The organism is Acinetobacter sp. YH12241, from assembly GCF_013417535.1.
Classification (GTDB): Bacteria; Pseudomonadota; Gammaproteobacteria; order Pseudomonadales; family Moraxellaceae; genus Acinetobacter.
Genome location: NZ_VPDQ01000013.1, coordinates 1 through 57,671 on the forward strand (window position 1 = coordinate 1; position 57,671 = coordinate 57,671).

The 57,671-nt window shown below is 43.8% G+C and carries 50 protein-coding genes and 1 tRNA gene (1 of these 51 running past the window's edge); 26 read left to right on the forward strand and 25 right to left on the reverse strand.

Annotated elements, in window-relative coordinates; genetic code table 11:
• The first annotated feature begins 409 nt into the window (after positions 1 to 409).
• From FTV18_RS09270 to FTV18_RS09290, 5 genes are all read left to right on the forward strand, one after another.
• On the forward strand, positions 410 to 1,327 hold the full coding sequence (locus FTV18_RS09270; protein ID WP_180002875.1) for a VacJ family lipoprotein: 918 nt from the start codon (positions 410 to 412) through the stop codon (positions 1,325 to 1,327).
• A gap of 103 nt (positions 1,328 to 1,430) precedes the next feature.
• Complete coding sequence (gene gigA / locus FTV18_RS09275; RefSeq protein ID WP_159123042.1) at positions 1,431 to 2,399, forward strand: RsbU family protein phosphatase GigA; 969 nt, start codon at positions 1,431 to 1,433, stop codon at positions 2,397 to 2,399.
• A gap of 112 nt (positions 2,400 to 2,511) precedes the next feature.
• Positions 2,512 to 3,030 carry an anti-anti-sigma factor GigB gene (gene gigB / locus FTV18_RS09280; protein WP_004783532.1) on the forward strand — a complete coding sequence of 173 codons (519 nt, stop codon included), beginning with the start codon at positions 2,512 to 2,514 and terminating at the stop codon, positions 3,028 to 3,030.
• Between the two features lie 20 nt (positions 3,031 to 3,050).
• Positions 3,051 to 3,878 carry a carbon-nitrogen hydrolase family protein gene (locus FTV18_RS09285; protein WP_180017808.1) on the forward strand — a complete coding sequence of 276 codons (828 nt, stop codon included), beginning with the start codon at positions 3,051 to 3,053 and terminating at the stop codon, positions 3,876 to 3,878.
• A 118-nt stretch (positions 3,879 to 3,996) separates the two neighbouring features.
• The gene (locus tag FTV18_RS09290) at positions 3,997 to 4,422 is read left to right on the forward strand and encodes an organic hydroperoxide resistance protein (protein WP_004783539.1); all 426 of its coding nucleotides are present in this window, start codon (positions 3,997 to 3,999) and stop codon (positions 4,420 to 4,422) included.
• A gap of 173 nt (positions 4,423 to 4,595) precedes the next feature.
• Here FTV18_RS09290 and gspE read toward each other — a convergent pair whose 3' ends face one another.
• The gene (gene gspE, locus FTV18_RS09295) at positions 4,596 to 6,083 is read right to left on the reverse strand and encodes a type II secretion system ATPase GspE (protein ID WP_004783540.1); all 1,488 of its coding nucleotides are present in this window, start codon (positions 6,081 to 6,083) and stop codon (positions 4,596 to 4,598) included.
• A 93-nt stretch (positions 6,084 to 6,176) separates the two neighbouring features.
• Between gspE and FTV18_RS09300 the strand changes: the two genes are divergently transcribed.
• A complete protein-coding gene (locus tag FTV18_RS09300; protein WP_180017806.1) occupies positions 6,177 to 7,007 on the forward strand; it encodes a hypothetical protein in 831 nt (276 codons plus the stop codon).
• A 9-nt stretch (positions 7,008 to 7,016) separates the two neighbouring features.
• The gene (locus FTV18_RS09305) at positions 7,017 to 7,940 is read left to right on the forward strand and encodes a mechanosensitive ion channel family protein (protein WP_180017804.1); all 924 of its coding nucleotides are present in this window, start codon (positions 7,017 to 7,019) and stop codon (positions 7,938 to 7,940) included.
• Positions 7,941 to 8,092: 152 nt separating this feature from the next.
• Here the strand turns inward: FTV18_RS09305 and FTV18_RS09310 are convergent, their stop codons facing one another.
• On the reverse strand, positions 8,093 to 10,798 hold the full coding sequence (locus FTV18_RS09310) for a DUF2339 domain-containing protein (protein ID WP_180017802.1): 2,706 nt from the start codon (positions 10,796 to 10,798) through the stop codon (positions 8,093 to 8,095).
• Positions 10,799 to 10,959: 161 nt separating this feature from the next.
• Here FTV18_RS09310 and polA point away from each other — a divergent pair, with 161 nt between their 5' ends.
• Positions 10,960 to 13,725, forward strand: a complete 2,766-nt coding sequence (gene polA, locus FTV18_RS09315; protein ID WP_180017800.1) for a DNA polymerase I — start codon at positions 10,960 to 10,962, stop codon at positions 13,723 to 13,725.
• Between the two features lie 147 nt (positions 13,726 to 13,872).
• Here polA and FTV18_RS09320 read toward each other — a convergent pair whose 3' ends face one another.
• From FTV18_RS09320 to ppx, 5 genes are read right to left on the reverse strand one after another with little or no spacing between them, the layout of a single operon-like run.
• Positions 13,873 to 14,442 carry a YggT family protein gene (locus FTV18_RS09320; RefSeq protein WP_004783550.1) on the reverse strand — a complete coding sequence of 190 codons (570 nt, stop codon included), beginning with the start codon at positions 14,440 to 14,442 and terminating at the stop codon, positions 13,873 to 13,875.
• 32 nt (positions 14,443 to 14,474) lie between these two features.
• Positions 14,475 to 15,305, reverse strand: a complete 831-nt coding sequence (proC, locus tag FTV18_RS09325; RefSeq protein ID WP_180017798.1) for a pyrroline-5-carboxylate reductase — start codon at positions 15,303 to 15,305, stop codon at positions 14,475 to 14,477.
• Between the two features lie 2 nt (positions 15,306 to 15,307).
• On the reverse strand, positions 15,308 to 16,681 hold the full coding sequence (gene tilS, locus FTV18_RS09330) for a tRNA lysidine(34) synthetase TilS (RefSeq protein ID WP_180017796.1): 1,374 nt from the start codon (positions 16,679 to 16,681) through the stop codon (positions 15,308 to 15,310).
• Positions 16,618 to 17,442, reverse strand: coding sequence for an acetyl-CoA carboxylase carboxyltransferase subunit alpha (locus tag FTV18_RS09335; RefSeq protein ID WP_004783557.1), 825 nt, complete (start codon positions 17,440 to 17,442; stop codon positions 16,618 to 16,620). The genes tilS and FTV18_RS09335 overlap by 64 nt, the downstream gene beginning before the upstream one ends.
• Before the next feature lie 30 nt (positions 17,443 to 17,472).
• The gene (gene ppx, locus FTV18_RS09340; RefSeq protein ID WP_180017794.1) at positions 17,473 to 18,993 is read right to left on the reverse strand and encodes an exopolyphosphatase; all 1,521 of its coding nucleotides are present in this window, start codon (positions 18,991 to 18,993) and stop codon (positions 17,473 to 17,475) included.
• A 261-nt stretch (positions 18,994 to 19,254) separates the two neighbouring features.
• On the opposite strand from ppx, the gene trxA reads away from it, so the two are divergent.
• The 3 genes from trxA (at position 19,255) to FTV18_RS09355 (ending at position 21,862) form a co-directional block, all read left to right on the forward strand.
• On the forward strand, positions 19,255 to 19,581 hold the full coding sequence (gene trxA, locus FTV18_RS09345; protein ID WP_005233946.1) for a thioredoxin: 327 nt from the start codon (positions 19,255 to 19,257) through the stop codon (positions 19,579 to 19,581).
• 321 nt (positions 19,582 to 19,902) lie between these two features.
• Positions 19,903 to 21,171 carry a transcription termination factor Rho gene (rho, locus tag FTV18_RS09350; protein ID WP_004783562.1) on the forward strand — a complete coding sequence of 423 codons (1,269 nt, stop codon included), beginning with the start codon at positions 19,903 to 19,905 and terminating at the stop codon, positions 21,169 to 21,171.
• A gap of 403 nt (positions 21,172 to 21,574) precedes the next feature.
• Positions 21,575 to 21,862 (forward strand): hypothetical protein, encoded by a 288-nt coding sequence (locus FTV18_RS09355; RefSeq protein WP_179992970.1) that lies wholly within the window; start codon positions 21,575 to 21,577, stop codon positions 21,860 to 21,862.
• Positions 21,863 to 21,968: 106 nt separating this feature from the next.
• Here FTV18_RS09355 and FTV18_RS09360 read toward each other — a convergent pair whose 3' ends face one another.
• The 3 genes from FTV18_RS09360 to pheS all read right to left on the reverse strand — a co-directional run bounded on the left by FTV18_RS09360 (position 21,969) and on the right by pheS (position 25,798).
• A complete protein-coding gene (locus FTV18_RS09360; RefSeq protein WP_004783565.1) occupies positions 21,969 to 22,265 on the reverse strand; it encodes an integration host factor subunit alpha in 297 nt (98 codons plus the stop codon).
• The gene (gene pheT, locus FTV18_RS09365) at positions 22,262 to 24,643 is read right to left on the reverse strand and encodes a phenylalanine--tRNA ligase subunit beta (RefSeq protein WP_180017792.1); all 2,382 of its coding nucleotides are present in this window, start codon (positions 24,641 to 24,643) and stop codon (positions 22,262 to 22,264) included. The genes FTV18_RS09360 and pheT overlap by 4 nt, the downstream gene beginning before the upstream one ends.
• 174 nt (positions 24,644 to 24,817) lie before the next feature.
• Positions 24,818 to 25,798: a phenylalanine--tRNA ligase subunit alpha gene (gene pheS / locus FTV18_RS09370; RefSeq protein ID WP_034703065.1), complete on the reverse strand. Its 981-nt coding sequence runs from the start codon at positions 25,796 to 25,798 to the stop codon at positions 24,818 to 24,820.
• Positions 25,799 to 25,957: 159 nt separating this feature from the next.
• Here pheS and FTV18_RS09375 point away from each other — a divergent pair, with 159 nt between their 5' ends.
• Positions 25,958 to 26,986 (forward strand): hypothetical protein, encoded by a 1,029-nt coding sequence (locus FTV18_RS09375; RefSeq protein ID WP_159123053.1) that lies wholly within the window; start codon positions 25,958 to 25,960, stop codon positions 26,984 to 26,986.
• Positions 26,987 to 27,144: 158 nt separating this feature from the next.
• On the opposite strand, the gene rplT is transcribed toward FTV18_RS09375, so the two are convergent.
• Both rplT and rpmI read right to left on the reverse strand, forming a co-directional pair.
• Positions 27,145 to 27,504: a 50S ribosomal protein L20 gene (gene rplT / locus FTV18_RS09380; protein ID WP_004647525.1), complete on the reverse strand. Its 360-nt coding sequence runs from the start codon at positions 27,502 to 27,504 to the stop codon at positions 27,145 to 27,147.
• An 11-nt stretch (positions 27,505 to 27,515) separates the two neighbouring features.
• On the reverse strand, positions 27,516 to 27,710 hold the full coding sequence (gene rpmI / locus FTV18_RS09385; protein ID WP_004278281.1) for a 50S ribosomal protein L35: 195 nt from the start codon (positions 27,708 to 27,710) through the stop codon (positions 27,516 to 27,518).
• Between the two features lie 230 nt (positions 27,711 to 27,940).
• Here rpmI and FTV18_RS09390 point away from each other — a divergent pair, with 230 nt between their 5' ends.
• On the forward strand, positions 27,941 to 29,194 hold the full coding sequence (locus tag FTV18_RS09390) for an MFS transporter (protein WP_180017789.1): 1,254 nt from the start codon (positions 27,941 to 27,943) through the stop codon (positions 29,192 to 29,194).
• Between the two features lie 92 nt (positions 29,195 to 29,286).
• On the opposite strand, the gene FTV18_RS09395 is transcribed toward FTV18_RS09390, so the two are convergent.
• From FTV18_RS09395 to FTV18_RS09405, 3 genes are all read right to left on the reverse strand, one after another.
• The gene (locus FTV18_RS09395) at positions 29,287 to 29,709 is read right to left on the reverse strand and encodes a YqaA family protein (RefSeq protein ID WP_034170828.1); all 423 of its coding nucleotides are present in this window, start codon (positions 29,707 to 29,709) and stop codon (positions 29,287 to 29,289) included.
• Between the two features lie 7 nt (positions 29,710 to 29,716).
• The gene (locus FTV18_RS09400) at positions 29,717 to 30,007 is read right to left on the reverse strand and encodes a hypothetical protein (protein ID WP_159123055.1); all 291 of its coding nucleotides are present in this window, start codon (positions 30,005 to 30,007) and stop codon (positions 29,717 to 29,719) included.
• Positions 30,008 to 30,079: 72 nt separating this feature from the next.
• The gene (locus tag FTV18_RS09405) at positions 30,080 to 30,700 is read right to left on the reverse strand and encodes a glutathione S-transferase N-terminal domain-containing protein (RefSeq protein WP_004783581.1); all 621 of its coding nucleotides are present in this window, start codon (positions 30,698 to 30,700) and stop codon (positions 30,080 to 30,082) included.
• Between the two features lie 310 nt (positions 30,701 to 31,010).
• Here FTV18_RS09405 and FTV18_RS09410 point away from each other — a divergent pair, with 310 nt between their 5' ends.
• The 3 genes from FTV18_RS09410 to FTV18_RS09420 all read left to right on the forward strand — a co-directional run bounded on the left by FTV18_RS09410 (position 31,011) and on the right by FTV18_RS09420 (position 32,747).
• Positions 31,011 to 31,475 carry an Hsp20 family protein gene (locus FTV18_RS09410; RefSeq protein ID WP_004783582.1) on the forward strand — a complete coding sequence of 155 codons (465 nt, stop codon included), beginning with the start codon at positions 31,011 to 31,013 and terminating at the stop codon, positions 31,473 to 31,475.
• 99 nt (positions 31,476 to 31,574) lie between these two features.
• The gene (locus FTV18_RS09415; protein ID WP_180017787.1) at positions 31,575 to 32,126 is read left to right on the forward strand and encodes a hypothetical protein; all 552 of its coding nucleotides are present in this window, start codon (positions 31,575 to 31,577) and stop codon (positions 32,124 to 32,126) included.
• 225 nt (positions 32,127 to 32,351) lie between these two features.
• Positions 32,352 to 32,747, forward strand: a complete 396-nt coding sequence (locus FTV18_RS09420; protein WP_004783587.1) for a hypothetical protein — start codon at positions 32,352 to 32,354, stop codon at positions 32,745 to 32,747.
• A gap of 61 nt (positions 32,748 to 32,808) precedes the next feature.
• On the opposite strand, the gene infC is transcribed toward FTV18_RS09420, so the two are convergent.
• The 4 genes from infC to FTV18_RS09440 form a co-directional block, all read right to left on the reverse strand.
• Entirely contained in the window at positions 32,809 to 33,360 is a 552-nt protein-coding gene (gene infC / locus FTV18_RS09425; protein WP_081400954.1) for a translation initiation factor IF-3, read from the reverse strand.
• Between the two features lie 5 nt (positions 33,361 to 33,365).
• The gene (gene thrS / locus FTV18_RS09430; RefSeq protein WP_004783592.1) at positions 33,366 to 35,288 is read right to left on the reverse strand and encodes a threonine--tRNA ligase; all 1,923 of its coding nucleotides are present in this window, start codon (positions 35,286 to 35,288) and stop codon (positions 33,366 to 33,368) included.
• A gap of 227 nt (positions 35,289 to 35,515) precedes the next feature.
• Positions 35,516 to 36,685 carry an alanine racemase gene (locus FTV18_RS09435; RefSeq protein WP_180017785.1) on the reverse strand — a complete coding sequence of 390 codons (1,170 nt, stop codon included), beginning with the start codon at positions 36,683 to 36,685 and terminating at the stop codon, positions 35,516 to 35,518.
• Positions 36,686 to 36,697: 12 nt separating this feature from the next.
• A complete protein-coding gene (locus tag FTV18_RS09440; RefSeq protein WP_180017783.1) occupies positions 36,698 to 37,981 on the reverse strand; it encodes a D-arabinono-1,4-lactone oxidase in 1,284 nt (427 codons plus the stop codon).
• Between the two features lie 241 nt (positions 37,982 to 38,222).
• Between FTV18_RS09440 and FTV18_RS09445 the strand changes: the two genes are divergently transcribed.
• Complete coding sequence (locus tag FTV18_RS09445; protein WP_180017781.1) at positions 38,223 to 39,866, forward strand: acyl-CoA synthetase; 1,644 nt, start codon at positions 38,223 to 38,225, stop codon at positions 39,864 to 39,866.
• Positions 39,867 to 40,142: 276 nt separating this feature from the next.
• Here FTV18_RS09445 and FTV18_RS09450 read toward each other — a convergent pair.
• A tRNA-Leu gene (locus FTV18_RS09450) sits at positions 40,143 to 40,229 on the reverse strand.
• A gap of 167 nt (positions 40,230 to 40,396) precedes the next feature.
• Between FTV18_RS09450 and queA the strand changes: the two genes are divergently transcribed.
• From queA to secF, 8 genes are all read left to right on the forward strand, one after another.
• Positions 40,397 to 41,431: a tRNA preQ1(34) S-adenosylmethionine ribosyltransferase-isomerase QueA gene (gene queA, locus FTV18_RS09455; protein WP_180017779.1), complete on the forward strand. Its 1,035-nt coding sequence runs from the start codon at positions 40,397 to 40,399 to the stop codon at positions 41,429 to 41,431.
• Positions 41,432 to 41,449: 18 nt separating this feature from the next.
• Positions 41,450 to 42,478 carry a hypothetical protein gene (locus FTV18_RS09460; RefSeq protein ID WP_180011728.1) on the forward strand — a complete coding sequence of 343 codons (1,029 nt, stop codon included), beginning with the start codon at positions 41,450 to 41,452 and terminating at the stop codon, positions 42,476 to 42,478.
• Positions 42,479 to 42,503: 25 nt separating this feature from the next.
• Positions 42,504 to 43,073 (forward strand): LemA family protein, encoded by a 570-nt coding sequence (locus FTV18_RS09465; RefSeq protein ID WP_180017777.1) that lies wholly within the window; start codon positions 42,504 to 42,506, stop codon positions 43,071 to 43,073.
• A 111-nt stretch (positions 43,074 to 43,184) separates the two neighbouring features.
• Positions 43,185 to 44,039: a DUF4303 domain-containing protein gene (locus FTV18_RS09470; protein ID WP_180017775.1), complete on the forward strand. Its 855-nt coding sequence runs from the start codon at positions 43,185 to 43,187 to the stop codon at positions 44,037 to 44,039.
• A 122-nt stretch (positions 44,040 to 44,161) separates the two neighbouring features.
• Positions 44,162 to 45,292: a tRNA guanosine(34) transglycosylase Tgt gene (tgt, locus tag FTV18_RS09475; protein ID WP_004783611.1), complete on the forward strand. Its 1,131-nt coding sequence runs from the start codon at positions 44,162 to 44,164 to the stop codon at positions 45,290 to 45,292.
• A 100-nt stretch (positions 45,293 to 45,392) separates the two neighbouring features.
• On the forward strand, positions 45,393 to 45,722 hold the full coding sequence (yajC, locus tag FTV18_RS09480; RefSeq protein ID WP_004783613.1) for a preprotein translocase subunit YajC: 330 nt from the start codon (positions 45,393 to 45,395) through the stop codon (positions 45,720 to 45,722).
• A 52-nt stretch (positions 45,723 to 45,774) separates the two neighbouring features.
• Positions 45,775 to 47,673 (forward strand): protein translocase subunit SecD, encoded by a 1,899-nt coding sequence (gene secD, locus FTV18_RS09485; RefSeq protein WP_180017773.1) that lies wholly within the window; start codon positions 45,775 to 45,777, stop codon positions 47,671 to 47,673.
• A 7-nt stretch (positions 47,674 to 47,680) separates the two neighbouring features.
• A complete protein-coding gene (gene secF / locus FTV18_RS09490) occupies positions 47,681 to 48,655 on the forward strand; it encodes a protein translocase subunit SecF (protein WP_171064806.1) in 975 nt (324 codons plus the stop codon).
• 49 nt (positions 48,656 to 48,704) lie between these two features.
• Here secF and FTV18_RS09495 read toward each other — a convergent pair whose 3' ends face one another.
• From FTV18_RS09495 to cysM, 5 genes are all read right to left on the reverse strand, one after another.
• The gene (locus FTV18_RS09495; RefSeq protein ID WP_180017771.1) at positions 48,705 to 49,361 is read right to left on the reverse strand and encodes a hypothetical protein; all 657 of its coding nucleotides are present in this window, start codon (positions 49,359 to 49,361) and stop codon (positions 48,705 to 48,707) included.
• 93 nt (positions 49,362 to 49,454) lie between these two features.
• A complete protein-coding gene (locus FTV18_RS09500) occupies positions 49,455 to 51,764 on the reverse strand; it encodes a bifunctional (p)ppGpp synthetase/guanosine-3',5'-bis(diphosphate) 3'-pyrophosphohydrolase (RefSeq protein ID WP_179992984.1) in 2,310 nt (769 codons plus the stop codon).
• A gap of 44 nt (positions 51,765 to 51,808) precedes the next feature.
• On the reverse strand, positions 51,809 to 53,185 hold the full coding sequence (gene rlmD, locus FTV18_RS09505) for a 23S rRNA (uracil(1939)-C(5))-methyltransferase RlmD (RefSeq protein WP_180017769.1): 1,377 nt from the start codon (positions 53,183 to 53,185) through the stop codon (positions 51,809 to 51,811).
• Between the two features lie 6 nt (positions 53,186 to 53,191).
• Complete coding sequence (locus FTV18_RS09510; RefSeq protein ID WP_159123080.1) at positions 53,192 to 54,010, reverse strand: 3'-5' exonuclease; 819 nt, start codon at positions 54,008 to 54,010, stop codon at positions 53,192 to 53,194.
• A 17-nt stretch (positions 54,011 to 54,027) separates the two neighbouring features.
• Complete coding sequence (cysM, locus tag FTV18_RS09515) at positions 54,028 to 54,957, reverse strand: cysteine synthase CysM (protein WP_034702431.1); 930 nt, start codon at positions 54,955 to 54,957, stop codon at positions 54,028 to 54,030.
• Between the two features lie 331 nt (positions 54,958 to 55,288).
• Here cysM and FTV18_RS09520 point away from each other — a divergent pair, with 331 nt between their 5' ends.
• Positions 55,289 to 57,671, forward strand: the 5' portion of a protein-coding gene (locus FTV18_RS09520) for an ATP-binding protein (RefSeq protein ID WP_179992987.1). Its footprint extends 425 nt past the window's final position; the window shows 2,383 of its 2,808 coding nt (coding positions 1-2,383); it begins with the start codon at positions 55,289 to 55,291; its stop codon lies off the right edge, out of view.

Genomic DNA, 57,671 nt, shown 5'->3' on the forward strand with positions numbered 1-57,671 from the left:
TCCACACAAGTTGTTCTTCATAATCTCTTAATGATCTTCTCACTACTTCGTCAGTAGCAAGCTAGGTCGGCTATATTACTCTCTATCTCTAGAAAGTCAACCAGTAATGAAAATTATTTTTAAACTTTCTTTCTAAAACCCAACTCAACCATTTCATGCTAAGTTACTGTTTTATCAGAAGTTTTAATCTTCATCACCGCCGATGGATGTGCATTCTACAGTATTTCAGGGGGCTTGCAATACCTTTTTCAAATAAATCTTACCGCATGTCTAATTTTTAACCTTTTATGAAGTTTTTATTCATTTATTATACAATTTTGCTTAAATTACGCCTATTCCTAGTAATACAGTTTATTATTCCGGGTTAAACAACGCCACTATACTCAGAACAAGGCTTTGGGGTTTCCTTATGCATCGCTCTATTTATTTATCTTTATGCTTATTTTCTTTGGCCTTTAGCCCATTAATTTTTGCTGAAGACACTATTCAGGCTGAACAGACTGAAATAGAAACTGAATCTTCTGCTACTACTGCTACGGTTCCACTCAGAGAAAAAATATCTTCTAAAGTGAGTCATCTGCAAACCCAGCTAAAAGTCGATGCTAGCGCTGCACAGGCTGAAGAAGTTAAAGATCCTTTCCAGGGCTGGAATAGAAAGGTGTATCAATTTAATGATGCAATCGATCAGGCAGTTGTTCGCCCCATTGCGGTTCAGTATCAGGAAAAGGTTCCTCAAGATGTGCGTGGCAGCTATACCCAGTTCCGTAGCAATTTAGGTGAACCATGGAATGCGGTAAACCAGTTGATTCAGGGCCGTCCTGCTCGTGCAGCAAAATCTTTGGGCCGTTTTACCATTAATACCTTAACTACTTTAGGTCTGGCAGACCCAGCCCGTCGTCTGGGACTGGATCATGAAGATGAAAAGTTCGGGATTACGCTAGGTTATTATGGTGTACCTTCCGGTCCTTATGTGATGTTACCGTTCCTAGGCCCAAGTTCTGTGCGTGATACTTTCGGTATGGCAGTCGATAGCCAGACCCGTCCACAGAAATATATTCTTGAAGATGATGAAGGCTTGTATTGGGGTGATCAATTCTGGCGTGCAATTGATAATCGTGCAGAATTACTTGATATTGAAGGTGTGTTAACAGGTGATCGTTATGCACAAATTCGCGATATTTATTTGCAACGTACCAATTATATGATCGCCCAGAAAAAAGGTCTGGAACAGGAATCTTTATTCCTTGAAGATGACTTCGATGATGAAAATCTTGAAGATGAATCTTTCGATGAAAATGAGACTGAATCTTCTAGTGATGACCTTTGAAACCTAAGTTCAATGATGATTTGCTAGCGAAAACCGTTCGCTAGCAATCATTTGCTTGTTATAGTACATCTTATAACTCATCCCAGGATCGAACTACCTGTCTATGTATTTCATTCAACCTACCCGTGATATTCCTTATTTAGATCAAGTGCTTGAGAAGCTTCCGCACGTTCAAGTAATCAAGCTGGAAGATCACGAGTTGTACGATGCGACGATTATTGCCATTGCAGATGTACATGATTATCTGAAATATAAGTGGAACCTTCCGACTGTCGTATTAGCGCTGGAAAATGAAGGAACAGCCTTGGCACAAGCTTGGGAACAAGGTGCTTTGGCAGGCTGGATCTGGGATAAACTGCCTGAACAACCCGATATCGCATTACAAAAAATCGATGCGCAATATAAGCGTAATCAGGATAGTCGTGATCTTCCTTCAGCAGCAGAGCTACAAAAACGTTTGCTACCGAATGAAATTGAATTAACCAATTATGCGGTTGAAACCTATTTTCAGCCTTCTGCCTATCTATCTGGCGATTGGTATGATTACTGGAAAATCAGCGATAAAGAAGTCATTTTCTATCTGGCAGATGTTTCTGGTCATGGCGTTACCAGCAGTTTATTAACATCCTGGATGGCAGCCTTTCATGGACGTTCGAAAACGCCTCGTGAGCTGATCAAGAAGCTGAACGGGATGCTGGTTCAGGAAAATATTGAAAAACATATTACCATGATTGCCGGAATTCTGAATCTGGAAACCCATGTCTTGAAATGGTCTAGTGCTGGCCACTACCCTCCTCCGATTATCTTTGAACCGAATCAGGAACCAAAAATCCTGTCATCCAGCAGCTTTCCTCTTGGTCTGACCGAAGACCTTGAGGTAGAAGAAAATGAATATATCCTCAGCCGCAATGCACGATTTATTATCTGTTCAGATGGAGCATTGGAGCCGTTTAACGGCGGTCTGAATGAACAATTTTCCCAATTATTGCATCACTTACAGAACGAATCCTTCGAAGCACCCGAACATGTTGCCGACGATATTGCCATTCTCAGCTTTATAAGAGTGAAATAGTAGTATAATCACAAGCTTTATAAGCACTTAATTTGATTGCGACTTTCAGCTACTTGAGTATCCGTAGACCCTATGGGATAATTTAATATCCTTCTCTGCAAATGGCATTTATATGTCAACAGGTCATGTTGAATATGCAAGCTTGAATGGAACGCATATTTTTAAGCTTATCGGCGAAGTGCGGGCCCAATCTTGTATTAGTCTAGACAAATTACTGAACAAACTTGAGCAGCAGGACAACGTTGTTGGCGCAATTGTTGATCTGACTGAAACCAGCTTTATTGACAGCACTGTACTGGGTGTCCTAGCAAAATTAGGACTTAAACTTAAGCAGCTCCATAAGATCCAGGCGGTGATGTTGTCGACTAACTCTGATATCACGACTCTGGCCAACAGTATGGGCTTGGGGCAGGTCTTTGTCATTTTGGATTACTGCGGTGATTCAAATGTATGTACGCGTAAACTGATGGAAGAACATGTGACGCATCAAGCAATGCTGAAAACTGTTCTAGATGCACACAAGACTTTAATGCGGTTAAATCAGAGCAACCAGAATATGTTTGAGCCCTTGGTCAAACAGTTGCAAAAAGAACAAGATAATCTAGATCAAGTGTCTGAACAAAAGGTATGAACACACAATAAGGAATCCCTATGACTTTACTTTCTGTTGCACAGATGAATTCCCAAAATGAAATTGAGCAAAATTTCATGACCATCGAATCATTAATTCAACAAAGTAAAGCAAAAGGTGCTGAGCTTATTGTCTTTCCTGAAAATTTCGTCTGTTTTGCTGCTGGTAAGCAGCGCGAAACTGCAGCTCAATTCGAGAGCATTCAACAACGCCTGGAACAACTAGCGCATCAATATCAGATCTGGATTATCGCAGGGACATTACCCTGTCCTTATCGTCCTGATGGTTCGATTATTGAAGATGGCCGGGTTAGAACCGTAAGTCTGTGTATTAGTCCAGAAAAAACTGAAGCTCGCTATGACAAGATTCACCTCTTTGACGTGCAGGTCGGTGATGCTGTTGGGGGCTATCAGGAATCCCAATTCTTTGAACCTGGTACCGATGTCGTCGTTGCGAAGACGCCTTTTGGCAATATTGGCATGATGGTCTGCTATGACCTGCGCTTCCCTGAACTTGCGCTTCATTTACGTGCCCAAGGCGCGAATATTTTAACTGCACCATCTGCCTTTACCTTCACCACTGGCCAAATGCACTGGCAATTATTATTGCAAGCACGTGCTATGGATACCCAATGCACAGTTCTTGGCGCTGCTCAACAGGGCTGGCATGGTGAAAAACGTCAAACTTGGGGACATGCTGCTGCAGCAAACAGCCGTGGTCAACTTCTCGATATGGTGCATGCGGAAGGCGCACAGATTATTACGGTTGATTTTGATTTGACTGGGCAGGCCAAAGTGCGTGAGTCTATGCCACTCATGCAGCATCGCAAGCTACTAAAGTTCTCTTAAGTCAGACTTTTTACCGCATTCTCATTCGCTTGCATAAATTAACAAAATCCCTGCTTATTCTTCCCTAGAAATTATGGAGCATAGAAGTTCCATAAAAGAACAAGCAGGAAATACTCTCATGTCATTAGAAAAAGCAGTATATACCGCACGTGCCAAAGCTACAGGCGGTCGAGATGGCCGTGCAACCTCTGACGATCAGATTCTGGATGTGAAACTGGCAGTGCCCAAGGAAATGGGTGGCCCAGGTGGCGGGACCAATCCTGAACAATTGTTCGCTGCAGGTTATTCAGCCTGTTTTTTAGGTGCCATGAAGTTTGTTGCCAACCGGGATAAAATCAATATTAGCAAAGATGCCTATATTGAAGGTGAAGTTGGCATTGGTCCGATTCCTACCGGTTTTGGCATTGAAGTGACTTTAAATATTCATTTAGAAGGAATGGAACAGGACGAAGCTCAAAAGCTGGTCGATGCCGCACACATCGTTTGTCCTTATTCAAATGCAACCCGAAACAATATTGATGTTACTTTGAATGTCATCACCTAAGTCTACATAAGCATTCCACTCTCTATCCTGAAAAATCAGAAGTCATTTCAGGATAGAGCTGATTATTCTTATAAAATTTTAATCAAAATTGCTTTGTGCTATTTAATAGAAAAATAATCATTTGAGATATTTACTTAAGAAAACTGCGCCTTCCTATCACAACGAATAAAAATTTACTCTGCCGCCTCATTAGTCACACGCAAAACTTCTTCAATAGTCGTTTTACCAGCCAGCACTTTACGTAAACCATCATCACGAATTGAACCAGATTGCTGACGTGCATAGGTTTCCAGCTCATATTCAGCCGCATTACCATGAATCAGACGGCGCATATGCTCATCAACCGGTACAATTTCGTAAATGGCGGTACGTCCACTAAAGCCGGTATTACCACACCGTTCACAACCGTGCGGTTGAGGTAATCTTAAATCCTGTGGATGCTCAATATGTTCAAACAGATTCTTTTCAAATGCATCCGCATCCTTCCAGGTCGCACAATGCGGACATAAGGTACGTACCAGACGCTGAGCAACTACCCCAATTAAGGAGCTGGATAGCAAGAATGGCTCAATTCCCATGTCTTTTAAACGGGTCACTGCACCAATCGCAGTATTGGTATGCAGCGTTGACAATACCAAGTGACCTGTCAGTGAGGCTTGAACTGCAATTTCTGCGGTTTCCAGATCACGAATCTCACCGACCATCACCACATCCGGATCCTGACGCAACATGGCTTTTAAAGCACGAGCAAAGGTCATGTCGACTTTGGTATTTACCTGAGTTTGACCAATCCCTTCTAACTGATATTCGACTGGATCTTCAGCCGTCAGGATATTTTTGGAACCATCATTTAAATCAGAAAGTGCTGCATATAAGGTAGTGGTCTTACCCGAACCGGTAGGTCCAGTCACCAGAATAATGCCATGAGGGCGATGCACCAGGGTCTTGAGTCGATCATAATCGTTATTCATCAAGCCCAGATGAGTCATATTCAGACGGCCAGCCTGTTTGTCCAGCAAACGCATCACCACCCGCTCACCATAAGAGGATGGCAAGGTCGAAACACGGACATCGACTTCACGCCCTGCCAGGCGTAAGGAAATACGGCCATCCTGAGGAATCCGTTTTTCTGCAATATCTAGCTTGGCCATGACCTTAATCCGTGATACCAGTAATGGTGCCAGTTCACGACGCGGCTGCACAATTTCACGCAACTGTCCATCGACACGCAAGCGTACAGAAAGTCGTTTTTCGAAAGATTCCACATGGATATCTGAGGCGCCAACACGGATCGCTTCCGATAACAGGGCATTGATCAGACGGACAATAGGCGCATCATCTTCCTGATCCATCAGGTCTTCAGCTTCAGGAACTGAATCGGCAAGACTTAATAAATCCGGGTGATCTTCCAGACCAGCCGCCACCTGCTGTGACTCACCGCTATCACCAGCAAAACTGGAACTGAGTAACTGATTGAATTCTTGTTCTGTACAATGTTGATACTGAGCCGGATGACCCAGCAAACGGCGTGCTTCCTGTAATGCAAGCATAGACGTATTGTCACGACGGACAATAAAAGCCTGATCTCCCTCATAACGCAACAGCACACCATGACGTTTCGCAAAGCTATACGGGATTTGTAATTGTTTCAGTACTTGCATCGCAGATTATAATAATGATGAAAAAATTTAAATTGAGTGTACTCTAAGCATATGACAGCGTGAAGTATGTTTTCAAAGATTTAGCAAGAAAGGATGCCAACATTGCCGCAAGATCAAGAGGAATTAAACCTGCAGTCTCCCAGAATTCAATGGTGGGGAGAGCAAAGTTTTGAAATTAACGAGTCCAAGGCCTGGCAATTTGGCTCTCTGCTGTTTCGTTTGACCAGAGGTTTGCAGGAATGGCGACTGGAATATTATCGTCCGACGGTGCAGTACGATTATGAACAGCAATGGCATCAGATTAATGATCCACTGTTTGCATTTCCGACACCGGTGAAAATTGAACGCTATATGTTCAAATCTACCCAAAGCAAGTTACAGCTTATGCCTCGTCTGGCGAATCGCTCAGTAGTGATTAAACCGGTTGATCCGATTTATATTCCGGCCGGTCAACGTGGAACGCTCTATATCAGTACCCCGCTATGGATTGCCGGTTTTGTCGAAGGTCAACGTGAACCGATTTTTGATCTTCCAGTGATTTTACCGAAAGACACCTGGTTTGGGCCAAATCACCGTTCCGGTGAAATTTGCTATGCTACCGCAGTCGATGGCCGGACTGAATTGCAACAATTACGTCCTCGTGCATTCCGGGCTGTGACTCCAATTGAGTTTCATAATACCAGTCAGCAGCAACTGCGTTTCGATCGGATGAATGTTCCAGTACCTGCATTGCCTCTTTTTTATAGTGCCAGCACTGAACGTCTGTGGACCTCGCAGATTAAGGTTTTGCATGAAGGTCTGGATCGCCCACCCCGGATCCGGGTGGAAAACCGTACCCCGCCCAATGCGGGTGAAGTGGATTATTTACACCCACCGCGTGATCCGGCGGGAAATTTATTTAATATGTTTGATTCATTTTTCTAAGAGCGTGTGATGCCAAATTCGAATATTCCAACCGAAGTCACCAACAGTCTCAAGGGAGTATTTACCAATATTAATACCGATCGCCTGACTGAAATCGTCGTCGCGGTTGTGCTGTGTTTTATTGGTTTCCTGATCGCACGTTTTTTTTCGAATGCTTTTATCCGTACTATTGGTATACGCTTTAATGCGCATCAGCAAATGGTCTGGCGCCGCGGGATTTTCTACTTTATTTTCCTGCTGTTTGTGATGGCGAGTTTGAAGGAAGCCGGATTTAAACTCAGTGTCTTTCTCGGTGCAGCAGGTATTTTAACCGTCGCACTGGGTTTCGCATCCCAAACCTCTGCATCCAACCTGATCAGCGGTATCTTCCTGATTGGTGAAGGATCTTTTGAAGTGGGTGATACCATTCAGATTACACTGATTCGTGGACATACCGTTGAAGGTGAAGTGATTTCGATTGATCTGCTCTCGGTTAAACTACTTACCCAAGACAATATCTATGTACGTTTGCCGAACGAACAGCTGATTCGGGCTCCGGTACATAACCTGTCCAAGTTTCCGATCCGGCGTATTCCGATTACCTTGGCTATTAATTTCCATGAAGACATCATCAAGGTGCGTGAAGTACTGCTTGATGTTGCCAATAAATATCCACTGGTTCTGGCCGATCCAAAGCCTGCAGTCACAGTCACCGCCTTCCGTGAATCTTCGATTGAACTTTTGTTTGCGATCTGGTGCCAGCAGGAAAATTATCTGAAAGTCCGTGATGAAATGCAGGAACGGATTCGAAATGGCTTTCTCGATAACCAGATTGAGATTCCGGTACCAAAAATGGGCTTTGTTGATCATCCACTGGCTCGCCCACTGGAAAATGAAGACATTGATCAATATGCCAATGAGAAGGAGCTTAAGAGAGAGCCGAATTTAAAATAACTTTTTCTATATCCTTTCTTAACCTCCCTTTACTAAGGGAGGAACTGTCATAAAAAGCCTGTCTTTCTCTTACACATCGTTTAAAGTAGTGCTTTAAGCTCGTTCAGGGTTTGGGAAGATTAAATTAATTGCTCAAATCTAGTAATTTAGATTCAAACCCTCTTCTCTCCATCCGGCATCGGTGCAATATATGCAATCAGTAGCATGACTCCACCGGCCAGCAGGAATGAAATCACACGCGTCAGTGTACCGGTATGAGACAGGTCAAATAACACCAGCTTCAAGCTGACAATGACCAGAATACTCCCCCCTAAAATCCACATCGGTTTAAGTCTTTTCAGGGTGGCCGTCCACATGGTCGCCCAGGCCAGTAATACCCAAAGAATCGTCAGGCTTAACTGTACTGTGGCATTGCTCCACAATTCCAGACTATTGAATGGTGTTTGCAGATAGATATGTAAGGCCCGTAATACAATATAGCTCGACAGCCATAACAGGCTTAGTACCATCAGTACCGACATCATCCCGCGATCGTGTCCTGCCCGAATCTGCTGCAACAGCATCCACAGGAAACTGGCAAGCATGCCCAGACTGATCAGATCAAATGGATTGAATAGAGGTAACCAGTAATATTGGAAAGCTTGCTGGTTAAACAGCTGTGAGCATATTAACCAAGCTCCCATTAACACTAAGCAGTTTTTACTCTGCCAGAGTAAGCGCCACTCTGAATTTTCTTTTTGTCGGTAACACCAGAACCAGAACACCAGAGGAAAAATTACCATACTCAGATAAGGCATGCTCGGTATTAAGCATACACTGGTCAAAGCCAAACTGGCAAAAACCCCAAAGCTCATCCACTCTTTGGATAAATCAATCCCTTTCACCGGTCTTAACCATAAAGCAGCCAGCAATAATGATGAAAGTGCAAAGATTCCACGCTCCAAAGCACTTGGCCAGACCAGAATCCCATTTTCGCTATAATCAACAGCCAGCAAAATCGCAATGATCACCAATGGCGTAAGACCGCTCCATTTTGGCAATAACCAGCACCATTCCTGATGCTTGCGCTGTATGATTTCACTTAGAACCGTATAACCCAGTCCAAGACTGAATAAACTATAAATATAAGCCTGTTCATGAGCAAACTCATCTTCAAGCAAGGCAAACAACATCAGGGTCGAAGCAAAACTGAGAATGCTCAGAAAACTGATACTTAAACTATTGAGCTGCTGGCGGTATTTGGCTTTAAGCTGACTCAGGAAGACGACGGCGACATAACAAAAGCTGAGAATCCAGAAAATTTTCCGCGGTGTGGGATTAAGCTCGATCAGATAGTAAACACTACTGAAGCCTGCCATGATCAGCAGTCCCATACTCAGATAATGCGCAACCCGAATATTCTTTTCCAATGCCCAGAGATAAATTAGTACTCCTTCAACTGCCCAACCGACTACGCTCCACTGCTCTGTCAATAAAATGGGTGGAACCAAAGCCAGAAAGATCAGCATCAAGCTGAGATAACTTTGGGAAATGACCTGAATACTTTCTCTACGACGCACTAAAGTCCAACAGATTGCAAATATCCCGGCAAATAACAGACTAAGCCCGGCTTGCCAAAGCTTCTGATCAGGCTGATTGAAATGAATCAGATACAGAAAAATATAGGCGGTAATCGGTGCAGCGAAAATCAGGGCAAGATCTAGAACCGGTTTTAGACGAAAACGGGAAAGATCCTGCCGGGCCAGTAACTGGCTAAAGCGAAAGCCTAGCCAGATGAATACCGCACTATGTGCCAGAATCAGGGCGGTCATTGTATAACGCTCGTATGTATGACCATGAATCAGGCTATACATCCCACCTACTATGACTGTGACCAGAAAGGCAATCTGGTTCAGGATTTTCCAAGGCCGCAAACTGCTGAGTAACAGCACGCCGATATTAATCAGCAGATAATAACTGATGAACTCAACCGCAGAAGCATCTCGGGTCGGCAAGGTAAACGGCGCCAGATAGGCAATGAATAAAGCCATAACTGCCAGCTCAATACTTTCCTGTTTCAAGCTTAAGTACAGCGTAATTGCTAAAATGACCAAGAACACCAGAGCTGCCAGTGGCAACGTGGCAATCACCAGATTGTAGTAGGCAAAGAACAAGGTCAGAAATAGTGCCCCTAATCCCAAGCCTTCCAGTGCCAGACCGAAACTGCGGTTTTTAGCGATCAGGGTATAACCCAATCCGGTAACAACAACAGCAGATAAAGCGACCAGTCCTAATTTTACCGCCAAGCTCAGCTGCCAGTGCTCTGTCGCAAAACGGAGTAATAAAATAATCCCAATGACCAGAATCGCGATCGCAGCTTTAAGGACCGGATTTCCTCGAAAAATCCACTGCTGGATCTGATCCAGCAATTGTGGTTGATCTGAACTAGCTTGAGCAGCAATGGGTAAAGGAATATCTGGTTGAGTGATTTCTGGATGTATCTGATCTGCTGACCGGTAACGAGATTGCAACTGGACAATGTTACGTTCCAAACGTTGTAACCAGCGTAATAGAAAGAAAATCCAGGCGGTAATGCCGATCCCCATCAGCCAGTTGAGCTCAGTCACGCCTCCGACAATGGCGATAATAGAAGAAATATATAGCGGTATTTTAGAATTGGCTGGCACAATCACCTGCGTCGGTGCAGCCAGATCCCGCACGGGCGCTTCAATGGCACTGATATATTGCATCACGCTGATCAGGAAACCCAGACCAGTGAGATAAGTCACGATCTGCAATTCCAGATACCATGCACTTATCCCCACAATTACCAGACTAATCAGCCAGATCATACGCAATTCATTTTGCCCTGCCGTCATTCTTCTCGTTCTCGTTCCTTAACCATGTCATCATACAACAGCTTGTACTGCTTATTTCATCTTCACCCGATATTCGCTAAGCTGTAGAAACCGACTTGCCCCTGCGAGTGCAGTAAAAATCACGTACAATAAAACTGTTTTTTGAATAAGGAATTGATTACATGCCACCATTTGTCTTGGTCGATGGCTCTTACTTTTTATTTCGTGCCTTTCATGCACTACCACCATTAACCACGTCAACCGGTCTGCACACCAATGCAATTCGTGGTGCGATTTCTGCTATTCAAAAACTGATGCGCCGTACCCAGCCAACCCATATGGCGGTGATTTTTGACACGCCTGAACCGACTTTCCGTCACGAGCTATCACCTATTTATAAAGGTGACCGTCCGAGCATGCCGGAAGAACTGTCACAGCAAATTCCATACTTACATGCCTTGATTCGTGCTTTGGGCATTCCCCTGCATATGCTGCCAGGTGCGGAAGCGGATGACATTATTGGTACACTGGCTAAACGTGCTGAAGCTTTAGGCCATCAGGTGCTGATTTCGACTGGTGATAAAGACATGGCACAGCTGGTGACTGATAAAGTGACCCTGGAAGACAGTTTCAAAGAAAAACCAATGGATGTTGATGGGGTTTTTGAAAAGTTTGGTGTATGGCCAAACCAGATCATTGACTATCTGACCCTGATGGGCGATGCCTCAGACGGTATTATGGGTGTGCCTGGGATTGGGGCGAAAACTGCAGCCAAATTACTCAATGAATATGGCTCGATTGGTGGCATTCTGGAAAATGTCGACAAGATCAAAGGTAAAGTGGGTCAGAATATTAAAGACAATACCGATGGCATTGCATTGGATCATCAATTGGCCAGCATCATTTGCGATCTGGATTTAAGCTTCACTTATGATGACCTGAAACTTCAGGACCCAAATGTAGAAGCTTTACGTAATCTTTATACTGAACTGGAATTCCGTAACCAGCTGCAATCACTGGACCATCCGAATAATCCAAACAATCGTAACTATAAACAGGCTACCCAATCGATTACTGCTAAAGCAGCACCTGAACCTCAGGAAGCCGATGAGCAGCAGGCGACACTGAGCAGTGATAATGATCAGCTTGGAGAAGCCACTTATCATACCGTCTTGACTCAGGAAGATTGGAGTAAGCTGTTTGAACGTTTAAATACTGAAAAACGCTTTGCTTTTGATACTGAAACCACCAGTCTGGACTATCGTATTGCACAGATTGTCGGTTTTTCGGTGGCTTTTGATGGCCAGGATGCCTATTACGTACCGCTAGCACATGATTATGAAGGTGCTCCAGAACAGCTAAATCGTGAAGAAATTCTGGCTCAGATCAAACCGATTTTAGAAGATGAAGCGATTCAGAAAATTGGCCACCACCTGAAATATGATGCGCATGTTCTGGAAAATCACGGCATTCATCTGGCGGGCTGGTATTTTGATACCATGCTGGCTTCTTATGTGCTGAACTCGGTTGCCACCCGCCATGGCATGGACGATGTTGCTCGTCTGTACTTAAGCCACTTAACCACCACTTATGAACAGGTGGCAGGCAAAGGCGCCAAACAAAAAACTTTCAATAAAATCGAGATCGAAACTGCAGCACACTATGCCGCAGAAGATGCGCATGTGACCTATCGTCTGTTTGAAGTACTCAGCAAAAAGCTGCAGACTTATCCTGAACTGGTCAATATTCTGCATAATATTGAAATGCCAGTAGCCCGTGTGCTGACCAGTATGGAAGAAAATGGCATCCGACTGGATCTGGCTTTCCTGGATCAGCTCGGTTGTGAGTTCGCTCAAACCATGCAGAATCTAGAAAATCAGATCACGGAAATAGCCGGTGAAGCGTTTAATGTTAGCTCCCCTAAGCAGGTCGGTGAAGTTCTGTTTGACAAACTGGGCCTAAAAGGTGGTAAAAAGACCTCTACCGGTCAGTACAGTACCAGCGAAAGTGTACTGGAAAAATTGGAACACCCGATTGCTGAACTGATTTTGGAATATCGCGGTCTGTCTAAACTGAAAAGTACCTATACCGATGGTCTATGCAAACAGGCCAATAACGAAACCCATCGTGTGCATACCAGTTATCATCAGGCACTCACAGCCACTGGCCGTTTATCGTCTACTGATCCAAACCTGCAAAACATTCCAATTCGTGCGGAAATCGGACGTCAGATTCGTAAGGCCTTTATTGCACCTGAAGGTCGTGTCTTACTCGCAGCCGATTATTCACAGATTGAATTGCGTCTGATGGCACATTTATCTCAGGATGATGCGCTAGTAGATGCCTTTAACCATGGACAGGATGTGCATCGCCGTACCGCAGCTGAAGTTCTGGGTATCCCGCTTGAAGAAGTGACCAATGATCAGCGTCGTCAGGCCAAAGCCGTGAATTTCGGTCTGCTCTATGGCATGTCTGAATTTGGTCTGACCCGTCAGTTAGGTTTCACCCGTCAGGAATCACAGGAATATATCAAACAGTATTTCCGCCGTTATCCGGGGATTTATGAATATATGCAGCGTACCCGTCAGGTTGCATTGGAACAAGGCTTTGTCGAAACCATTCTGGGTCGTCGATTGTATACGCCAGATATCGATGCCCGTAACATGATGGTCCGCAAAGCTGCTGAACGTGCGGCGATTAATGCACCATTACAAGGTTCGGCTGCAGATATCATCAAAATGGCAATGATTGAGGTTGATAAAATGCTACCTAAAGATCAGGCCAAAATGCTGCTACAAGTGCACGATGAATTGGTGTTCGAAGTTGATGAAGCGATTGCAGATGAACTGGCACCTCAACTGGCTGAAGTGATGCAATCCGTGATTGAAATCTCTGTACCTTTGGTCGTGGAAGTCGGTAAAGGCATGAACTGGGATGAGGCGCATTAATACTAAAGCTCCTTCCTCCTTTTAGGAGGAAGGTTGGGATGGAGGTTATTTAAATTTATACACCTCCCCCTAACCCTCTCCTACAAGGAGAGGGAATTTTCTTGAAATAAAAAAGGACGCCTAAGCGTCCTTTTCTTTGGGATCTGATTAAAGGCCGGTTAGCAACACAATTGCCACCTGGTTCATAATCATTTCAATTACGATCAATGCCAAAATTGCCAAGATTGGAGACAGATCGATCATCCCCATATTCGGCATGATACGACGGAACGGTGCCAATAATGGCTCTGCAAGTTCCTGAACTACCTCAATATAAGGTGAACGGGATTGCGTAAACATCACCACCCAGCTCAAAATAATTGTTGCAAAAATCAGGTAACGACAGAAACGGATCAAATCCTGCATCATGGTAACGAAGGTTAGAATAAGCAAATGGATTGGACCATTTGGCATTCCCCCAGACAAATACATGATGCCAAAAATTTTCAGCAAATACAGCACGACCAAAAGTGCCAGTGCAGCAGTATTCACCCGGCCTTTACCTGCAGTTGGGAAAATACGCCCAAACACATCTACAATTTTAGTCGCTTTGACAGTAGATAGAACGACAGGATTATAAGGACTCACCGCGGCTAATTGCATTAAAAAGCGGAAGAATACGAGCAAAATCGCGACGTTAATGATAATGCCAAAAATTAGCGCAGAATTTGCACCCATACTTGAACGTTCCTAAAAATTAAACTGATAGATTATTTGCTATTGTCACTGAGCTCTTGGGCCAGTTCCTGACTACGTTTTTGCGCAGCAGCAAGCGCTGCCTGAATATTCTGAGAAATCTGCGCGCGATCAAACACTTCCAATGCCGCCTGAGTTGTACCATTCGGAGATGTTACATTCTTACGTAGCTCTGCCGGTGTATTCGAACTGGTGATCGCCATTTGCGCTGCCCCCAAAGCAGTTTGCAATGTCAATGCAGTAGCTACTTTTTCATCCAGACCTAAATTCTTGCCTGCACGAATCATGCTTTCCATCATATAGAAGAAGTAAGCAGGTCCTGAACCAGAGACTGCAGTTACGGCATCAATCTGAGCTTCTGAGTTTACCCAAATTGTCAGACCGGTAGAAGCCAAAACCTGACTCGCCAGCTCACGGTCATCATTACCAACTTCTGCATTGGCAAATAAACCATGTGCACCAGTCTGTACCAATGCGGGTGTATTCGGCATCACACGGACAATACGATCAGTACCCAATAGCGCAGATAGTGTTGCAATCTCGGCACCCGCAACAATTGAAATCACCAGCTTGCCATCAAGTAAACCTTGAAGTGGTTTTAACACACCAGCTAAAACCTGTGGTTTGACTGCAAACAGGACGATATCCGCATCTTTAATAGCAGCAATATTATCATCGGTGACATTGACTTCTTTTTCTGCAAGAAGTGAGCGTACTTTCTCAACCGGATCAGAAACTGTAATACGCATTGCTGGCAACCCCTGCGAAATCAGCCCGCCAATCAAGGCTTGAGCCATATTACCGCCACCAATAAAACTAATATTACAATTTAAAGCTGCACTCATGTTTAATGCTCGTCGTTGAATTCTAAAGTTGAAGAAACCGAAATGGGTAGCCATCCCCCTGCTTCACAATATGCAGATTGAGCTAACCAAAATCCTTTAGGTGTAAACACGCCTAGCATAACATTATCTGTGCTTAATATTTGAATAGTATGCCGAGTCCAGGGAAATATTTGCGCTTCCTGAATAGCTTTTTTGAGCGGCCAGTGTCCCACCCGTCCATAGAGATGGATTTTTTCACCCCCCTTCCGTTGCCGTAAATACAAGGGTTGTCCTAATAAAGTGGGAGATAATCCTATCTCAGCCCTTTGAATCCTGAATTGACCGGAAGGAAGATGAACCTGATCTTTATTCTGTAAAATGATCTGCTGTTCGGCTACAGTCGATTGTTGGTCAACCAGATAAACTTCAGCTTTTAGGCGATGCAACTGCTGCTGATAACGCACATAGTAATAACCCGACCAATGCAGCGCTGCTTGAGCATCTGGTTTCGCTCCAATTACTTCAGCCTGTACACGCTCAACCATGTCCAGAGAGGGACGATATTGTCCCTCGCCTTTCATCCAGACCGAGAGTAACTGACGCTGCCGTGCTTTGGATAAACTTGAGAATGAAGATAGATCGAGAATTTCGGCGTTACCACAGAGTTTGAGATCCTGCTCTAATACTTCTTGCAGAATGTTTTGTGCATCCTGCATCAGTTCACTGGTACGAGCCAAGGCAGACTGCATTTTCGGATAGCGATGACTTAAGACTGGCCACAGCACCTGACGTGCCCAGGCACGGTCATAATGAGTATCCTGATTAGTCGGATCTTCAATATTCTGGATATTTAAATCTGCTGCCCATTGGCAAATCTGCTCACGAGAAATATCCAGCAGTGGCCGCCAGATGGTTAAATCTGTCCGTATATCGATCGCTTTCATGGCAGCCAGACCATCAATCCCTGCACCAGAAAGTAAGCGCAACATCAAAGTTTCTGCCTGATCCTGCTGATGGTGAGCCAAGACCAGAATTTCATTGGGCCGAAGATGCCGTAAATAAGCTTGATACCGTGATTGGCGAGCCTGTGATTCCAGATTGCCGCTGGCAACATGGACGGGCTGAATGATGCAAGGAATATTTAGTTGCTGACACTGATGCTGGACAAAAGTGCCCCATTCATTGCTGATACTTTGCAATTGATGATCAATATAAATTGCGCGGATTTTTTTCGGGTACAAAAAAAACATCAGATGCAGCAACAGCATAGAATCTACGCCGCCACTGCATCCGATTAGAAATTTTGTTTCTGCAGGAAATTCCTGCAGTTGCTTTAAGATGCCAGACCTAAATTGTCGCTGCCAAACTTCATTAAACGTTGGTAACGTGCTTCGCATCGTGCTTGTGGTTCCATTGCTTGCAGTTCATTTAAAGCTTCTTTCAGGACTGCTTTCAGTTGGTACATGACTTCATCCGGATCCAGATGTGCGCCTTCACCTTCATCAACGACGTATTCAACAATGCCCATCTTCTGTAATTTTTCAGCAGTCAATGCCAAAGCTTCACTGGCCTGTTCTGCTTTTTCTGCGGTTTTCCACAGAATAGATGCACAACCTTCTGGTGAAATCACTGAATAAATACTGTGAGAGAGCATCACTACACGATCCGCAACACCAATGCCGAGTGCGCCACCTGAACCACCTTCACCCAAAACTGTAGCAATTACAGGTACTTTCAGATTAGAAAGTTGTGCCAAACTTGACGCAATCGCTTCAGCCTGACCACGCTCTTCCGCACCCACACCTGGGTATGCACCCATGGTATCAATAAAGGTGAAGACTGGCAGATTAAAACGTTCCGCCATATCCAGCAGACGCTGAGCTTTACGGTAACCTTCCGGGTTACTCATGCCAAAATTATGCTGTAATTTTTCACGGGTACTACGACCACGGTGCTGACCCACGATCATCACTGGTTGTCCATCGAAACGTGCCAGACCACCGATCATTGCGCCATCATCACCATAGAGACGGTCGCCATGCAAAGCATCAAATTCAGTGAATATTTCACCTACGTAGTCCAGAAATTGTGGACGTTCCGGATGACGAGCAATCTGTACTGTCGTCCATGCTTTTGATGGGGTAGCTTTATTTTTCATAGGTCAACCGTTTTCATCCCTATAAAGGTATTAATTAACAAATTGTTCAGATTGAACCGAGAGCTCGATCTCCCAATTTTTAAACTGCACCTGTTCATCATGCAGTTCAGCAATCAGTAATGGCCATTGTTTGGCATCACCAGAAATGCTGAGCTGCCATTGTTGCGCATTCTTGACCTTGAGTTCAATGGCAGGAAGCATCTCATCACTACGACTGTGATTGACCAAAACCGCCAGACGCAACAGCAAACACAGCTGTAAAAGTTTAGTTCCACCGACTTTCATCACATCATGCTTGGCATCAGCGCGCAATTTACGACGATGGTGTGCGACCAAATGTGACAAATAATTCTGATCTACCTGCGAAAAACCGGCAATGTCAGAATGTTGCAATAAATAGGCACCGTGGCGGTGATAACCACTATGACTGATCGCTAAACCAATTTCATGCAAATAAGCTGCACGACGAAGTAAATCACTGTCCTCGCTATATAGGCCAAGATCAGCTGCTACATCATCAAACAGTTTTTGTGCAGTCTGCACTACACGTTCGGCCTGCTTGGCATCGGCATTATAACGACCAATTAAGGCATGGACTGAACGATCACGGATATCTTCATGCTTGAAACGACCCAAGAGGTCATACATCACGCCTTCACGTAATGCACCATCTGAATACACCAGATATGGAATATTCAACACATCAAATACCGCATATAAAATGGCAATTCCTGCAGGTAAAACTGCACGACGGTCATCTTTCAGACCTTCAAACTCCATGTCCGAAACATGCTTATATTTGAATAATTTATCTTTAAGTTTTTCCAGACCTTCACGGGTGAGCTGTTCTTTATCATTGCTCCAGCCCATATTGACACAGATCTGACGACAGGCTTTGATCGTACCACTCGAACCAACGACTGCATCCCAACCGGCAGATTTATAAGTATTGGCAATGCCTGAAATTTCTTTACGTGCCGCAGTCACTGCCTTATCAAATGCTTTATGGGTGATTTCACCATCAGCAAAGAATTTCTTGGTAAAAGTCACACATCCCATCTGCACAGATTCGGTATGAATGGGTTCGAATTCTTCCCCAATAATCAGTTCAGTCGAACCCCCACCGATATCTACCACCAGACGACGGCCAGTATTGGCCATGGTATGTGACACACCGAGATAAATTAGACGCGCTTCTTCGCGACCAGCAATAATTTCAATCGGTTTTGGTAAAATTTCAGCTGCTTTCTGAATAAATTCATGACCATTTTTGGCCTGACGCAAAGCATTCGTTGCCACAATCCGTAAACGGTTCGGTTGTACCGATCCCAAGCGTCCGACAAAACGGGCCAGACAAGCCAAACCGCGCTGCTGTGCGGCTTCAGTCAAATTTTTATTTTCATCCAGTCCCGCAGCAAGTTGAACCTTTTCTGACATTGATGCGACTTTTTTCACTTCGCCATGATCCACCCGGGCAATCGCCAAATGAAAACTGTTTGATCCCATATCGATGGCTGCGAGTAATTCTTCATCAATCAAAAAATCAGACATTCTAGAAATAAACCTTTTAAGAATTGTGCTTAGAGTAATTCACAACCATGCAATTTAAAAGCCATTTGTCAGGACAATTTCGCGTAATTATTTTTTTCATTTATAGGACAATTGTATGAGGCGATGGTGACTATCGTGATCATCCATTAGACAAAACAACATTAAAGCTTGAAAATTTACAGATTCCTCTACATTGTTAAAGATGGCTATGTAATACTAATAATTATAGTTATCTTTATAAAATTAATTCTGGAGCACTCCATGTCTGGCAACATCGTAAACACTACTGACGCAAACTTCGAAGCAGACGTTCTTCAATCAGACGTTCCTGTACTGGTTGATTTCTGGGCTGGCTGGTGTGCGCCATGTAAAGCTATTGCCCCTGTACTTGAAGTATTGGCTGATGAATATCAAGGCAAAGTGAAAATTGTCAAAGTTGACGTAACATCTTGCGAACAAACTGCTGTGAATTTCAATATCCGCAACATTCCAGCTTTATTGATGTTTAAAAATGGTGAAGTCGTAGCGACTCAAGTCGGTGCAGCACCAAAATCTAAATTGACTGCATTTATTGATCAAAACATCTAAGCATAAAATGCTATAGTAAAAATACGCGACCAAAGGTTGCGTATTTTTTTCGTCTATAAATTGACAAAAACCTGTTTCTCTCTTATATTTCAACTTCAAGAGATAAAGGATGCTAAATCCTGTCAGTTTCTTACAAGACACATTACATAACATGCCGCTCGGCAATAGAAATTGTTTTCACATTTCTCTTTGAAACAATCAAACAGACCTCTGAATTGTTCTTGTGCAAATTCAATTGCTTTCGTTTGAATGCTTATATGCGGCCGAATGTTACTCCCTTTCTAACCTATACCTTAGAACTTTGATTCTATCTGACCACTTATGAATTTAACCGAACTCAAGAAAAAACCGATTGGCGAACTCATCAAGATTGCCGAGTTTATGGGCCTTGAAGGTATGGCTCGTAACCGTAAGCAAGACATTATTTTTGCCATCTTAAAACGCCATGCGATGAATGGTGAAGAGATTTTTGGTGATGGCGTTCTAGAAATTTTGTCAGATGGTTTTGGCTTCTTACGCTCTGCAGCAGGCTCTTATTTGGCAGGTCCTGACGATATCTATGTCAGCCCATCACAAATTCGCCGCTTTAACCTGCGTACCGGTGACACCATTACGGGAACCATTCGTCCGCCTAAAGAAGGTGAGCGTTATTTTGCTTTGCTGAAAGTCAATCAGATTAACTACGATACCCCGGAAAATTCACGTAACAAGATCTTGTTCGAAAACTTAACTCCATTGTTCCCTACTGAACAATTAGTGATGGAACTTGGTAATGGTACGACTGAAGATTTAACTGCACGTGTCGTCGATCTGGTGGCACCAATTGGTAAAGGTCAACGTTCAATTATCGTTGCACCACCGAAAGCTGGTAAAACCATGCTATTACAGAACATCGCGCAATCGATTGTTCGTAATAACCCTGAATGTTTCCTGATTGTCCTTCTGATTGATGAACGTCCTGAAGAAGTCACCGAAATGGAACGTACCGTTCGCGGTGAAGTGGTCGCTTCTACCTTTGATGAATCACCTGCCCGTCACGTTCAAGTGGCTGAGATGGTGATTGAAAAAGCCAAACGTTTAGTTGAACACAAGAAAGATGTGGTGATTCTGCTGGATTCGATTACCCGTCTGGCACGTGCATATAACACTGTGATTCCTTCATCAGGTAAGGTATTAACTGGTGGTGTAGATGCACATGCACTTGAACGTCCAAAACGTTTCTTCGGTGCGGCACGTAATATCGAAGAAGGCGGTTCTCTTACTATCATTTCTACTGCACTGATTGAAACCGGCAGTAAAATGGATGAAGTCATTTACGAAGAATTCAAAGGTACAGGTAACCAGGAAATCACGCTAGATCGCCGTATTGCGGAAAAACGCGTCTTCCCTGCGATGAATATTAAGAAATCCGGTACGCGTCGTGAAGAACGTTTAATGTCCGAAGACAAACTTCGTAAAGTCTGGATTCTACGTAAACTTCTGCATACCCAAGATGAACTGGTCGCGATGGAATTCTTGCTTGACCGCATGAAAGAAACCAAGACCAATGATGATTTCTTTGATCAAATGAAACGCAAAGCATCGAACTAAAATTATCGGAAAGGTCACCATTCAAGGTGGCCTTTTTTTATGGTTGACGCATGTTACACAATGAAACAATGTAATGAGATATCTGTAAACTTATTTTTAAGTTTTTGATTATTAAAATAAACAAATAAATAACTGTATAATTTTTATAAGCTTAATAAGCCTTTCTCCAATCTATATCTTTCAATTAATTGTTATTTTCTGTTAAAAAACCCTTAATTTTTATCGTTTTTTCGCTGTTTTTGATGCTCCCCTAGTAGCAATTAAAAATGCGCAGTGATAGCATATTTGCAGACCAGTTAGACTGCTCCTGCGTTGTTAGTCCCTAACACTATTAGGAATAATAAAAGCATATTACAGCCTGACTTTGGTTTTTTTTAATCTCAATTTTTTAGAGAGTGATGCCATGTTATTCAAAAAAATCGCTATTGCTGCTGCAGTTGCTACTACTTTAGCTTTCGTTGGTTGTGCTAAAAAAGCTGACGACGCTGCTGCTGACGCTAACCAAGCTGCATCTGAAGCTGTAGAAGCTGCTTCTGAAGCTGAAGCTGCTGCTGACGCTGCTGCTGTAGAAGCTACTTCTGAAGTTGCTGCTTCTGACGCTGCTGCTGTTGCTGAAGCTGACGCTGCTGCTGCTGTTGCTACTGACGCTGCTGCTCAAGCTACTGCTGCTTCTGAAGCTGCTGCTCAATAATCTTTACGATTATTCAGTACAAAAAAAGAGAGCCTTTGGCTCTCTTTTTTTTGTTTAGAAATATAAAAGATTAAAAAAATAAAATTTTTAAATGAAAAAAAGCAGATCAATTGATCTGCTCATTCCCCACACGTTGACGGAACTTCTGCCCCGCGCGGAACGTAACAACACGGCGTGCAGAAATCGGAATCTCTTCACCCGTCTTCGGATTACGGCCTGGACGTTGGCGCTTATCACGTAACTCAAAGTTACCGAAACCCGATAATTTTACTTGTTCGCCCGAGATTAGCGCTTGGCTAATCTCATCGAAAAACAACTCGACCATTTGTTTAGCTTCACGACGGTTTAAACTCGTGAGCTCACTTAAATGATCAGCCATTTCTGCTTTTGTTAATGCTGTCATGAAGCCCTCAATGTCGCTTGGTAAGTGTTTTCCAACACCTGAAGGATATTATCCATACCTGATTTAATTTCAGCATCTTCCAGTGTACGGCTTGGATGCTGCCAGAGAAGTGCAAATGCCAGTGAGCGTTTCCCTTCTTCTACTCCTTGTCCAGTGTACACATCGAACAACCATGTCGAGCCTAGAAGCTCTCCACCTGTTTTTTCGATAAGTCCCTGAATTTCGCTAACATTAATCTTATCACTAATTAAAAGCGCAATATCACGTCGAACCGATGGAAAACGTGATAATTCTGTAAAATTAGATACATAAGTTTGCAAAACAGCCGATTGATCTAATTCAGCGACCCAAGTCGTCGCCAAATCGAGCTCATCTTCCAGCGACGGATGTAAACGACCTAAGTAGCCAATTGACTGACCATTCACTAGAATTTCAGCAGATTGACCAGGATGTAACCAGCTACGTTCAGAACGTACATATTCTACATTCAGACGCGCAGCTGCCAGAATTTCCTCAATATCACCTTTGAAGTCAAAGAAATCCATTGGCTGCGCTTTACCATGCCAAGTTTCAGGTGTACGTGAACCTGTGGCAATCAAGGCAAAAGTTGGAATCTGTTTTAGATCATGAATCGAAGCCGCATTCTGGTAATCAAAACGCAGACCGAGTTCGAAGAAACGTACACGGTTCTGCTGACGGTTGACATTGTACTGTACGCATGGAATCAGGCTAGACAGTAAAGTTGAACGCATCACTGCCAAATCGCTTGAAATTGGGTTCGCCAAAGCCAATGGATTCACCGCTGGATTCAGCTGTTTTTCCAGTTTCAGGTCAGCAAAACTGAAGCTGATCGCTTCCTGATAACCCAAGGTCACGGCTGTTTGACGAAGCTGAGTTAGTTCGAATTGATCTTCATATTTCGCCAACTTCACATCAATGACCGGTAAGCTGATTTGAATATTGTCATAACCGTGAATACGGGCAACTTCTTCAATCAGGTCTTGGTAAATTGCCATATCATAACGGTGTGATGGAGGAACCACTGACCACTGGCCTTCAGCTTTTACAGTCACTTCACAACCTAAACGCGTTAAAGCATCTGTAATGAAATCTGATTCAACTGTATAACCTAATAATTGATCGACTTGAGCTTGTTCTAGCTCAATCGCTTCACGTTTTGGTAACAGCTCTGATTTTTCAGCTACAATGATTGGACCAAACTCACCGCCTGCAAGCTCAGCAATCAACTGAGAAGCACGGTGCATTGCGATCATAGGAAGTTCAAAGTCTACACCACGTTCATAACGTTGTGATGCATCAGTATGCAGACCGAAACGACGAGCACGGCCAGCAATATGCAATGGCGCGAAAAATGCTGATTCCAGGAAGATTTCAGTAGTTTCATCAGTTACTGATGAAGACAGGCCCCCCATAATCCCTGCAATCGCTAATGCTTTTTCATCATCTGCGATTACCATCACGTCGTCTTGCAGTTCCACTTCCTGTTCATTTAATAGAACCAGTTTTTCACCTGCAGTCGCTTGACGTACATGTACTGAACCTTGAACCTTGCCACCATCAAAGGCATGCAGAGGTTGACCCAGTTCCATTAATACATAGTTGGTAATATCGACCAGAATACTGTGCTGACGGATACCGGCACGTACTAAAGCTCGTTCCATCCACTCAGGGGTTGGTGCTTTGGTATTGACGTTTTTGATCACACGACCGAGGTAACGTGCACAACCTTCAGTTTCAACAACGACTTTCTTCTCATCTGCAAGAGTTGCTGCAACTTCTTTAATTTCAGGTGCAGTGACAGGCAATTGGTTAATTACACCAATTTCACGTGCGATCCCGCGAATGCTGAAACAGTCACCACGGTTCGGGGTGATGCTGATATCAATCACGTTGTCATCAAGGTCTAAATATTCACGAACATTGACACCGACTGGTGCATCTGCAGGAAGCTCTAACAGACCATCAATTTTGTCTTCAAGATCGATTTCTGAAGCGCCACATAGCATACCTTGTGATTCAACACCACGCAGTTTGCCTTTCTTGATTTTAAAATCGCCTGGTAATACTGCACCGATGGTAGCTACTGGTGCTTTCATACCGGCACGTACGTTCGGTGCACCACACACGATTTGCAAAGGCTCACCTGAACCAATGTTCACAGTCGTTACACGTAAGCGATCTGCATCAGGATGCTGTTCGACAGTCAGGACTTCACCCACAACCACACCTGTGAAGGGTTTTGCGGCTGGAGACAAATCATCTACTTCCAAGCCCAGCATAGTCAGTTGGTCAGACAGTTTTTCGCTATCGATGGCTGGGTTAACCCATGTGCGCAGCCAATTTTCGCTAATTTTCATACATTCATTTCCTTAATCTCCCCTAGCCCCTCTTTTTCAAAGAGGGGAAATCCCACACCCTATCTTGTTTCGTGTAAGTCCCCCTTTTACAAAGGGGGATTTAGGGGGATTTTTAAATCTAAAAATTAATATGTTTTAGCCACTCAACTTTATAAGAAGAGGCTATCAAATCTCTTAAGCAAACTGGCGTAAGAAACGCACATCGTTTTGATAGAACATACGCAGGTCATTAATGCCATAACGCAACATTGCAAAACGTTCTACACCTAAACCAAATGCAAAGCCTTTGTATTTGTCTGGATCAATACCCGCAGCGCGAAGTACATTCGGATGCACCATACCGCAACCCAAAACTTCTAACCATTTGCCGCGCTCATCCATAATATCCACTTCAGCACTTGGCTCAGTGAACGGGAAATAAGACGGACGGAAACGCACTTTCAAATCTTTTTCGAAGAATTCGTTTAGCAGGTTTACCAATAATCCTTTCAGTTCAGCGAAGCTGGTATTTTCAGCAACGTATAAGCCTTCGATCTGATGGAACATTGGTGAATGTGTCTGGTCAGAGTCACAACGGTATACACGGCCTGGGCACACGATACGAATTGGTGGCTGCTGGGTTTCCATGGTACGAATCTGTACGCCCGAAGTATGGGTACGTAGCAGATGGTTCACATCAAAGTAGAAAGTGTCGTGCATGGCACGTGCAGGGTGATGGCCTGGAATATTCAATGCTTCGAAGTTGTGATAGTCATCTTCAACTTCTGGACCAGTCGCTACTGTAAACCCTGCTTTGGTAAAGAATTGACAGATACGTTCTTGTACTTGGGTCACTGGGTGGATGCTGCCCACCTGTTGGCCACGACCGGGCAAGGTAATATCAATTGTTTCACTAGCAAGCTTTTGTTCTAGTGCAGCTTTTTGCAGTTCAGCCTGACGTTGTGTCAAAGCACTTGTGATGGCTTCACGAACTGCATGAATTTGTGCCCCAAACGCTTTACGTTGTTCAGGATCCATTTTCCCCAGCGACTTAGATTGTTCCGCGAGCTGGCTTTTTTTCCCCGTAAATTGCACTCGTACTTGATCAAGTGCAGCAAGGTCTTGAGCTGCTGCAATCGCAGCGAGCGCTTCAGTGGTCAGGGCTTCCAGTGACATAGTAACTCTCAAAGCAACAGGTTAGAAATATTTTTAAAAACCCCATATTCTAACAGTTTTTAGGCGAGTTGATGAAGTGCGCTTTTAATGAAAATTAGATTGGCATAGCGAAAAATAAAAAGTATAAAATAAGCAGGATATCAATTAGATCAAATCACTATGGCACTCGATCAAATTTGGAAACAGCAACTGACCCTCGTCACTTATGGCAATGAGTTTTTAACTCAGGATCTCAGTTTCAGCCGCTGGCTGAATCACTCCATTTTTAATCAGCACCATTTAACTTTTCGAGATCTGATTTCCCAGCATTTACTGGCACAGCACTTTCAAATCTGGTTAGAAGGTCTGAAAAAACAAGGTGTTCGTCGTATTAGTCTACATTCTTCACATTTACTGGAAGATGAAAATAACCCTAATGCCAATGTTGAGCTGGTTCCTTTGGCTCATGTGATTATCAGTCATCATGCTCAAGGTAAAACCGCCTGGATGATCGGTAAGGAACTGGCTGAATGGTATACCGCTGATAATGATTATGAAGCACCAGAAGCCCAACAGTCGCCTTTACGTCATGAAGTATTCTGGCGTTATGAACTGAACAGTAAACTGGCCAAAAGAATTGATGCTGATTTGGTGCAGCCAAACTGGGATGATATTCATACCTATACTGAACAGGAATTATTTGAACACCATTTAGCTCAAGGATTCACTGAGCCTGCTTATACTGGTTTGCCTTATTACGGTACTACCCCAACGATTCAGTCTCATGCAGAAAATCCGAGTCACCTAGCTTTGATTCCAACGGATTATTCATCTGATTATGCTCATCAGACCTTGTACCGTCTGGATGCATTAAGTGATTTTATTCAGACAAAGATTCAACACCCTTATAACGATGATGGTCAGGTACTGAATCCGGAGCAGCAATTAAACCTGCGCCACTTTGCGCAAAAAATCGATGAAATCAGTGCCAAGTTCATTGTGAAAGTGGCCAATCATTATAAAACCGCACAACTCACTCCTAAAGTGGCGCCTGATCCTTTTGCAGGCATGAATACTGAAGATCGCGCGGTCAAAGTCTCTAAAGCTGAACGACCACAAAGTCACCATAAAACCGGTGCTTCAAGTGTGATCAAACTGATTCTGATCACGATTGTGATCTGTCTGATTGGCTACTATTTCGGACTTTAATAAAATATATTGTCTATAAATAATCACTTTAGCTTGGTGGAGCTTTAATCTCCACCAAATCAATAAATAAATGATTTAAAAAATCAAAGATCCCACTGATTTTATTTAAGCATAAAAAAAGACCGCTAAAAGCGGTCTTTTTTCTAAGTCATAAAGACTTATGCAGCCAACGCATCTTTAGCTTTAGAAGCTAGAGCTGCAAACGCAACTGCGTCATGCATAGCGATGTCAGCAAGTACGCGACGGTCGATGATAACCTGAGCTTTTTTCAAGCCAGCGATCATACGGCTGTACGATAAACCGTTTTGACGTGCACCAGCGTTGATACGCGCAATCCATAGAGCACGGAATTGACGTTTCTTCTGACGACGGTCACGGTAAGCGTATTGACCAGCTTTGATTACCGCTTGGAACGCTACGCGGTAAACGCGTGAACGAGCACCATAGTAACCTTTAGCGCGAGCAAGAATTTTTTTGTGACGGCGATGAGCCTGTACACCACGTTTTACACGAGCCATTTATAATCTCCTTAGATGTACGGGCACATACGACGAACTGAAGCAACGTCACTTACGTGAACCATTACACAGCCGCGCAATTGACGAATACGCTTAGCAGATTTTTTGGTCAAAATGTGGCGTTTGAACGCTTGTTTACGCTTAAAACCGTTAGCAGTCGCTTTGAAGCGTTTAGCTGCACCACGGCGAGTTTTCATCTTAGGCATAACAACCTCTTTTGAACACCTGTTCGGCACGTCTGCACCATTGCAAGAACGCCCTGCAGGTAAGGGAGCCGATATTCTAATGCATCTTTGCTTAAAACAAAAGCACTAGTCTTTTTTTCTTGATGAATCTGCAAACTTAGCATTTTTTACGATAAGAATTGAATGATGAATTTATATACTGCTTGCGATATCACTTTATAATTTGTCAATTTTTTCAGTTACAGCTCTTTATGCACATTCAGCCCGATGCATTTGCCGCACTCCGTTATCGAGACTTTTCTATTGTTACCTTAAATCAGTTTTGCCTGACTTTAGCCATTCTGATTCAGGAAATTATTGTTGCCTATTCACTATATCAGATTACCAAAGACCCGCTGACCTTAGGACTGATTGGTCTGGCAGAGGCGATTCCATTTATTTCCCTTTCTTTATGGGGTGGATATGTTGCGGATCGTTTTAATAAGCAGACTATTATGAAAATCTGTTTATTTTTTGCCATTCCGATGCCTGTCATTCTCTGGTCACTGTTTCATTATCACGGTTTAGGAAACCTCAGCACCAGTCAATTATCTTGGGGAATTTATGCCGTCATTTTCTGTCTGGGTACCATTCGTGGCTTTTATAATCCTTCAGCAACTTCACTAAAACCCTTTCTGATTCCACGTGCACTCTATGCCAATGGTGCAACTTGGACCACAATTGGCTGGCAAAGTGGTGTAATTATCGGGCCGATGCTCGGTGGTTTTATGCTGGCGTTTTTAGGTCGGGAAACCAGTCTTCTAACTGTCGCAGTACTGGTCAGCATCTGTTTTGTTCTGATTAACTTATTGCAAAAGCGCGATTTTCCTAAAATTGAAACTGAAAATGTCCTGCATAGTCTGGGCGATGGTTTCCGCTTCATCTGGAACAGTAAAATTGTACTGTGGTCAATTTCCCTAGATCTAGTTTCGGTGCTGTTTGGTGGGGTGATTGCCCTCTTACCGATTTTTGCCGAAGATATTCTAAAAGTTGGTCCTGAAGGTTTGGGTTATTTACGGGCTGCTCCTTCCATTGGCGCACTGATAACCATGATTGCCCTGACCCGTTTTCCGCCTACGCAACATGCTTGGCGTAATATGCTGCTTGCAGTCGCAGGTTTCGGTGTCTTTACCTTGCTATTCGCTTTTTCCAACTCAATGTGGCTATCTCTGTTTGCTCTTGCCATGACCGGCGCCTGTGACAGTATTTCTGTAGTGATTCGCCAAACGATTTTACAGATTTATCCACCCGATAATATGCGTGGCCGGGTTGCTGCAGTAAACGGCATGTTTGTCTCGTCTAGCAATGAACTGGGTGCTTTTGAGTCTGGTCTGGCTGCGAGATATATGGGCACGATTATGGCTACAGTGTTTGGTGGCAGCATGACCCTACTGGTAGTTGCCATCAGCTGGGCGAGAACCAAGGACCTGTTTGGAGTTGATATTACCAAAGGAAATGAAAAATAATTTTTAGTTCTGATGTGCAAAGGTTTTTCAATCAAGAAAATTCTGCGCACTAATGATGAATATAAATAAAAAGAGGCTTTATGCCTCTTTTTTTAAAACATCGCATAAGCCCAATAGACAAACAGATAACGTCCAATTTTGGCAATACTGACTATCAAGATAAAACGGGTAAAATTTTCCTTAAGCAAACCGGCAATTAATGTAATTGGATCGCCAATAATCGGCACCCAGCTCAGCAATAATGACCAATAGCCGTATTTCTGATAGGTACTTTGAGCTTTAAGCATCTGCTGCTCAGAGACTGGAAACCATTTTTTATGCTTATATTGCTCAATTTTGAACCCCAGATACCAGTTCACACAGGAACCCAAGATATTTCCAGCACTTGCGATCATGATGAGCAAGGCCGCCGAATAGCTCCCTTGCCATAATAAACCCAGCAAAACTGCTTCCGACTGCAGCGGTAATAAAGTGGCTGCACCAAAAGCGGCAAGAAAGAGCAGAAACAGGGACATCCCGAGACTAACGGCTTAAACCCAGTTTTTTCTTGGCTTTAAGATATTCCCAATTCGCCCAGACTATAGCCATAACCATGACCAAAATACGTGACCATTGATATTTCTGGGTGATCGGCTCAAGCGCTGTATTTAAAATCTGACGATCTTTGGTATTCAAGGCACTGATCACCTGATCCACATGCACAATTTCAGCAACGAACAGCAGCAGACAAGCTGCGATACCGAAAATAATACTCCAGTAAATTCGAGGATTCGTTTCCACGATTTTAGTAAAGTTCAGGAAAAAATCTTTCATATACTCACCCAATAAAAAACCACCCAAAGGTGGTTTAATCTACTTTTATCTAGTTTAGCACAAAGGCCAGACTTATCTGACCTGTATTGCTAACGCTCTTTGCACCGCTGGACGCGCAGTCAGGCGTGTCACATATTCCTGTACTTCCGGATAATCAGCCAGATCAATCTGCTGCCATTCATGACGTAGCACCCATGGCAAAATAGCCATATCCGCAATCGAATACTCACCAGCTACATATTTCTGACCAATCAGCTGTTTGTTCAGAACCCCGTATAGACGCTTGGTTTCATTGACATAGCGATCAGTGGCATACGGGATACGCTCAGGAGCAAAACGGCTAAAGTGATGATTTTGCCCCAGCATTGGACCCAAGCCACCCATTTGCCACATTAGCCATTGCTCAACTTCAACACGTTGCTGCTCATCATCCGGATAAAACAGGCCGGTTTTACGACCCAAATATTGCAGAATCGCGCCAGATTCAAAGACTGAAATCGGTTCACCACGCGGGCCATCCTGATCCACAATCGCAGGAATTTTGTTATTTGGAGAGATACGTAAAAAATCAGGTTGAAACTGGTCATTTTCCAGAATATTGATCGGAAAAATTTTATATTCCAAGCCCATTTCTTCTAATGCGATGGTAATTTTATGGCCATTGGGCGTTCCCCAATAATAGAGATCAATCATGTTATTACCTGTTACCTTTTCGTTTTTACATGACATTATTGAAATTTGATCTAGTTATAGCATGATTTAAAGCCCTACTTCCGCATATTTTGTTATAGATTCAGCAGTAAAATCGCTAAATTTAAAGCATTATTTTTAGCCCAAGATGGGTTCAAATATTTTTAAATCTTGAGGCTTGAAAAGCTTCGCCTCAATCCTATATTAGAAATAGAGCAATGATCTATTCAGGAGATTGTTTCTAATCACTGAGTTCATATTGAAGAATTGCATGTTGTTTAAAAAACTTTTCTGAGATCAGGAGGTAAGATCAATGAGCAATTTCAGTCTTAGCCCACTATTCCGTCGTAGTATCGGTTTTGACCGCTTTAATGACCTTTTTGATTATGCAATGCAAAGTGAGGCACCGAACTATCCACATTACAACATTGAAAAAACCGGCGACAACAATTACCGCATTGTGGTTTCTGCTGCCGGATTCAATGAAGACCAGCTAGAGATCAATCTGGAAAATCAGGTTCTGACCATTAGCGGTAAAGCGGTGGAAGAAAATTCAGATACGACTGTGGAATTCCTGCATAAAGGCATCGCCCACCGTTCATTCAAATTGTCTTTAAGACTGGATGAACATGTAGAGGTACAACAAGCTGAATTTGAAAATGGTTTATTGAAAATCGAATTGCAGCGCAATGTGCCAGAAGAAAAATTGCCTCGTCAGATTCCGATTGGCAAAAAACTGTTAGCTGAAAAAAATGAATCTAACGAGCAGCAAAGCTAATCACCTGCCAAAAGAAAGACCCGAATGGGTCTTTCTTTTTTAGGACAGAATCCTTAAGCTTGAAAGTGTTCAATTTTCACTCATTATAAAAATAATAATATGAGCACATCAGATATTATTCTGTTTCATCAAAGTGCCCAGACGATGAAACATATGGGACTTCTCCTTCTTTGCTATCCCATTGGAATTTTGATGACCTTATACCTTCATACTCCAGATCCTCCTTCCAGTTTTGTTCGAGGATTGGTATTTTTATGGCAGGAGTTCCCAAGCTTTTATGGCTATATGCTGGGTTTCCTAATGCTATCGCTCTTGGTATATAGCATTAAACTAAAAATCACCTCGCGGACAATTTATTATACTTTGGCAGGATACCGGATCAGCCTGTGTTTATATCGTGAAGCCGTCCATTATAGCTTTATCAATCCTCAATATGATTCACTTAAAGCTCGTACCAAACGCTGGCTAACCAGACTTCCCGCTCATCAAATTAATCAGCGGGATGGCACTCTCGATTTTATTCTTTGTCAGCCCAGTTGGCGCGACCGACTCTGTTTAAGATTATTCCGGATTCATTTATCGATGTTTTCCCGCCAGCAAGCCAAGGAAATTATCCAAGCCATGTACAGTGCTTGGAATTTAAGATCATAAAAGCTGATTCAAAAACACTTTTAACTATATGGTTTAAGCTGAAAGAAATTTATCTCATCAGATTCCAAAGGACAAAAAGCAGTTATTAAAAAATGGTGTTCTGGCTGGAACTTCCCCCTATCACCACATATAGTTGATTTACATAAAATTTCGGCTATGCTTTTCTGAAACAGAATAAAACATTCAATAAATACCATAGATAAAAAAATCTGCCGTAGGTGCACTATGAATTATGTCCGTCGCAACGCCCTAAGTCCATTCATGCTATTGGGCTTGCTCTTCTTTTTATTGATTGTCATTTTACTGCTATTGTTTGGCTGGCCACATTATAAAGTTTGGAAACAAGGGATGGATGGTCAGGCAGCATTGGCTGAAGCAGAACAATCTAAAATGATTCAAGTGCAAGTTGCAAAAGCGGAACTGGAAAGTGCCAAACTGCGTGCAGAAGCTATTAAACTCGTTGGGCAGGCAGCTAAAGATTATCCTGAATATCGCAAGCAGGAATTTATTGGTGCATTTGGTGAAGCCCTACGTGAAGGTCGTATTCAACAAATAATTTATGTACCCACTGAGGCCAATATTCCGATTGTAGAAGCAGGAAAATCCTACCCTACTCAATAAAAAATTAAGTTACCTCATAAAAAAGCCCTGCAAATGCAGGGCTTTTTTCATCAAGAGATGCTTACTTTTTCTTTTTAGGACCAAGCAGCATACCCATTTGACGACCTTCCATTTTTGGTGCTTGTTCAACAACACCATATTCAACGACGTCTGCTTCAACTTTTTGCAGTTGAGCCAGACCCAGTTGCTGGTGAGCCATTTCACGACCACGGAAACGCAGGGTAATTTTAACCTTGTTTCCTTCTTCAAGGAATTTGATGATTGCACGTAATTTTACGTTGTAATCACCTACATCTGTCGCAGGACGTAGCTTGATTTCTTTCACCTGGACTTGATGTTGTTTTTTCTTCGCTTCTTTCTGCTTTTGTTTCAGATCAAACAAATGCTTATTGAAGTCCATGATTTTGCAAACAGGTGGCTCAGCATTGGCTACGATCTCAACAAGATCAAGCTCAACATTTTCTGCTGCGCGCAATGCTTCCGCAAGGCTTACAATACCTTTTTGCTCACCATTTTCGTCTACAAGACGAACTTCTTTAGCACGAATTTCATCATTCAAGGCAGGACGGTTTGATTTATTACCGCCCTGTTGATTACGGTCAGGCTGTTTAATCGCTGTTACTCCACAATGTACCGGCCGCGTTCGGCAACGGCTGCTTTTACTAAGTCAACGAAAGCATCGATTGACATAGTACCCAAATTTTTTCCTGAGCGGGTACGGACATTCACAGTACCTTCCTCTACCTCACGGTCCCCAAGTACCAATAAGTAAGGAATACGCTCTAAAGTACGTTCACGAATCTTAAAGCCGATTTTCTCATTTCTCAAGTCAGAAATTGCACGAATTCCGTTTTCTTTAAGTTTCGCGACGACTGACTCACAAGCCTCGGCTTGAGCATCAGTAATATTCATGACACACGCTTGCACTGGTGATAACCAAGGTGGCATAAAGCCCGCGTAGTGTTCAATCAGTATACCAATAAAACGTTCGAAACTGCCAAGAATTGCACGGTGCAACATCACAGGCTGATCACGATCGTTGTCTTCAGTAACATAAGAGGCATCCAGACGTTCTGGAAGGTTGAAGTCACATTGAATGGTACCACACTGCCAGATTCGGCCTAAGCAGTCTTTCAATGAGAATTCGATCTTCGGACCGTAGAATGCACCTTCACCTGGTTGTAAATCCCAATCTAGGCCAGCAGCATCTAAAGCATCTGCCAAAGATTTTTCTGCCATATCCCAAAGTGCATCATCACCCACACGTTTTTCAGGACGTGTAGATAACTTCATTTGTACTTCTTCAAAGCCAAAATCTTTGTATACGTCTAGTGTCAATTTGATAAAGTCTGCAACTTCAGTACCGATTTGTTCTTTAGTACAGAAAATATGCGCATCATCTTGGGTAAAACCACGTACACGCATGATGCCGTGTAAAGAACCCGATGGCTCGTTACGGTGACATGAACCAAACTCCGCTAAACGGATTGGAAGATCACGATATGATTTTAAGCCCTGGTTGAACACTTGCACGTGACAAGGACAGTTCATCGGTTTTACAGCGTAGTTACGGTTCTCTGAATGAGTCGTAAACATGTTTTCAGCATAGTTCGCTGCGTGACCTGATTTTTCCCAAAGCGTGAAATCCACCACTTGTGGTGTACGGATTTCAAGGTAACCATTTTCTTGCTGAACTTTACGCATGTATTGTTCAAGCACTTGGTAAATGGTCCAGCCGTTTGGATGCCAGAACACCATACCTGGTGCTTCTTCCTGCATATGGAACAAGTCTAAGGCTTTACCAATTTTACGGTGATCGCGTTTTTCAGCTTCTTCAATACGCTTGATATAAGCTGCGAGCTGTTTCTTATCAGCCCAAGCTGTACCATAAATACGTTGCAGCTGTTCGTTTTTCGCATCACCGCGCCAGTAAGCACCAGAGATTTTAGTCAGCTTGAATGATTTTAAGAATTTGGTATTTGGTACGTGCGGACCACGGCACATATCCAGATAGTCCTGATGGTAGTACAGGCCCATTTGAGTTTCTTCAGGCATGTCTGCGATCAGGCGCAATTTGTATTCTTCGCCACGTGCAGTGAATTCTGCAATCACTTCATCACGTGGAGTCATTTTTTTCACGACGTCATAGTCTTGATCGATGAGCTTTTTCATACGCTCTTCAATCGCAGCCATGTCATCTAAAGTAAATGGACGTGGCATCCAGATGTCATAGTAGAAACCTTCTTCAATGACTGGACCAATGACCATCTTTGCTTCTGGGAACAATTGCTTAACGGCATGACCCACCAAGTGTGCGCAAGAGTGACGAATAATTTCGACACCTTCTTCATCTTTAGGCGTGATGATTTGTAAGGTTGCGTCTTCAGTAATCAGATCGCACGCGTCCACTAGACGATCGTTTACACGACCTGCAACGGTATTTTTTGCAAGACCAGGACCGATGCTTTGAGCAACTTCCATCACAGATACGGCGTGATCAAACTGTTTTTGATCGCCATTTGGCAAAGTGATAATTGGCATATGAAATCCTTAAGGAGTGATGCCCCGTACCATGGAGCATGTCACCGCGAGATTATGATCGAGGGAGAACCTCAAAAGATAAAAACGGTGGATAAATAAAAAATCGCCTAGAATTTTACACGGCTTGAGCCAATGATTAAACCTTTTCCCTAATAAAAATAGGATTTATCACCAAAAAGTTCTTTTGAGCTGCAATGAGTTAAGATCATTATTCACTCAAGAATTATTTATTCTCTAAAGGTTTGCCACGCTTCAAATTGCCTTTCGATATAGACATACAATTGAGAAAACTGGGGAATGATGGCTTCGCTTTGAGTTGGTCTTAAAAACACATAATCATCGACTTTCAGTTCGCAAGATTTCGGTACCAGAACCATTTCCTGATTGCTACTGCGTCCATATAAAACATGCAGCTGGCTTTTTTCTGGAAAATAATAGTCAGCCTGCCAGTAGCCACCATAAACAAAAAGCGCTTTATGTTGATGCGGTAGATGATTCAGCATTTCCAGTCCGGGAATCTGGCTATAAGGCAGCACTTTTAAAATTGGTGTGGCGATCCACAAAGCACATTTTAAAGCTGAGAGATTGTCTAGATCAAAATCGCTGGGTTTAAGTAGCATGGAACCAAAAGCCAGATCATTACAGACACTCTGCTGGCAATGCTGCATAAAGGTCGGACTGCCGCCACCGTTAAAACATAGGTTTTCATGCCATAAATCAGGAAATTGCTGTTGCAGCGTCAGCTTGAATTGTTGATAAATCTGCTGTGATTGCTGATAACTTTTTTCAAGTCTTTTGAGAATCTTTGGCAGTTTGGCTACATGCGCATCATAGCCCATTAATCCGGAAAATTTTAGATTCAGAGGATGCTGCTGAATCAGCTTGAGTAGGGCTACAAACTGTTCCTGACTGCTTACTCCTCCGCGATGCAGCCCCACATCAATTTCAATATTTATATTCAGGCAGAAATTCAGGTTTTGGGCGAGTTGCAGATACTGCTCCAGCCGTGCCTGACTATCGATCAGCCATTGAATATTTACTTGAGTATTTAAGTCCATTTGACCAAACCAGCTTTGATAAAAGCGCTGCGCTGCATGAACCGGCATTGGCTTACCGAGTAGAATGTCCGCTTGCTCAAATGCTCCGATAATTTCCCGAAGATGTGGCAGATGAAATACCATAAAACGCTGGGTATTCAGCTTTTCACTAGCGAATTGAAGCAACTCAGTACTGGACAGAGATTTCACCACCAGACGAGGCTTTAACTGCGGAGGTAGTTTTGCCTGCACAACATCCAGATTATGCTGATATTGCGCCAAATCCAGAATCAGTTGTGGTGTACCTGTACCCTGCTGTTTTAGGTCTTGAGTCAGTTGCTGAAAATAAGTTGATCGCATCTTCTACTCCTGCTACTTAGCCAGAAACAGTTGTTTCAAGTAGGGATTCAGCCATTTTTGCTGCGGATCCAGCTGCTGACGTAGCGCTATAAATTCAGGCCATTTTGGATATAAATCGCGCAGTGATGCAGCATGCATGCTATGTAATTTGCCCCAATGCAGTCGCCCCTGATATTTCTGAAAAATCGGTTCAATTAGATTAAAAATGACATGATAATCCTGCTTATAAAACTGATGGATAGAAATTGAAACTGAATCCCGCTGATAGAACGGACTAAGCCAGATATCATCCGCTTTGACATAACGAAACTCGATCGGAAAGAACATCGGCACACGATGCTGCCTTAAACAATGCAGCACTTCTTCCAGACACTGCAAGCCTAGTTCGACCGGAATCTGGTATTCCATTTCATTAAATCGGGTATTACGCGGTGTGGGGAAAATCTGACTGGACCAATCCACAAAACAGGTCGGTTTGACAAAAACACCGAGCAGCTTTTGCAGATAAGGATTGGTAGATGGCAATAACCTTGTCAATTCCGAGCACAACATTAATAAACTATCTTCTGATGGCCAGCTTTCTTTTCTCGGCTGAATGCGGTCATCAGTTTCATCCAGCGTTTTCAGCATGACCTGATCAGCATACAGAAAAGCCCAAAACTCAAGATGTCGATGCTGATGTTTCCATTGATCGATATTGGAAAATATGTCTTTTAATGAACACAACCGGATCTGTTCTTTTAATTTATAAAGCGGCTGATTTTGCAAGGTGATTTTGGTGAGTATTCCAAGACTGCCCAGTGCTACCCGCCCTGCCTGAAAAATTTCCGTATTTTGCTGCTCATCACATTGCAATAATTCGCCATCTGCAGTCAGTAATTCAAAGCCTTGAACGAAAGCAGATAAACACGGCAAATCAATTCCCGTGCCATGCGTACCGGTCGAGACTGCACCCGCCAGACTTTGCTGATCAATATCGCCTTGATTGATCAAAGCCTGATTAAGAGGGGCTAGATATTCACCCAACTCATATAAACGCGTACCTGCCTGTACAGTACATTGAGCTGTCGCTTCATCTGCATCTATCACGCCTTTGAAATGATCCAGACGAATCAAGACCTCATCGGTTTTAGCTAGTGCACTGAATGAATGTCCTGCACCCACCACACGAATCTGCGCATGTGACTTCACCAGATTTTGCAATTCATTAATTTCTTTAGGCTCAAAAATTTGAGGAGAACTGTACTGGCTTCCTGACCAGTTGCGCCATGTTGCATCCGCCTGTTGTATTTTCATTATTATTCCTTGGCTGAGGCTATATTTAACACCCATTTAGAGTAAAATACCTAAAAAGGCAAATATGGGAACCCATAGGTTCAAAAAAATCGGTGCTTAAAAATAATTTTATTAATATTCAATTATTTAAATTTTTAAAATTATACATTCGCACTCGACTAAAGCATAACTGCAAGACTTCCAAGAATTGCATATCTTTTTTAACAGGATATGAAAAATAAATATAGAACGGAGTTTTACAATGGTTAAGGCATACGATGAATTACCGCGCACCCCTGCCAATTTTGTAGCGCTGTCACCTTTACGCTATCTCGATCGCGCGGCTTATATCTACCCGAATCAAAATGCGATCATTCATGGTAAGCGTCGTATTACCTGGCGTGAAAAATACAATCGTTGCCGTCAGTTTGCCCACCAGCTCCAGAATTTAGGCATCGGTAAAAATGACACCGTTTCAGTTTTACTGCCAAACGTACCTGCGATGATCGAAGCACACTTTGCTGTGCCAATGGCGGGTGCGGTCCTGAATACCTTAAATACCCGTCTGGATGCCAAAACATTGGCGTTCATGCTGGAACATGCTGAGACCAAAGTACTGCTGGTCGATCCAGAATTTTCTGCAGTTGCAACAGAAGCTTTGGCTCTGGTTCCACAGCAAGACATTTATGTGATTGACGTGGCTGATGAGGAATTTGAGGGTGAAGATACCCGTATCGGCCAGATTGAATATGAAGACTGGCTGGCTCAAGGCGATGCCAATTTTGAATGGCATTTACCGGATGATGAATGGAATGCGATTAGCCTGAACTACACTTCTGGAACCACAGGTAACCCGAAAGGCGTGGTTTACCATCACCGTGGCGCCTATATTAATGCAGCCAGTAATATCATTGCCTGTGGCATGATGCCACGTGCCACTTACTTATGGACCTTACCGCTATTCCACTGTAATGGCTGGTGCTTTGCCTGGACCATGGCAGCCAATGGCGGTACGAACGTCTGTTTACGTAAAGTTGATCCGGAACTGATCTTTAAACTCATTGCTGAACATAAAGTGGATTATTTCTGCGGTGCGCCAATTGTACTATCGATGCTGATCAATACCCCTGAAGAGAAAAAGACCAAGTTTGATCATCGTGTCGAAGTGATGGTAGCCGGTGCTGCGCCTCCTGCTGCAATCATTGAGGGCATGCGCAATATCGGTATTAATGTGACTCATGTCTATGGTCTAACTGAGACCTACGGCCCTTCTGCGCTCTGTGCGTCTCAGGCAGGCTGGTCAGATCTGTCGATTCAGGAGCAGGCGCAATTGCATTCTCGTCAAGGTGTACCATATCCGCTGCAAGATGGCATGAAAGTACTTGATCCTGACACTATGCAGGAAGTGCCACATGATGGTCAGACCATGGGTGAAATCATGTTCCGTGGCAACATCGTCATGAAAGGTTATTTAAAGAATCCGGAAGCAACTGCAGAAGCCTTTGCCGGTGGCTGGTTCCATACTGGCGATCTGGCAGTATGCCAACCTGATGGTTATGCAAAAATCACTGACCGCTCTAAAGATGTGATTATTTCGGGAGGTGAAAACATTTCATCGCTGGAAGTGGAAGAAGTGCTCTATCAGCATCCTGCTATTCTCACGGCAGCCGTGGTGGCAAAACCAGATCCTCGCTGGCAGGAAGTGCCATGTGCCTTTGTCGAACTGAAAGTAGGACAAACTGCCACAGCAGAAGAGATTATCGAATTCTGCAAGCAACATCTGGCGCGTTTTAAAGTACCTAAAGATGTAGTGATTACCGAGATTCCAAAAACTTCAACCGGGAAATTGCAGAAATTTATCCTGCGTGACTGGGCCAAAGAACACTCAACGGGTGAATTTTCTTAATTTATTAAGACTGTAATATCTAGCTCCACTCCTGAATTTTATTTTTGATGGTGAAAAAGAAAAATTTGATGAGTGGGGTTTTTTTATATTCAGAATAAAGATAACTAATTTATTTAAGTGACTGAATTTAGAGTGCTGATTAAGGTACTTATTCTAGAAAATACCTTCCCAACTTGAAAAAAGAATGTGATCAATCAATGAGGTTCATATCCACATGCTTATTTTTAGGCAATAAAAAACCCCAAGATTTAATATGCTTGGGGTTCTTCAGAATTTTGGTCCCGAGGGTCGGACTCGAACCGACACGTCATCTCTGACAGCGGATTTTGAGTCCGCCGCGTCTACCAATTTCACCACCTCGGGAGTGGATGACGGCTATATTACTCTGTTTCAAAAACTTGTCAACGCAGAAAAAACACATTTGCCTAATTTTAAAACAATTCTTATTTTTTTGTTTTATAATCGAGCAATTCCCGCCATAAAAAAGAAAAAAGTTTATACTAGCCGCAGTTTTTTTATCGTAAATTGTCATGCAACTTTCTGATTTTAGTTTCGATCTCTCTGATGAGCTGATTGCTCGCTATCCTCTTGAACAACGTAGTGCTTCCCGCCTGTTACACCTTGATGCACATGGCCAATATCACGATCACCAGTTCACCGATATTCTGGATTTATTGAATGAAGGCGATTTGCTGGTTCTGAACGATACCAAAGTGATGAAAGCGCGCCTGAAAGGTAAACGTGCCTCTGGTGGTGCAGTTGAAGTACTGGTTGAGCGTATGATGGATCAGTTCATTGCGCATTGTCATATCAAGGCCAGCAACACACCTAAAGCCGGTGCAGAATTATTTATCGGTCCAGATGAAGTCAAAGTCACCGTTCAAGGCCGTCATGAAAATCTGTTTATTGTCGAGTTTTCTCAGCCGATTCTGGATGTGCTGGATCAATACGGTGCGCTACCAATTCCACCTTATTTCAACCGTGAAGCAGAAGAAATTGATACAGTACGTTATCAGACTGTTTTTAACGATCCGACAAAACTGGCCAGTGTGGCTGCACCAACCGCTTCCCTGCACTTCGATGAAGAGTTGCTGAAGAAACTGGAAGAAAAAGGCATTCAGAAAACCTTTGTGACCTTGCATGTCGGTGCAGGTACTTTCCTGCCAGTTCGTACCAATGATATCGAAAACCATATCATGCACAGCGAATGGTGTCAGGTATCGGATGAATCCATGGAATTGATCAAAGCCACCAAAGCACGTGGTAATAAAGTGATTGCTGTCGGTACGACCGCAACCCGTGCGACCGAAAGTGCGGCTCAGGCCAATGGTGGTGAACTGAAAGGCTGGACCGGTGATACTCAAATCTTCATCTATCCGGGTTATGAGTTCAAAGTGGTGGATCGTCTGATTACCAACTTCCATTTACCGGAATCTACCCTGCTCATGCTGGTTTCGGCTCTATCTAACCGCGAAAACATCCTGAATGCTTACAAGCACGCGGTTGAAAGCAAATACCGCTTCTTCAGTTATGGCGATGCCATGCTGATTGATCAAGCGCAATAATCAGCAGGAAACCTCCCCATGCCGATCGAGTCTGTGCAGCATTCCATTCATATTCGACGTAAGAAAAATGAAGTGGTGTTTCGCAATATCGCCCGGCTCTGGGATCTGGGTCGTCAGGCCAAAAGCTATCAGGAATTATTGGATGGCTTGCACCCCTGGAATGGCCCAATTAGCTTAAAATTTGAAAATAATTTACCGCTTGCTCTGGCCGGAATCGGACTCTTTCTGATTGGCTGCATCTTTGTAGCGCCTGCCAATATCTGGATGCAAAGCGGTGTTTTCTTTGGATGCCTATTGGTATTCTGGGCTTATATCAGCTATGAACATCGAAAGCCACTGGATGAAGTCATTCGTTATCTGGAAGATGAGGCGCTCGCCAAAAAATACCAGCTGGCTTTTCAGAGGCAGCCACAACATATTTCTATTCCACTGAATCCCCTACATTTTATTAGCCATTTAAAACGTCTGTTCCCGGTATTTAATCAGGGCTCTCTGAGTAATGAAATTTCACGCTATGCCAGCACCGTCTGGGAAGATGAAGATGGTCAACAACATCAGGTTCTAGTCTTTCAATATCATTATGTACATGAAGTTCAGGTACGCAATAAGGAAGGTCAACCGGTCAAACTGACCCAGGTACATAAAGACCTTTGGGGGGTATTTGTTTTTGATGTTCAGATTCAGGGGCTAGCCGTGACTACCTCCAGAAAGAAATTTCATTATCCTTATGCTTATCCCTGGCACAGCAGCGACATTCGCACCAACCAGAAGTTAAATTTCTTTGGCAGTGATCCGATGCAAATGGCCAAAATGCTCACGCCTGGTTTTGTACTTCGACTAGCGGACTTTTTTGAACAGCGTCAGGGCGATTTATTGTTTCACCCGGAAAGCCATATACTCTGCTATCTGGGACCACATGATTTATTTGAGGTATCCAGTAAACACGATAAAATTAGCGATATTTCCACATTGCGTGGCCATCTCAGAACGTTTAAATTAATAGAATTGGAAAAGTTACATACTGATCTGACGCAATTTTTAAAATAATTATTTTTTTCTGGGGACTACTTTTATGGGATTTTTTGTTTTTGTCATTATCCCGCTTCTGGTCATTATTGCCATTATCATGATTCGTAACAGCATTGTGCGTCATCATAACTCCACTATTCGTGCATGGTCCGATGTCGCCAGCTATGAGCGGCAAAAACTAAAAATCCTGGATGGTCTGCAACCTCTGGTTGAGCAATATTCCAGTTTTGAAAAAGGAACTTTAGAGAAAGTCACTGAACTGCGCCAGAACATTATGAGCCTGAATATTCAGGATGCCGATATTGCCCAGTTACAACGGGTTGAAAACCTGAATAAAGAACTGATGCGCAGCCTGAATGTGGTGATTGAAAACTACCCTGAACTGAAAGCCAATGATATTTACCTGAAAATGATGAATGAAATTGAAGAACAGAATGAAAATGTCGGTGCTGCGATTACCATTTACAACCGCAATGTTGAACTGTTCAATAACCAGATCCAGATTTTCCCGCACAATATTATCAATAACATGTTCCTTAGAAAGAAAGTCGTACGCCCTTTCCGTGACCAGACCGTGAGCCAAAACTTTGACTATCGTCCGAATTTCCACTGAGAAAAATCATTACATTTTATAGTTTTTGATTTGCAATACATTGGCCTATGATGAGATAGCGTGAGATAAAGCAATACACTTATAAAACCCAATAAAAAGAATAAAAAAATCATGCTGGATTATTTAGAACACTTGCAACAGATGCTGGTCAAGGAATTTTATCAGCTGTATGACCGTTATCAGGATGACCACATCTATGCCTGTAGCCTAGTCTTTGATGAATTTTTGCTGCTGGATGATCTGGCGATTTCCACAGAACGTAGCATTTTTCAAGACCCTGAAGATCCACAGCAATATCTGGCCGAACAGGATCGCTGGAATGTACGAAAATGGCGCTATAAAAGCCAAAGCTCTTCACAATCTGAACTCATGCCTTTTAAAACTTTGCTGGCAGAGTATTTTAAAACCCAGCATAGTTTTGGCCATCCTGTCTTAGCTCAACAAAAACAGCTTCCTGCTACTCACTTGGATTTATTGCTAGAAACTTTTAAACAAGCCAAACGCAAATTATCTGAAGCTTATGGTCTGGATCTAGATTCGATTATTTTTTTCCTCAGCGTTCCGACCCAACCTGAATGTGAATACCAATCTGCACTTGAACTCAATTCCGACAGTCGCTTATTGCAGGACTTTTTAGCTTTCAGACAGACCCTGTCTCAACCGAGAGTCAATAAACGTTTAAAACTCTCACAAAGTGATAAGGATATTCTGATTGATCTGGAACAAATGCTGGCTATGGAACCTTATGACTATTTGCAAGTGGCGCAGGATGCCTATTTACTGACGCTGGAATCCTATTTTATCGACAGCAATATCTATATCCAAAAATTGATCCAGCATATTGCTGCCATGGCGGCTGAACCTGATGGTAGCTGTGCCTTGAGCCGGGAAGAAATTATGCAGCGTTTACAGCAATTTTCTGCAAACTTATCTCTTTCACTTGATATTTCCTCTATTCATCGATAAATAAAATTACAGAGTGAATTCTCTACAATGCTGGCGTTTAAGGTCAGAATCAAGGAAAATAGCGCCCTTTAATTCGCATTAGTAATCAGCGAACTGTTTTTTCGCCTTGATTTGGAACTCTTATGAAGTTTGAAAAATTAGGTCAGTCGGGTCGTGCCCGTCGTGGTCGTTTAACGCTTGAACATGGCGTAGTAGAGACACCCGTCTTTATGCCAGTTGGTACTTATGGCACGGTTAAAGGCATGTTGCCACGTGATGTTGAAGGTATTAAAGCACAGATTATCCTCGGTAATACTTTCCACTTATACCTGCGTCCGGGCCTTGAAGTCATCAAGCAGCATGGTGGCCTGCACGGTTTCATGAAATGGGATAAACCGATTCTGACTGACTCAGGCGGCTTCCAAGTCTTCAGTCTGGGTGCAATGCGCAAGATTGAAGAAAAAGGCGTGACCTTCCGCTCCCCGATCGATGGTTCAAAAGTTTTCCTTTCACCTGAAATTTCGATGGAAATTCAGCATACGCTGAACTCCGATATCGTGATGATTTTTGATGAATGTACGCCTTATCCTGCAACCCATGAAGAAGCGCAAAAATCTTTGCAGCTGTCTTTACGCTGGGCTGAGCGCTGCAAGAAACATCATCATGATGAACTCAACAATAAAAATGCCCTGTTCGGGATTATTCAGGGTGGGATGTATGAAGACCTGCGCGATGAATCCTTAAAAGGCCTGCTTGAGATTGACTTCGACGGTTATGCGATTGGCGGTCTGTCTGTTGGTGAACCAAAAGAAGAAATGATCAAGGTGCTAGATTATCTTCCGAACAAAATGCCGGAAAATAAACCACGTTACCTGATGGGTGTCGGCAAACCGGAAGATATCGTTGAAGGCATCCGTCGCGGTGTAGACATGTTCGACTGCGTCATGCCAACCCGAAATGCACGTAACGGTCATTATTTCGTGACCGATGGTCTAGTGCGTATCCGTAATAGCCAATACCGTCATGATCAAAGCCCACTTGATCCACATTGCGATTGTTATACCTGTCAGAACTTTACCCGCGCTTATCTGTTCCATTTAGAGAAATGTGGAGAAATGCTGGGTTCTATGCTCGGTACCATCCATAACCTGCGTTATTACCAGCGTTTTACCGAAGATATCCGCAATGCGCTGGATAACGGAACTTTTGATGAATTTGTTCAGGACTTTTACGCTCGTCGTGGCCTGGAAGTTCCACCTTGTCCACAAGATTAATCTTTCAGCATTTGCGCTGAGGAAAAAGACAGGGTAAATTGCAAGAATATGTCAATTTATTATCAAGTTGATCACCAGTTTTTTATTTTAGGAAAATGAAATGAGCCTATTTATTTCGACTGCTCACGCTGCAGGTGAAGCTGCACAACAACCAAGCTTGATGGCTAACCTTTTGATGATTGCGGTTTTTGTTGCAATCTTCTATTTCTTGATCTGGCGCCCTCAATCAAAACGTGCCAAAGAGCACCGTGCTCTGGTTGACAGCCTTGGCGTAGGCAGCGAAGTCGTTTTTGCAGGCGGCTTAATGGGCAAAATCACTAAAATTGAAGGTGATTTCGCAGTCGTTGAGTTGAGCCGCGGTGTAGAAGTCAAAGTTCAACGCGCGAGTGTGATCTCAGTTCTGCCTGAAGGCACTTTAAATAACATTTAATCAAAATTAGTCGTGCTCCCCGCACGACTTTTTCATTTTAAGAAGAAAACGAATGCGTTACCCAGCATGGAAATATGTGCTGATCCTGGTTGTCCTGGTGGTCAGTACTTTATATGCCCTGCCAAGTTTGTATCCAGATGAACCTGCTGTACAGATTTCGGGTGCCAAAGCCGGTACTCAGATTGACGCAGGCATCGTACAAAAAGCAGAGCAGATTTTAACAACTGAAAATATTGCAACTCACGACAATAGCTTTAGTAATAACGCTGCTTTATTACGTGTAAATTCAAGTGAAGCACAGCTGAAAGCCAAAGAAGCTTTACGCCGTGGTTTAGGTGATGAATACGTCGTAGCACTTAACCTTGCTCCAACCACTCCAGAATGGCTACAGAAAATTGGTGCCAAACCAATGAAACTGGGTCTGGACTTACGTGGTGGTGTTCACTTCCTGCTCGAAGTGGATATGGACAAGGCGATTGCACAGCGCATGGACACCTCAGCAACTGACCTGCGTCGTCAGCTGCGTGATAACAACCTGAAATTCAATAGCCTGAATTTAAGCAATAACACCATTGTTGTGCAGTTTGCCAATAATGATGATCGTGCTGCCGTCATGGATTTCTTGCGCCGTAATGGCAATGAATTCAACCAGCAGGCAGTGGCGACTGAAACCGGTTCGACTTTACGCCTCAACTATACCGATACGCGTAAGCAGGAAATCGAATCTTATGCGGTGAACCAGAACTTAACTACTTTACGTAACCGTATTAACGAGTTAGGTGTGGCTGAAGCGCTGGTACAAACCCAAGGTAGCAACCGTATTGTGGTTGAACTTCCGGGTGTACAGGATACCGCAGAAGCAAAACGTGTCTTGGGTCGTACGGCGAACCTGGAATTCCGTCTGGTGTCTGATCTGAATGATCAATACATCGATCCTTATACTGGCCAATTAAGTGGTACAGCTCCAGCAGGAACTCAGGCATTTGCTTATGAATCTCTGGACAGTGGTCGTCAGTTATTGCTAAACCGTAACCGTATTTTGACCGGTGAACGTGTACAAAATGCATCTTCTGGCTTTAGTCAGGATACTGGTGGTGCTGAAGTTAATATTACTTTGGACAGCGCTGGCGGTAAATTGATGGCAGATGCCACACGTAATGCCGTAGGCAAACGTATGGCGGTACTGTTCATTGAGAACAAGCAAAAGATCAGCTACGTAGAAGACCCGGCAACAGGTGCACAAACTGAAGTGCGTACACCATATACCGAATCTGTGGTGATTAACGCTGCTACCATTCAGGCAGTATTGGGTTCTCAATTCCGTATTACCGGTCTGGACTCACCTCAGGAAGCTTCTGAGCTTGCCTTGATGCTACGTGCTGGTGCTCTGGCTGCGCCAATGTATTTCGTTGAAGAACGTGTGATTGGTCCAAGTCTGGGTCAAGAAAACATCGACAAAGGTGTACTTTCAACTCAGATCGGTTTCCTCTTAGTCGCAATCTGGATGGTGGTATTCTTCCGTCTGTTTGGTGTGATTGCCAACTTTGCACTGGTCTTTAACCTGGCGATGATTCTGACAGTGATGTCGTGGATTGGCGCTTCCCTCACCCTGCCGGGTATCGCGGGTATCGTGATTACCATCGGTATGGCGGTCGATGCCAACGTACTGATCTGTGAGCGGATACGGGAAGAAATGAAATGGGGCGCCTCGCCGAAACAGGCAATTGTGGCCGGTTATGATCGAGCCTATAACACCATTTTCGACTCGAACTTAACTACCTTCCTGGTCGCGTTCATTCTGTTCGCAATTGGTACTGGTCCAATCAAAGGCTTTGCTGTCACCCTGATGATTGGTATTGTCTGCTCGATGTTTACGGCGATTACCGTAACCCGTGCGATCGTACAGATCATCTATGGCAAAAAACGTAACTTGAAAAAGTTGAGCATTTAGGAGATCGATGATGACTGAAAATACTCAACTGAATCAGAAACAGTACGGTCGCCCTGAAGACGAACGTATCATTCCGTTTATGAAGATTGCATTGCCTGCGGCAGTGTTCTCTATCATCCTGACGGTTGCCAGCATCTTCTTTATTGCGACCAAAGGCTTGAACCTCGGTCTGGACTTTACTGGTGGTGTCTCAGCAGAGCTGAACTATACCAATCCGGTAAAACCTGATGATGTAACTCAGGCACTCAGCAAAGCTGGCTTTGATGATGCGGTCGTGCAAACGCTGGGCTCGGAACGTGACCTGATGGTACGTATGCCGGTTCAGGAAGATATTGAAGCAGAAGACCTTACCAAAGCCGTTACTGCAGCAGTTCAGCTGCCAGGCAATGCGGCTCAGGTACCTAAGGTCGATGTAGTCGGTGGACAGGTCGGTAACGAGCTGTATGTGCGTTCTGCGGGTGCAGTTGCTCTTGCCCTCTTGTTGATGCTGGTCTATGTCACCATCCGCTTTGAGTTCAAACTGGCGATGGGTGCTGTACTGTCATTGTTCCACGATATCGTGGTGACGATTGGTATTTTTGCCATGATGCAATGGCCATTTGACCTTACGGTTCTGGCTGCACTACTGGCGATCATCGGTTTCTCACTTAACGATAATATCGTGGTCTCTGACCGTATCCGTGAGAACTTCCGTAAGATCCGGGGTGCCGAACCTGTTGAAATTATCAATATTGCCTTGACTGAAACCTTACGCCGTACCATTCATACTTCTATGACTTTATTACTGGTTGTAGTGGCCATGATGATCATGGGCGGTGCTGGTCTGAAATGGTTCTCGATTGCGATGTTTGTGGGTGTCTTTGTCGGTACCTATTCTTCGATCTATATCGGTACAGCCTTTGCCCTGTGGCGCGGTCTGAATCGTCAGGACTTTATTGTTCAGGTGAAACCAGAATTTGAAGACGAAAATCAGCTTCCATAAGCGATCCGTTTTCGATTTCCCTATTCAGCCCATCTTATGATGGGCTGAATTATTTCTGGTCTAAAAAAATTGAATGCTGAGGCACTATGGCAATCACAGGATGGATTCTAGCTACATCAGATTTCTGGAAACTAACCTTGCGGCTTTCATCCAGACTTTGGATCTGATAGCTGTCCTGGTTTTCCGAAATCAGCTCCACAATGAGCTGCAGTCCATTAATTAAATAAAGACACACCAAGCCAGATGACTGTAATACGGCTTGCTCATCACAGACCAACCACCAGCCTGCTTTTAGGCTCGGAAAATAATACTGTCCTGTCACCTGAATGGCATAATGCTGAGGTTCCAATTTCAGCCAAGATACAAGATTTTCTGCCGAATCTATAAATTCTATTTTAAAGGCTTGCTGCTCAACAACCTGCATCTGGAACAAAGTTATTTTTACAGGACTAGATACCACTTCAATGACAGGTGCTTCAGCACGATCCAATATTAAACTTTCCAAGCCCAGTTGCTGCTCCAGCTCACGTGCAGCCTTCTCTCCAATCTGGCGCTTACTGTTCAATAGCTGGGTAATATAGGCTGCAGACAGACCAAAGTGCTCGCAAATCTCTTTGCCATTGTTAAACTGCTGGCTATCAATCAACTGATCGATTACTTTGGCCAGATTATTTCGTCTCAGTTCAAATATTTCCGTGGCACTCATGTTTATTATTTGCTCTTTTCCCTCTTCAGCACACCTTATAACAAAAAAGCCCGCAATTGAATTGCGGGCTTTTCTAATCATGCCTAAAAAGAATCAGTTACCTTGAACCAGACGGCGGGCACTGATAATTCCCGGCTGCTGTTCAAGACGGGCCAATAATTTGGAAAGTTGAGCCAAGCCTTTAACTTCGATCAACAGCTTCATATTGGCAATACCATCCGCTTCTGAAATGGTATTTACCTGACGGATATTGATCTGATCCGAGAAAATTACCTGAGTCAGGTCTTTGAGCAAACCACGACGGTCATAGGCTTCCACCACAATCTGCACGCTCTGACCGCGAGTCGGCTGCATTTCCCAGTCGGCTTCTACCGCACGTTCCGGTTCCTGCGAGATCATGCGTACATAATCCGGACAAGCCACCTTATGGATGCTTACACCGCGATTCAGCGTAATATAACCCGCAATCGATTCACCATGCACCGGCTGACAGCACTGGGCTACATGCAGTTCGACGTTATCCAGACCATCAATCAGAATACCATGTGCAGACAAAGTATGGCTGGCACGCGGATTCAAGGCTGGTTTCAGCACCAGTTCAGGCTCATCCTGATCCAGATGCATATGACGGTTCACCTGATTGATCAGGGCATGCAGGCTGATATCACCATTCACCAGACCAATCAGAATGTCTTCACCACTTTTCACATTGAAATGGTTGCAATAATCACCCAAGTCGATTGATTTCGGGTGAATTGCTAGACGTGCCAATTCTTTATTCAGAATTTCACGACCCACTTCCAGGTTCTTACTGCGATCCTGCTGACGGAACCAGTGACGTAACTTGTCACGGGCACGTGCAGTCTTGATATAACCCAGTGAATTAACCAACCAGTCCCGATTTGGTTCACGGTCTTTCTTGGTCAGAATCTCAACCTGTTCCCCGGTTTTCAAGGCATAGGTTAAAGGTACATAGCGCTGGTTGACCCGGGCTGCATAGCATTTGTTGCCGACTTCAGTATGTACATGATAGGCAAAGTCGAGTACGGTTGAACCTCGTGGTAACTCTTTAATATCACCATCACGGCTGAACACATAGATTTTTTCGAAGCCTTCAAAATCTTGAATATGCTCAAAATTTTCAACTTCCTCTTCTTCATCCTTATGTGCACTGGCTTCATTGCGTTCCTGATAATGCTCAATCACTGCACGCAGGGAGTGCAGACGATGATTAAAGGAAGTATCGGTATTTTTCGAACCTTCCTTATAGTTGAAGTGTGAGCATACGCCAAGTTCAGCCTCTTCATGCATCGTATAAGTACGAATCTGCACTTCAAGTGACTTGTTTTCCGCAATCACAGCTGTGTGTAAAGAGCGATAACCATTGGCCTTCGGATTGGTAATATAGTCATCAAACTGATGCGGAATATGTCGCCACAATTGATGTACGATCCCGAGCGTGTGATAACACTCAGGCACACTTTTCACCAATACACGCAGCGCACGGATGTCATACAGCTGGTCGAAGCTCAGGCTTTTGCTTTTCATTTTCCGATAGATCGAATAAATGTGCTTCACCCGGCCGTTAATTTCAGCTTCAATGCCGTGTTCTGCCAGCTCTTCACGCAATTTATCAATCACGAACTGAATATATTGTTCACGTTCCAGACGCTTTTCATTCAGCAAAGAGGCAATTTCTTTATAGCGTTCTGGCGCCAGATAGCGGAAGGCCAGATCTTCGAGTTCCCATTTCAACTGGGCAATCCCGAGACGATGCGCTAGAGGAGAATAAATGGTGAGAATTTCTCGTGCGACCCGTTCTTGCCGTTCACGTGAAGAATTGGCCAGTTCGCGCAGTGCATAGGTACGTTCTGCCAGCTTGATTAACACGACGCGGACATCTTCTGTCACTGAAATCAGCATCTTGTAAATGCCAGACAGATGTTCACGCTGGTTATTATTAAAGTGATCTTCCAGGCGTTTATTTTTTTCAATCAGCTCAGACAGCTTACCCATGGACAGCGTGCCTTTGACCAGACTGTAGACCTGTTCACCGAATTTTTCCTGCACTTCTGCCAGTGGCATGACGCCTTCACGTACTGCGCGGTAAAGCATGGCAGCGGACAAGGTATCTTCATCGACATAGAGATGCGCGAGAATATCCGCCATTTCAATACCGGTATAGAAGGTATTAGAGCGATGCTGAATCGTACTTTGTAGCTCTTTTTCTAAGGTTAAACGGGCAACTTCTTCGAGCTGCTTCAGGGGAGCCCCGTCTAATATGCCACGAACCCGATCTAACCATTCAGTCAGATCCTGCTGTGCTTGTTCGGCATGTTCTACAGTCGCCTCCTGTGACAACTCAGTGAGCCGCCCAGGCAGTTGCTCACGTACTGTGACCATACCCTTCTCCTACTTTTAGATACATCATCTCTTTGATCGTTTATTTAATTTTCTTTTTCGAACAAGGCAATCGACTCGACATGTCCGGTATGCGTAAACATATCCATCACACCGGCTTTCGTTAGCTGATAACCTTGTTGTACCAGTAGCCCTGCATCTCTTGCAAGCGTAGCAGGATTACATGACACATAAACGATTCTTTTGGCACCAAACTGAGGAATATAATGCATGACTTCTTCTGCTCCAGCACGTGGCGGGTCGATTAATAATGCATCAAATCCTTGATTTGCCCAAGACTGGTGCGAAAAATCTTTGGTTAAATCTTGTGAATAGAACGAAACTTGTGCAATACCATTATTGTTAGCATTTTCCGCACCGCGTTGCACCATTTCCTCACTTCCCTCAACCGCAACCACCTGACCAGACGCACCAACACAGCGCGCCAGTGGCAAAGAAAAGTTTCCTAATCCACAAAACAGATCCAGAACGCGTTCGCCCTGCTGTAATTGAAGCAAATCACATGCCAAGCGCACCATTTGCGGATTGATCGTTGAATTGACCTGAGTGAAGTCCAATGGATTAAAACCGAATTCCACATCAAAGTCATCAAGACCATAGTGTAAGCGTGCTGCCTGTTCAGGCTCATCAATCCGCTTCAAATAATCTTGGCCTGCAGGCTGCAAATAAAGCTGCCAACCTTTCTCTAACGTAAATTGGCGCAATCGGTTGACATCTGTTACCGATAATTCTGCGGTTTCACGAATGAGCAACGCAATGTCATGATCACCCATAGCCAATTCTATATGACCAATATCTGCCTGACCATCGAGACTTTGGAGCAATTGTTTAAGACGTGTAACCGATCCAAACTCGCGATCCAGAATCATGCAGCGGTCAATCGAGGTCAGCTTATTGGACTGGTTTTCACGAAAACCAACCACCAACTTTTCTTTTTGAGGCAGATAACGCACCCCAATCCGGGCTTTACGACGGTAATCTTCACGTTGTGAACGTAACGGTGGCAGCCATTCTACAGGCTGAATCCCGGCAAAATGCTGCAAATGTGATTTCAGAACATTCTGCTTAAGTTCAATTTGGGCATCTGGATGGATATGCTGCATATTGCAGCCGCCGCATACGCCAAAATGTGGACACACAGGTTTGACCCTGATCTCGGAAGCCTCACTGAGCAACTCAAGGCTATCCGCCTCTTCCAGTTTTTTGACTTCACGGGTAACGCGGGCACGAACGGTTTCACCCGGCAAGGCATAGCGGATAAAGACCTTCTTGCCATGCTTTTCAAGCGGATGATCCGGATGTGAACCATAGTGAGCGATGCCACGTCCTTCATGTGAGAGTGATTCAACCTGGAAAATATACTCGGATTGCGGTGCTGGACGTGGTTGTGCTCGACGTTTCATGAAAACCTAGGATGTGGAGATGGGAAAATCAAAACGGGTAAATTCAGTTCTTTGTGAGGTTTCACGCCAGACTGATAAAAAATCTGCATGTTGCGGCTGGGTATGCAGGTATTGAATCGTACTCTGCACCAGATGCTGATAATCAGGCAACATCAACTGGCCTTTTAGCAACAGCCAGCGAATATAGACCAACCAGGTATTGAGCACATCACCTTCGCAATAGCTGGTGAGTGCGTTCCATTGCTGGTTACGTACATATTCAGGTACATGATAGCCACCATCACCACGCTTGCCTGGATAACCCAGTAAATGAGCAACATCATCCAGTTTCTGAAAATGACGGGCATGAAACATGGCCATAACATCCATCAAATCAACATGACGCTGATGGTAACGATTCTGGTAGTTATTATAACGCTTTTGCGTATCGATTTCGCCCTGATCGAACAGACTTGGAGCAGATAAACCATGATACATGGCCCGATAAAGAATAACCGGCAGGTCAAATTGTGAGCCATTCCAACTGACTAGCGTCGGATGACGCTTTTCAAAAATGGATAAGAATTTTTTTAAAATCTCTGCTTCACTGTATTGTTCACGGCTGAAAGAAAACAGGCGCATACCCTGTTCATCCATCCATAAACCGGAAATACAGACAATCTCATGCAAAGGCAGACGCTGAAAGTCCGAGCCTGATTCCTGACGGCGTAACTTGGTCAGGGCCTGATCCAGATCAGCCTCGGGCAGATCCAGACCAAACAGATGCGCGCCTGATTTAAGATCGGTTTGAGTTTCAATATCGAAAGTTAAAACAGGCAGGCGCATAAAAGATTTCTCAAAAATTATTCAGGGTCTTGTACAGAGAATAAGCCTGTAGACAGGTAACGGTCACCACGGTCACAGATAATACATACAATTACTGCATCCGGATTTTCTTCTGCGAGCTTGATGGATGCCCAAACTGCACCGCCAGAAGATGTACCGGCACTGATACCTTCTTTTTGCGCCAGTTTACGCATGGTGCGTTCCGCTTCAATCTGTGGAATATCGATAATACGGTCGATACGGCTACGATCAAAAATCGTTGGCAAATATTCTTCTGGCCAGCGGCGGATACCGGCAATACTAGAACCATCAGATGGCTGTAGGCCCACAATCTGAATATCCGGATTCATTTCTTTCAGATATTTAGATACGCCCATGATCGTACCTGTAGTACCCATTGAGCTGACAAAGTGTGTAATTTTACCACCTGTTTGCTGCCAGATTTCAGGACCTGTGGTCAGGTAATGCGCTTCGACATTGTCCGGGTTACCAAACTGGTTTAACACCAGACCTTTACCTTCAGCCTGCATTTGCAAGGCCAGATCACGTGCACCTTCCATGCCCTGCTCTTTGGTCACTTCAATCAGTTCAGCACCATAAGCACGCATTGCGTCCTTACGTTCCTGACTCATGTTATTCGGCATAATCAGCTGCATCTTGTAACCACGCATGGCCGCAACCATCGCCAATGCAATCCCTGTATTTCCGCTGGTCGCCTCAATCAAGGTATCACCCGGTTTGATCTGTCCGCGCTTTTCCGCCTGCATGATCATGTTATACGCTGGACGGTCCTTGACCGAGCCTGCCGGATTATTTCCTTCGAGTTTTGCAAGTACTGTGGCTTGAGTGTGACTAGCCAGACGCTGCAAACGCACCAGTGGCGTTTTGCCTACATAATGGTCCAGTAAAAATTCGTCTGCTTGAAAATCAGGGGTGGTATTACTCATTATTTGCACCTATATCGAGGTGCGGCTATTGTATGAAAAAATGCATTTCCCTGCACCCATTTATAGCAGTGCTTTTGCATAAAACTGTATAGATCACGATCAGCACGGCCAATTCGCCCTGTTTTAGCTTGATAAAACTCCTCAATCGTGACAGTGACTTAGCTCACTTCTCCCCCTGAAAAGATTTGCTTAAACACACATAATGACTGTTCAGCGCAATGGTTCTTATTTTCTGCGTTAATCTGGAGCTTTAGAAAAATAATGCTGAAATTTTAACAGTAGATTTAAAGCATGCTAATATGCAAAGCATAAGGAAAATACTGCTTGAATCATGTCAAATATCAACAAAAAGCTGTTTAAACGCCTACACTTAAATCATGCTTATGGACAGCTGATTGCACTGATTTTTGTACCCATTACTATTCTGGCCTGTGTCGGCGCTGCTCTGGTCATCTCGGAAACTTCCAATGCCGCACGTGCCCAGCAAAAGCAGATGGCCATTGCGATTCTGACCCGTTTTCAGGCCACTTCTGAATATGCGCTGGACATTTTGAGCCTTTATCCATGGCAATATGAACAAGCTCATGACGCCATGCAAAATATGCTGAATGAAAAGCATCTGGTTCGTGCGGCTATTCTGGATGAAAATGGTAAAAGTAAACTCGGTATTGGGTTTCAGGAACAGGCGCCTTGGCCGGACTTTAAAAAAGACGGCAATTTTGTTGGCCCGATCTTAGATAAAAACAATCATATTTATGCAGTCAAAGTAAATGAAAATGGCATGAATGCAGGCTGGCTGGCGATCGAACTGGACAATCAGCCCTTAGAAATTGCCCGCTACCGGGTCCTGATCGTTTTGATTGCGACCGGCTTATTGACCTTATTGCTCTTGTTGTTATGTCTGAATTTCTATTCTCGTCGCTGGATTGCACCGATGTATGAAATTCGCATGCAGCTGCAACGCCTGAATGCCGACACCCTAGATCAGCATATGGTGATTAACAGTACCGGTGAATTGCGTCTTTTGCAGCGTGATATTGCCAATGTGGTGAAACGTCTGCATTTCAGTTTTCTGGAATTGCGCGAGCATACCGAACAGACTGAAGATGATTTGCGCCGTACTCTAGATACTTTAGAAGTTCAAAATATTACTTATCGTCAGGCACGTGATCAGGCGATTTCGGCCAACCAGGCCAAGTCGGTGTTTCTGGCCAATATTTCCCATGAATTACGCACACCCTTAAATAGTATTGATGGTTTTATTCACCTGCTGCTGCGTCAAGGCAATCTTAGCAATGAGCAAAGCCTGTATTTACAGACCATCCGCAAATCTTCTGCGCATCTGCTGGCCCTAATCAATGATGTACTGGATTTCTCCAAGATCGATGCCGGCAAACTGGAACTGGAAACCGCACCTTTTGATCTGGAAGAAGCCATTTTCGATGTGATGGACATGCTCTCACCACTGGCTGCACAGAAGCATATCGATATGGCGTTCTACTTTGCAGACAATGTGCCAAAACATGTGATTGGTGATGTACTACGCTTCAAGCAGATTCTGACCAACCTGATTTCCAATGCGATCAAGTTTACTCCAGATGGCGAAATCATTGTTCGGGCACGCATGGAGCATGATGATATCGGACAATGTCTGCTGCATTTTAGCGTTCAGGACAGCGGCATTGGCCTGAGCGGAACTGACCGTAAAAAACTGTTTGAATCCTTCTCGCAAGGCGACACCTCGGTCACCCGCCAATTCGGTGGTACAGGTCTAGGGCTGGCAATTTCTAAGCAACTGGTTCACCTGATGCATGGTCAGATCGGCTTTGAAGATAACCAGGAACGTGCACCAACAGAAAAAGGCTCAACCTTCTGGTTTACTGCCCAATTCCCGGTGGATGAAGATATTGTTCATGAACATCCGGACTTCAGTGATCTGACCGTTGTGTCTTATCTTGCCCATCCGGCAACAGCGAATGTTTTGAGACATTATCTGGAAAATTATCGCGTCAAACATATTGAGTCGACGTCCATTCTGGATCTGTTCAGTCGTCTGAACCATTTACAAAATATCGAGAATACCTGGCTGATTGTCGACCATAGTGGCGATAGCCAGGCTCTACTGACAGAGATTCGCTCTCGCTATCAGGGACATCTGGCTGTGTATGGTTATCAGATGCAGCTGGATCCGAACATGCTGAATGACCATCGTGCCCGTGCCCTGCATCAGCCCCTGAGTCGTAGTGCCCTGATTCAGCTACTCGGCAATCAACCCGTCTTCGATCAGGAACAGCATGAAGACTTTAATGGTCAGGGACTGCATATTCTGGCCGTTGATGACCATCTGCCGAACCTGATTGTTCTAGAAGCCTTACTGGCCGAACTGAATGTCACCACAACCAAAGCCATTAGCGGACAGGAAGCGATTGATATCATTCAGAGTCGTTATGAACAGGGCCTGCCATCTTTTGATCTGGTGTTTATGGATATCCAGATGCCAGTGATGTCCGGTATCGATACCACGCGTGCAATCCGTTCACTGGAATCAACTTTTGAAAATCATCAGCGTCTGCCGATTATTGCCCTGACGGCACATGCCCTTTCCGATGAGAAACAGAAACTGCTACAAAATGGTATGGATGATTATGTCACTAAGCCTATTCAGATTGATCAGATCGTGCAGATCCTGACACATTGGACGACTGAGAGTTTTA

Coding starts and splice junctions, on each gene's coding strand:
- queA (WP_180017779.1), top strand. CDS start 40,397: ATGCAACTTTCTGATTTTAGTTTCGATCTCTCTGATGAGCTGATTGCT.
- FTV18_RS09360 (WP_004783565.1), bottom strand. CDS start 22,265: ATGACAGCATTAACAAAAGCAGAAATGGCTGATCATTTAAGTGAGCTC.
- polA (WP_180017800.1), top strand. CDS start 10,960: ATGCCACCATTTGTCTTGGTCGATGGCTCTTACTTTTTATTTCGTGCC.
- FTV18_RS09510 (WP_159123080.1), bottom strand. CDS start 54,010: ATGCGCCTGCCTGTTTTAACTTTCGATATTGAAACTCAAACCGATCTT.
- secD (WP_180017773.1), top strand. CDS start 45,775: ATGCGTTACCCAGCATGGAAATATGTGCTGATCCTGGTTGTCCTGGTG.
- FTV18_RS09300 (WP_180017806.1), top strand. CDS start 6,177: ATGCCAACATTGCCGCAAGATCAAGAGGAATTAAACCTGCAGTCTCCC.
- FTV18_RS09320 (WP_004783550.1), bottom strand. CDS start 14,442: ATGGGTGCAAATTCTGCGCTAATTTTTGGCATTATCATTAACGTCGCG.
- rpmI (WP_004278281.1), bottom strand. CDS start 27,710: ATGCCTAAGATGAAAACTCGCCGTGGTGCAGCTAAACGCTTCAAAGCG.
- FTV18_RS09310 (WP_180017802.1), bottom strand. CDS start 10,798: ATGACGGCAGGGCAAAATGAATTGCGTATGATCTGGCTGATTAGTCTG.
- FTV18_RS09495 (WP_180017771.1), bottom strand. CDS start 49,361: ATGAGTGCCACGGAAATATTTGAACTGAGACGAAATAATCTGGCCAAA.
- FTV18_RS09460 (WP_180011728.1), top strand. CDS start 41,450: ATGCCGATCGAGTCTGTGCAGCATTCCATTCATATTCGACGTAAGAAA.
- FTV18_RS09420 (WP_004783587.1), top strand. CDS start 32,352: ATGAATTATGTCCGTCGCAACGCCCTAAGTCCATTCATGCTATTGGGC.
- tilS (WP_180017796.1), bottom strand. CDS start 16,681: ATGCGAAGCACGTTACCAACGTTTAATGAAGTTTGGCAGCGACAATTT.
- yajC (WP_004783613.1), top strand. CDS start 45,393: ATGAGCCTATTTATTTCGACTGCTCACGCTGCAGGTGAAGCTGCACAA.
- FTV18_RS09390 (WP_180017789.1), top strand. CDS start 27,941: ATGCACATTCAGCCCGATGCATTTGCCGCACTCCGTTATCGAGACTTT.
- rho (WP_004783562.1), top strand. CDS start 19,903: ATGAATTTAACCGAACTCAAGAAAAAACCGATTGGCGAACTCATCAAG.
- FTV18_RS09335 (WP_004783557.1), bottom strand. CDS start 17,442: ATGAAAAATAAAGCTACCCCATCAAAAGCATGGACGACAGTACAGATT.
- pheS (WP_034703065.1), bottom strand. CDS start 25,798: ATGTCACTGGAAGCCCTGACCACTGAAGCGCTCGCTGCGATTGCAGCA.
- thrS (WP_004783592.1), bottom strand. CDS start 35,288: ATGCCAATTATCACTTTGCCAAATGGCGATCAAAAACAGTTTGATCAC.
- FTV18_RS09290 (WP_004783539.1), top strand. CDS start 3,997: ATGTCATTAGAAAAAGCAGTATATACCGCACGTGCCAAAGCTACAGGC.
- trxA (WP_005233946.1), top strand. CDS start 19,255: ATGTCTGGCAACATCGTAAACACTACTGACGCAAACTTCGAAGCAGAC.
- FTV18_RS09270 (WP_180002875.1), top strand. CDS start 410: ATGCATCGCTCTATTTATTTATCTTTATGCTTATTTTCTTTGGCCTTT.
- FTV18_RS09410 (WP_004783582.1), top strand. CDS start 31,011: ATGAGCAATTTCAGTCTTAGCCCACTATTCCGTCGTAGTATCGGTTTT.
- ppx (WP_180017794.1), bottom strand. CDS start 18,993: ATGTCTGATTTTTTGATTGATGAAGAATTACTCGCAGCCATCGATATG.
- FTV18_RS09445 (WP_180017781.1), top strand. CDS start 38,223: ATGGTTAAGGCATACGATGAATTACCGCGCACCCCTGCCAATTTTGTA.
- FTV18_RS09470 (WP_180017775.1), top strand. CDS start 43,185: ATGCTGGATTATTTAGAACACTTGCAACAGATGCTGGTCAAGGAATTT.
- FTV18_RS09440 (WP_180017783.1), bottom strand. CDS start 37,981: ATGAAAATACAACAGGCGGATGCAACATGGCGCAACTGGTCAGGAAGC.
- FTV18_RS09465 (WP_180017777.1), top strand. CDS start 42,504: ATGGGATTTTTTGTTTTTGTCATTATCCCGCTTCTGGTCATTATTGCC.
- gspE (WP_004783540.1), bottom strand. CDS start 6,083: ATGCAAGTACTGAAACAATTACAAATCCCGTATAGCTTTGCGAAACGT.
- rlmD (WP_180017769.1), bottom strand. CDS start 53,185: ATGAAACGTCGAGCACAACCACGTCCAGCACCGCAATCCGAGTATATT.
- gigA (WP_159123042.1), top strand. CDS start 1,431: ATGTATTTCATTCAACCTACCCGTGATATTCCTTATTTAGATCAAGTG.
- pheT (WP_180017792.1), bottom strand. CDS start 24,643: ATGAAAATTAGCGAAAATTGGCTGCGCACATGGGTTAACCCAGCCATC.
- rplT (WP_004647525.1), bottom strand. CDS start 27,504: ATGGCTCGTGTAAAACGTGGTGTACAGGCTCATCGCCGTCACAAAAAA.
- FTV18_RS09500 (WP_179992984.1), bottom strand. CDS start 51,764: ATGGTCACAGTACGTGAGCAACTGCCTGGGCGGCTCACTGAGTTGTCA.
- FTV18_RS09285 (WP_180017808.1), top strand. CDS start 3,051: ATGACTTTACTTTCTGTTGCACAGATGAATTCCCAAAATGAAATTGAG.
- FTV18_RS09355 (WP_179992970.1), top strand. CDS start 21,575: ATGTTATTCAAAAAAATCGCTATTGCTGCTGCAGTTGCTACTACTTTA.
- FTV18_RS09375 (WP_159123053.1), top strand. CDS start 25,958: ATGGCACTCGATCAAATTTGGAAACAGCAACTGACCCTCGTCACTTAT.
- FTV18_RS09395 (WP_034170828.1), bottom strand. CDS start 29,709: ATGTCCCTGTTTCTGCTCTTTCTTGCCGCTTTTGGTGCAGCCACTTTA.
- tgt (WP_004783611.1), top strand. CDS start 44,162: ATGAAGTTTGAAAAATTAGGTCAGTCGGGTCGTGCCCGTCGTGGTCGT.
- FTV18_RS09400 (WP_159123055.1), bottom strand. CDS start 30,007: ATGAAAGATTTTTTCCTGAACTTTACTAAAATCGTGGAAACGAATCCT.
- proC (WP_180017798.1), bottom strand. CDS start 15,305: ATGAGTGCAGCTTTAAATTGTAATATTAGTTTTATTGGTGGCGGTAAT.
- FTV18_RS09305 (WP_180017804.1), top strand. CDS start 7,017: ATGCCAAATTCGAATATTCCAACCGAAGTCACCAACAGTCTCAAGGGA.
- gigB (WP_004783532.1), top strand. CDS start 2,512: ATGTCAACAGGTCATGTTGAATATGCAAGCTTGAATGGAACGCATATT.
- FTV18_RS09405 (WP_004783581.1), bottom strand. CDS start 30,700: ATGATTGATCTCTATTATTGGGGAACGCCCAATGGCCATAAAATTACC.
- FTV18_RS09415 (WP_180017787.1), top strand. CDS start 31,575: ATGAGCACATCAGATATTATTCTGTTTCATCAAAGTGCCCAGACGATG.
- secF (WP_171064806.1), top strand. CDS start 47,681: ATGATGACTGAAAATACTCAACTGAATCAGAAACAGTACGGTCGCCCT.
- cysM (WP_034702431.1), bottom strand. CDS start 54,957: ATGAGTAATACCACCCCTGATTTTCAAGCAGACGAATTTTTACTGGAC.
- FTV18_RS09435 (WP_180017785.1), bottom strand. CDS start 36,685: ATGCGATCAACTTATTTTCAGCAACTGACTCAAGACCTAAAACAGCAG.